The organism is Micromonospora sp. NPDC005215 (assembly GCF_040607915.1).
Taxonomy (GTDB): Bacteria; Actinomycetota; Actinomycetes; order Mycobacteriales; family Micromonosporaceae; genus Micromonospora.
This window is the reverse complement of the sequence record NZ_JBEXHQ010000045.1, coordinates 22,278-62,987: the sequence shown is the minus strand read 5'-3', so window position 1 is coordinate 62,987 and position 40,710 is coordinate 22,278. Positions and strand designations below refer to the sequence as shown.

The window sequence follows — 40,710 nt, the reverse complement described above, 5'->3', positions numbered from 1 at the left end:
GACCTGGGATCAGGGCACGGAGATGTCCCAACACGCGCGACTACGCCTGGACACCGGGATTGCACGCCCCAGGCCCCGCTCTCCGCGCCCCGCTCTCCGCGCCCCAGGCCCCGCTCCCCAGCCCCGCGCCAAGATCCGCGCAACTTCCCGGATGTTGCTGCCTCCGAGACGCGGGAGGCAGCAACATCCCTGATGTTGCGCGGATCTTGGCGCCGAGCATTCGGCGCGGTCGGCCGTGCCGGGTGGGCGCGGCGTGCCGGGTGGGCGCGGCGTGCCGGGTGGGTGGGGTCAGAGGCCGGAGAGGCGTTGGCCGGCTCTCACCACGGCCATGGCGTGACGTTCGCCGGGGCGGCGGCCCAGGCGCTCGATCGGGCCGGAGATGCTGACCGAGGCGATCACGCGGCCGGTGCGGTCACGGATCGGGGCAGAGACGCTCGCCACACCGGCCTCCCGCTCGGCGACGCTCTGTGCCCAGCCACGGCGGCGTACCTCGGCCAGGGTGCGGCCGGTGAACTTGCTGCGCGGCAGCAGCGGCATCACCGCCTCCGGCGGCTCCCAGGCGAGCAGGATCTGCGCCGCGGAGCCGGCGGTCATCGGCAGCACCGAGCCGACCGGAACGGTGTCCCGTAGGCCGCTGGCGCGTTCCGCCGCGGCCACGCAGATGCGCTCGTCGGCGCGGCGCAGGTAGAGCTGTGCGCTCTCGCCGGTGGCGTCGCGCAGCGCGGCCAGCAACGGCTCGGCGGCGGTCAGCAGAACGTCCGGTGCGGCGTTGGCCAGCTCGCCGAGGCGGGGTCCGGGGCGCCATCTGCCCTGGGTGTCCCGCACCAGCATCCGGTGTATCTCCAGGGCCTGGGCCAGCCGATGTGCGGTGGCCCGGGGCAGCTTGGTGCGATCAACGAGTTCGGCCAGGCTGGCGCCGTCGACGCAGGCGGCCAGGATGACCACCGCCTTGTCGAGAACGCCGACACCGCTCATACTGTGTCCCACAAGCCGAAACTTACCTCCCAGAATTTAGGATGTCCAGATGGTGGGAGTCACTCCTGAGCCGAGGACCCTGGCCGAGAAGGTCTGGGACGCGCACGTCGTACGGTCCGCCGCTGGTGAGCCGGATCTGCTCTTCATCGACCTGCACCTGCTGCACGAGGTGACCAGCCCGCAGGCGTTCGACGGGCTGCGGCTCGCCGGCCGAGGGGTGCGTCGTACCGACCTGACCCTCGCGACCGAGGACCACAACACCCCAACGGGGTACGCCGACCCGGCGTTCCGCCTGCGCCGTGGTGACCTGCTCACCATCGAGGACCCCACGTCGCGTACGCAGATCGAGACGCTGCGGCGTAACTGCGCCGAGTTCGGGGTGCGCCTGCACCCGCTCGGCGACGACAACCAGGGCATCGTGCACGTGATCGGTCCGCAGCTCGGCATCACCCAGCCGGGCATGACGATCGTCTGCGGCGATTCGCACACCGCCACCCACGGCGCGTTCGGCGCGCTCGCCTTCGGCATCGGCACCAGCGAGGTGGAGCACGTGCTGGCCACCCAGACGCTGCCGCAGAGCCGGCCGAAGACGATGGCCGTGAACGTCACCGGGCGGCTGGCCCCGGGCGTCACCGCCAAGGACCTGGTGCTCGCGCTGATCACCCAGGTCGGCACCGGTGGGGGGCGCGGGCACATCGTCGAGTACCGCGGCGAGGCGATCGAGGCCCTCTCCATGGAGGGGCGGATGACCATCGCCAACATGTCCATCGAGTGGGGTGCCAAGGCCGGCATGATCGCGCCGGACGAGACCACCTTCGCGTACCTCAAGGGTCGGCCGAACGCGCCGCAGGGCGCGGACTGGGACGCGGCGCTGGCGTGGTGGCGGACGTTGCCCACCGACGAGGGCGCCCGCTTCGACGCCGAGGTGACCCTGGACGCCAGCCGGATCACCCCGTTCGTCACCTGGGGCACCAACCCGGGGCAGGGGGCGCCGCTGAGCGCGCCGGTGCCGGACCCGGAGGACTTCGTCACCGACTCGGAGCGCACCGCGGCCCGCCGCGCCCTGGAATACATGGACCTGCGTCCCGGCACCCCGCTGCGGGAGCTGCCCATCGACGTGGTCTTCGTGGGGTCCTGCACCAACGGCCGGCTGGAGGACCTGCGGGCCGCAGCCGACGTGCTGCGGGGCCACCAGGTCGCCGACGGGGTCCGGATGCTCGTGGTGCCCGGTTCCGCCGCCGTCCGGGAGGCCGCCGAGGCCGAAGGGCTGGACAAGGTCTTCGCGGACGCCGGGGCCGAGTGGCGGTTCGCCGGCTGCTCCATGTGCCTCGGGATGAACCCCGACACGCTGAAGCCGGGCCAGCGCTCGGCCTCCACCTCGAACCGCAACTTCGAGGGCCGTCAGGGCCGGGGTGGGCGTACCCACCTGGTCTCCCCGCCGGTCGCCGCCGCCACCGCCGTGGTCGGCCGGCTGGCCGCCCCCGCCGACCTGTAGAAGGGACCGAGGAGATGGACAAGTTCACCACCCACACCGGCACGGCAGTGCCGCTGCGGCGGTCCAACGTGGACACCGATCAGATCATCCCCGCCGTGTACCTCAAGCGGGTGACCCGGACGGGCTTCGCCGACGGGTTGTTCAGCGCGTGGCGGGAAGATCCGACATTCGTTCTCAACGATGAACGCTATTCCGGGGCGTCGATCCTGATCGCCGGCCCGGAGTTCGGCACCGGCTCCTCCCGGGAGCACGCCGTCTGGGCACTGCGGGACTGGGGCTTCCGCGCGGTGGTGGCGCCGCGCTTCGGCGACATCTTCCGCGGCAACTCCCTCAAGGAAGGCCTGTTGCCGGTCGAGTTGGAATTGAAAGCCGTCGAAGAGCTGTGGGACCTGGTCGAGGCGGATCCGACCACCCCGGTGACCGTCGACCTGACCGCCCGCCAGCTCCGGGCCGGGGACGCCACCTGGTCGTTCCCGCTGGACGACTTCAGCCGCTGGCGGCTGCTGGAAGGCCTCGACGACATTGGACTCACCCTCCGCAACGTCGCCGACATCGACTCCTACGAGGCCCGACGACTGCCGTTCCTGCCCTCCGTGGCATAGCCGCACGCCTGGCCGCACAGCGGATTTCACCCCCATCGGCCCGACCGGTGGGGGTGAATCCGTTACGACACAAGGGCTTTTTTCTACCGAATGTTTGTGTCCCGGCAGCACAGGGCATAACGTGCGCGCAGAATGGCTCGCGACGAGTCAGTTGCACAATCGGGAGGAAGTCGTGAACAAGGCCGAGCTCATCGAGGCGCTCGCCGTTCGCCTGGGGGACCGGAAGACGGCGACGAACGCCCTCGAGGCGGTCCTCACCGAGGTCCAGGCGGCGGTCACCAAGGGCGAGAAGGTGGCGATCACCGGATTCGGAGCGTTCGAAAAGCGTGTGCGTGGTGCACGAACAGCGCGCAACCCGCGTACCGGCGAGGCGGTGAAGGTCAAGAAGACATCCGTCCCGACCTTCCGCCCCGGCGCCGGTTTCAAGGAGATGGTGGCCAGCGGCAAGGTGCCGAAGGCCACGGTGGCGACGAAGAAGGCCGCCACCACCACCGCCACGGCCAAGACGGCCGGCACCAAGGCGGCGGGCACCAAGACGACCGGCGCCAAGGCCGCGGGCACCAAGGCAACCGCGGCCAAGACGGCCAGCAAGAAGACCGCCCCGGCCAAGGCGAGCAAGACCACCACGGCGACCAAGACGGCCGCCAGCAAGAAGACCGCCCCGGCCAAGGCGAGCAAGACCACCACGGCGACCAAGACGGCCGCCAGCAAGAAGACCGCCGCGGCGAAGAAGACCACCGCGGCGACCAGGTCGACCGCGGCGAAGAAGACCACCGCGACGGCGAGCAAGAGCACGGCGGCCAAGAAGGCGCCGGCGAAGAAGGCTCCGGCCAAGAAGGCGGCCAGCAAGCGCTGACCGACCAACTCCGCAAGGGCGTCCACCCACGGGTGGGCGCCCTTTCGGCGTACGGAGGCCGTTGACCCGCTCGGCGCGCTCGCGCAGAATCGCCGTGCCGGCCCCCCTCCGCCGGCCCGCCGACGGGAAATGGGGCGCCGGTGCGCTACCGCCAGGTCACCACCGGGACGCTCGCGCTGGGCGTCATCCTCCTCATCGACGTGCTGCGCGTCTGGCTGCCCGGCATCATCACCATCTTCGGTCAGGCGGCGTCCACCCCGGCCGAGCTGATGGGCGCGTTCGCCCTCGGCTGGTTCGTGCTCGCGCTGGGCGCACCCGCAGTGGTTCGCCGGGTCGGGGCCCGCCCGGTCACTGTCGCCGCCGCCGTTCTGCTCACCGTCGCCCGGCTCGCGCTCACCGCGACACCCGGCGGGCGTACGCAACTCTGGCTGGCCACCGCCGGGCTGCTCGCCGGGCTCGTCTGGCTGGTCGGCGTCGCCATCGACACCGACCGACCGGTCCCGGGGCTGGCGTTGGGGTTCGCTGTCAACGCGGCAGTGCACGCGGCGCTGGACACCGTCGACCTGGTCTGGCGGGGTGACTGGGTGGCCTGGCTGCTCAGCTCCGTCGCGGTGGCGCTGTTCCTGCTCGGTACGGCCCGGTCCGGAGGCGGCACAGCCCGCTCTGGCAGCGAAGGCGGTACGGCGCGGTCCGGTAGCCGGGCAGGTGTCGGTGGTGTCCGGGCCTGGCTGCTGACCGGGCCGGCGTTGCTGCTGGCCGGGATGGTGGCGCTCTCCCCGGCCCTGGCCCAGACCGGGATGTCGTATTTGCTTAGCGGCGGAGGTGTGGCGCGCTCGCCGCTGCTGGGCATGGCCCCGGTGCCGGTGGCGGTTGCGGCGTTCCTGTGCACCGCGTTGACCCGGCCGCCGCAGCGGTGGGGCCGCGCGTACGGGCCGGTGGCGTTGCTGGGGGGCGCGGTGCTGTTCGCCCTCGACCGGGGTGACCTGCTGCTGCCGGCCGTCCTGCTCGCCGCCGTCGGTCTCGGTGCCTGCCTCGCCCTGACCGATGACGAGAACCGGCTGGCCCCGACGGCAGCCGCCGTGCCGGCGGGCGCGAAGGCCGGCACCGCGAGTGCCGACGCCGCCGGCACCGCGAGTGCCGACGCCGCCGGCACCGCGAGTGCCGACGCCGCCGACACCGCGAGCGCCGGCACCGCCGACGGCACCGCGAGTGCCGACACCGCGAGTGCCGACGCCGACGACACCGGCGCGATGGCGGCCCGGCGGGGGTACGCGGTGGCCGTCGGCATGCTTGTCTTCGCGCTGGGGGCGGTCGGTTACTACTCCGCCTACGACCTCGGGTACCCCAACGCGGCGGTGCCCGTGGTGGTGGCCGCTCTGGTCGCCGTCGTGGCGTTCACCGCCCAGCCCGTCGTCAAGTGGCTCCCCGGGCCGTTTCCGCCGCTACGGGCCGCCACGGCGGTCACCGCGGTGGCGCTGCTGGCGCCTGTCGTCGCCGACGAGGGTGCGGTGGCCAGCAACCGGGACGGCCCACCGGAGCGGCTGACCGTGGTGGCGTACAACATCCGGATGGGCTTCGGGCTGGACGGTCGGTTCGACCTGACCGGGCTCACCGAGGCCGTCAGCGGGCAACGGCCCGACGTGGTGCTGCTCAGCGAGGTGGACCGGGCCTGGCTGCTCAACGGTGGGCACGACACCCTCGACGTGTTGGCCGACCGGCTCGGCATGCCGTACGTCTTCGGGCCGGCCGCCGACCCGGTCTGGGGTGACGCGGTGCTCAGCCGTTGGCCGATGGGCGATCCGCGCAGCCTCCCGCTGCCAGCCGTCGGGGCGCCCACCGGGGCGCAGGCTCTCGGCGTCACGCTGGACCTGGGCGACGGTGTCCGTACCGCGGTGGTGAGCACCCACCTGCAACCTCCACCCGGGCAGGGCCCGGTGGTCCAGGCCCGCGCGGTCGCCGACTTCGCCACCGAGTACGCGGCCGGCCGCCCCCTGGTGGTGGCGGGTGACCTGAACACCGAGCCGGGCGACGAGGCGTTCGGACAGTTCACCGCTGCTGGTCTGGTCGACGCGTTGGCGTCCGCCCGACCACTGCCGACGAGCCCCGCCAACGCTCCGCGCGAACAGATCGACCACGTCTTCGTCTCACCCGGCATCACCGCGAGCAACCCGCAAGCGCCACGCGGCACGGCAAGCGATCACCTACCGGTAACGGTGACCCTGTCCCTGCCACCTCGCTGACAGCGCAGATCACGGCCGATCGGTGGCAGCTCAGCAGGGCGGTACCCGGCGTGGCGAGCTGCTCAGCTGCCAACGATCACGGCTGCGAGGGGTTACAGGCGGTCGGTGGCGAGCAGGCGGTCGCCACCGAAGGCGAGCAGCCAACCGCCGCCCTTGGGGGTGGTGAAGTCCTCGTCGGTGCGGCCGGTCAACCGTTCCAGCGCACCCGGCAGCACCTTGCCCTGGGTGCACACCGCCACCTGCCCACCGGCGGTGGCCAACTCCAGCAGCCGGGCGGCGGTGGCGAGGATCTGCTCGTCGGCCTGCTGGCCGGGCTGTGGCTCGTCCAGGTCGCCGCAGATCTCGATCGGCAGGTCGAGCAGCGCGGCGGCCGGGTACAGCGTCTGCACGCAGCGTCGCGGTGACGCCGACACCAGCCGGTCCGGTCGGACCAGGGCGACCAGGTCGGCAAGCGCGGTCGCCTGGGCCCATCCCTCGGCGTCCAGGGGCCGGCCGACATCCGGGCCGGACCAGGTGGCCCGCTTACCGGCGTGCGCGTGCCGGACCAGCGCGACCGTAGCGGTCACCGCCGGCAGCGCGGCGAACGCCGCCAGCACCTCCGCGTCGTGCGGGTAGCTGACCAACTGGATCGCGTCGTCCACCGCGAGCCAGCGCATGTCGTCCACCTCGGTGTTCGGTTGGAAACCACCGCGGGCCACCGCGAGCATCGACCAGTAGTCGACAAGCTTGGCCTGCCCCTCGCTGCGGTACCGCACCGACGGCAGCCGGACCTGCGGTACGCCCCGGACATCGGCCTCCTCGGCGACCTCACGCACCGCGGCGGCCAGCGCGTGCTCACCCGGCTCCAACTTGCCCTTCGGCAGCGTCCAGTCGCCGTAGCGGGGGCGGTGCACCACGCAGACGCGTACGCCGTCGGCGGTCGGCCGCCAGGCCACCCCGCCCGCCGCCCGGATGCCGGTCACGGCAGCCAACTGGTTCGCCGCCGCCGGGTGGCCCGGTGCCAGGCGGCCGGGAAGAGCGCCCGCATCCGGCGTACCGACTCGCGTTCGCGCTCGGCCAGCCGCCCGGCGGTGACCGCCAGCTCGTGGTCGTCCGGCCGCTCGGCGGCGATCTCCAGCCAGGTGTCCGCCGCCACTGCCGCATCCTGGTGCTCGCCGAGCACGTCCTGCACCCCGGCGAGGGCACGGGACAGCCGGCGCGCGCCCTTGCCGACGGTCGAAGCCACCGCGTTCACCGCGTACCGGGTCTGTTTGCCCTCCTTGCGAACGGCGTGCCAGCGGTCGTCCGGCGACCGGGCGTCGAGCCCGTCGACGCCGTCCGGCCCGGTCAGCCGTCGCCAGGGCCGGGCCACCAGCGCGGGCAACGCCTCCGCCGCAGGGGCAGCCGCCCCGCCGGTGAGCCGGGGCGCGCGGGCGGCCAGCACCAGAGCGTCCACCAGGGCCAGGTAGCGCGGGGAGCGCAACGCCTCGTCGATGGCGGCGAACGCCTGCCGCTGTCGTTGGGCGAGCACCTCGTCCAGCCGGTCCACCGCGCCCTGGTCGAGGGGGCTGAGCGGATCGGCGCTCGCGGTGTCGCGCAACCGCTCGCGCAGCACCTCCGCGTCGCGGGCCGCGCCGAGGACACCGGCCAGCCAGCGCAGCTCGTCGCGCAGGGGTCGGGACCAGGTCTTGCGGATCAGCGGCTTGAAGGTACGCAGATCACTGCGCAGGCGTCGACAGGCCACCCGCATCTGGTGCACGGCGGTGTCGCCACCGGCCGCCGGGGCGCGCAGCCGGACCAGCGGGTCGTGCGCCAACAGCCGGCGAATCTCCTTGCGGATCGCCTCGGTCACCACGTCGCCGGCGCTCGGCTCCCCGGTCAGCCCGGCCGGCGCGACCAGGTCCGGGTCGGCCTGCGCCGTCGCGCCCAGCGCCCGTACGTGCTTCGGGGTGAACGTGCCGCCCCGGGCGCCCGCCTCGCGCAGCACCGCCCCGACCCGGTCGAGCAGCGCCCGGTCGCCGGCCTTGCGCTCCACCTCCAACTCCCGGAACGTGCCGGTGGTGGCGCCGGCGTCGTCGAGCACTGTCACCCGGTCGTCCACCACCTCGGCGAGCACCGCGCCGCCCTTGTCGCACACCTCGTACGCGTGCCGGACCGTCCGCACCACCGTCACCGGGGCCAGCGGAGCCCCCCGGTGCAGGACGGTGACCAGCTCCACGAGCTCCGGCGGTGGTTGACCCTTCGGCCCCGGGCGGGAGATCTCGTGTCGGACGCCCGGCGTCCCGGTCGGCAGCTTCACCGTCCAGGGCAGCTCGTCGCCCCGGCGGTGGCGCAGCGAGGCACCGGCACGGGCCAGCCGCACATCGGTGGTGTCGAAGTAGCGGGCGACGAGCGTCACCGGTGGCAGCACCCGGACCCGACCCCCGGCCGGGGCCGTGGCGGCCAGGTCCGGTAGCACGTAGGCATCGTCCACCTCGTACTTCTGCTCCTCCTCGACCATCAGTTCAGCCTAGGCGCTGATCGGTCAACTGGCCGTGCCACCGACTCGGCGCAGCAGTAGTTGCTGCAGGTGAGCCCGCGCTTTCGTGTCTTCGCCGGTACGCCGGGTCCAGGTGCCGTCGCCGGCCAGTTCGAACGCGTCCACGTCGGGGCTCATCGCGGCGTTCAGCACCTGATCCAGCTCGGCGCGGGCGATCGGGTCGCTCACCCGCACCAGCGCCTCCACCCGACGGTCGAGGTTGCGGTGCATCAGGTCGGCGGAGCCCATCCAGAACTCGGCCTCGCCGTTGTTGCCGAACCGGAAGACCCGGGAGTGCTCCAGGAACCGGCCGAGGATCGAGCGGACGCGGATGTTCTCCGACAACCCCGGCACCCCCGGTCGCAGTGTGCACATGCCCCGGATGAGCAGGTCGACGTGCACGCCGGCCTGGGAGGCCCGGTACAGCGCGTCGGTCACCCCCTCGTCGACCAGCGAATTGACCTTGAACTGGACCAGGCCGGGCATGCCCAGCCGAACGTGGGAGATCTCCCGCTCGATCCGCTCGATGAGCCCGCTGCGAATACCCTGCGGGGCGACAAGCAACCGCCGGTACGCGGTCTGCCGGCTGTACCCGGTGAGCACGTTGAACAGGTCGGTCAGGTCCGCGCCGATCTCCGGGTCGGCGGTCAGCATGCCGAAGTCCTCGTACATCCGGGCGGTCTTCGGGTGGTAGTTGCCGGTGCCGATGTGGCAGTAGCGGCGGATCTGGTTGCCCTCCTGACGGACCACCAGCGCGGTCTTGCAGTGCGTCTTCAGGCCGACCAGGCCGTACACCACGTGGCAGCCGGCCCGTTCCAGCGTGCGGGCCCAGCCGATGTTGGCCACCTCGTCGAACCGGGCCTTCACCTCCACCAGCACCACCACCTGCTTGCCGGCGGCGGCCGCGTCGACAAGCGCGTCCACGATCGGGGAGTCGCCGCTGGTGCGGTAGAGGGTCTGCTTGATGGCCAGCACGTTCGGGTCGGCGGCGGCCTGTTCGATGAAGCGCTGCACGCTGGTGGCGAACGAGTGGTACGGGTGGTGCACCAGGATGTCCCCGTCGCGCAGGGTCGAGAAGACGCTGCGCGGCACCTCGCCCTCGGCGAGCCGGGGGTGGGTGGCCGGCACGAACGGCGGGTCCTTGAGGTCCGGCCGGTCGGCCTCGCCGTAGACCTGCCACAACGCGGACAGGTCCAGCAGCCCAGGCACCCGCAGCACGTCCTGGTCGTTCATGTCCAGCTCGCGGACGAGCAGCTCCAACATGTGGTCGGAGATGGACGCGGCGGCCTCCAGGCGGACCGGCGGACCGAACCGGCGTCGAGCCAGCTCCCGTTCCAGGGCTTGGAGCAGGTCCTCGTCGCGGTCCTCGTCGACCTCCACCTCGGCGTTGCGGGTGACCCGGAACAGGTGGCACTCGACCACCTGCATGCCGCTGAACAGCTGACCCAGGTGCACCGAGATCAGGTCCTCCACCGGCAGCATCCGCACGCCCGGCTGGTCGCGGTCCACCCGGACGAAACGGGGGACGTTGTTGGGCACCTTCACCCGGGCGAACAGCTCCGAACCGCCGTCGGGGTCGCGAACCGCCACCGCCAGGTTCAGCGACCGCCCGGAGATGTACGGGAACGGGTGCGCCGGGTCCACCGCGAGCGGGGTCAGCACCGGGAAGATGTGCTCCCGGAAGTAGGTGCGCAGCCGCTCCCGCTCCGGGTCGCCCAGCTCACCCCAGCGCAGGATGCGGATGCCCTCGTCGGCCAGTTTGGGCAGGACGTCGTCGACGAAGCAGGCGGCGTGCCGGGCGCCCAGCTCGGCGGTCCGCTCGGCGATCATCTCCAACTGGGTACGCAGGGGCAGCCGGTCCCCGCCGCGCACCGGCAGGCCGGCGGAGAGTCGCCGCTTCAGCCCGGCGATCCGCACCATGTAGAACTCGTCCAGGTTGCTGGCGAAGATCGCCAGGAACTTGGCCCGTTCCAGCAGCGGGGTGCGCTGGTCCTCGGCCAGGGTGAGCACCCGGGCGTTGAAGTCGAGCCAGGACAGCTCCCGGTTGAGGAAACGATCCTCCGGCAGCGGCGGGGCCGCGCTTGGTTCGTCGTCTTCCTCGGCGTCGGTCGGCAGGTCGGTCGGCAGGACCGGGTGGACGGCACCGGCGGTCGGGCCGTCCGCCTCGACGGTCGCCGTGGGGTCGAGGACCTCGTCCAGCCCGGAGGAGGCGCCGCCGGGATCGTCGGCGAGGGTGTCGGCGCGGGCGGCACCGGCCCGCTCGGCACGGGACGGGCGGAAGCGGCCGTCGGTCCCGCGTACGCGGGAACCGTTTCGGAGGTCGGTGGCGGGCGGGCGGGCCGGGTGCTCGCGAGGGGTGCTCACCCGCTCATAATCACCCGATTACGGTAAACGCAAAATGAACTTGGGTTCGCCGGCTCAGATCATCGTCGGCAATGTCACCCGGACGACCTCGCCGTCGGGATCGGTGTCGATGCGAACCCGCTGGCCGAGCCGGAGCAGCCGCAGGCCGGAGGCGTCGAAGGCCCGGGCGGGAAAGCGCATCTCGGTGCCGTCGTCGAGCAGCAGGACACCGCTGCGCGTCGCCGCGTCATAGCTGGCCACCGTGCCCTGCATGCTGGCACCGTACACCCCAGCGGCCGGCCCGTCGGGCGGGCCGGGCGGGTCAGCCCGCCGAGTGGGCCGGGCGGCCGGCGGTGACAAGTGCGGCGGTGCGCGGCCCCAGCCCGAGCCGGGCGGCGGCGGTCAGGTCCGCGGCGGTGTCCACGTCCCGGCGCAGGCTGGGCCAGTCGCCGCTGAGCGTCAGCGCGCCGCTCGCCGCGTGCGCGACCGCCGAGCCAACCCCGAAGCGAGGATCCAGCGGTACCCCGGGCGGCGCGGTGAGCAGCACGGTGCCGCTGCCCGGCGCGTCGGGCACGAAACGGCGTACCGCGGGTCGCCCGTTCTGCGCCGCGAGCAGTGCGCTGGCCAGCTCGGCGGGGCGCAGCGCCGGCAGGTCCGCCGTGAGCCCGGCCACCCATTCGGCTGTCGTTCCGGTCGCGCCGTGCCGGAACGCGGCGTTCAGCCCGGCGGCCGGCTCGTCGGGCAGCACCCGCGCGCCGGCGGCCCGCGCCGCCCCCGCCACCCGGGCGTCGTCGGTCACCACCAGGGCCTCGGCGACCGCCGGGCAGGCCAGCACCGCGCGGAGCGTGTCGGCCGCCAGGGCCAGCGCCAGCTCCTCGTGCGGTACGCCCGGCAGTGCGCCCCGCAGCCGGCTCTTGGCCGCTGCCAGCTGCTTCACCGGCACCACCACGGCCCACCTCGGCTGACTCACGCCCGCAATCCTGCCAGCCGCGCGGCGGGACCCTCGCTGGCCGTACCGGGGGCGAGCAGGCATGATTTCCGCGGCGGGTGTCGCGGGCGGGTTTCGCGGCGGGGGTTGGGGCGCGACGAGGAGGCACAGTGGCACGGCGGAGGCTGGGGTTCTGGCAACGGTTCGCCGTGGGGCTGGTGAAGCCGGTGATGACCGTGTGGACCCGGCGGACCTGGCGTGGCCAGGAGCACCTCCGACGCGACGGCGGCATGATCATCGTGGCGAACCACATCTCGCACGCCGACCCGCTGGTCTCCGCGCACTTCATCTACGATTCCGGGCGCTGGCCGCAGTACCTGGGCAAGGCCAGCGTGTTCCGGGTGCCGGGGGTCGGCTGGATCCTGCACCGGTGCCGGCAGATCCCGGTCGAGCGGGGCAGCGTCGACGCGGTCCGCTCACTGGACACCCTGGTCGCCGCGCTCGACCAGGGTGGCGCCGTGGTGATCTACCCGGAGGGCACCACCACCCGACAGCCGGAGCTGTGGCCGATGAAGGCCAAGACCGGTGCCGCTCGGCTGGCCCTGGCCACCGGCGCTCCCGTCGTACCGGTGGTGATGTGGGGACCGGAGCGGCTCTTCGACCCCCGGACCAGCCGCGTCAACCCGCGCCCCCGGATCCCGGTGACAGTTGTCGCCGGTGAACCGATCGACCTGAGCCGGTGGGCGGATGCCCAGCCGACCCGGGGCACCCTCGAGGAGATGACGGACACCATCATGTTGCGGCTGCGGGACATGCTCGGCGAGATCCGCGGCGGCACCCCGCCGCCGCTGTGGGAGCGACCGGCCCAGTCCTCCGCCGGGCACGAGCAGCAGGGTGACGCGGCGTGAACGGGCGACGCGTCAGGCTCGGTACCGGGGCCGTTCCAGCCGTCCCGACCCGCTCCGGAGCGGTCGCGTGACCGGCCACGTCGCGGTGCTCGGCGCTGGTTCCTGGGGCACCGCGTTCGCCAAGATCCTCGCGGACGCGGGGCGGGACGTGACGGTGTGGGCCCGTCGGGCGCCGGTCGCCGAGAGCATCCGGACCGAGCGCCGCAACCCGGAGTACCTGCCCGGTGTGCTGCTGCCGGCTCGGGTCACCGCCACCGCCGACGCGGCCGAGGCGATCACCGGCGCGGAGGTGGTGGTGCTGGCCGTGCCGTCGCAGACCCTGCGCGGCAACCTCGCCGAATGGGCCGAGCACCTGCACCCCGACTCGACACTGGTGTCGCTGATGAAGGGCATCGAACTCGGCACCACCAAACGGATGAGCGAGGTTATCGTGGAGACCGCCGGGGTCGCCGCGGACCGGGTGGTAGTGGTCTCCGGCCCGAACCTGGCTCCGGAGATCGCCGCCGAGCAGCCCGCCGCGACAGTGGTCGCCGGGACGAACAGCCACCGCACCGTGCTCGTGCAGTCGTCGATCCGGACGCCCTACCTGCGCCCGTACACAAACGACGACGTGATCGGCTGTGAGCTGGGCGGGGCGGTCAAGAACGTGATCGCCCTGTCGTACGGCATCGCCACCGCGATGGGGTTCGGCGACAACACCCGGGCCATGCTGATGACCCGCGGGCTGGCCGAGACGGCCCGGCTGGGCGTCGCGCTCGGCGCGGACGCGATCACCTTCGCCGGCCTCGCGGGCATGGGCGACCTGGTCGCCTCCTGCTCGTCGCCGCTGGCCCGCAACCGCACCTTCGGCGAGCACCTGGGCCGTGGTGAGACGCTGGAGCAGGCCCAGGCCGCCACCCGGCAGACCGCCGAGGGTGTGAAGAGTTGCCTGGCGATCCGGGACCTGGCCCGGGCACACGGTGTGGAAATGCCGATCACCGAGCACGTCGAGCGGATCTGCCACGAGGGGATGGACCCGCGCCTCGCCGTGGACACCCTGATGAGCCGGACCGCCAAACCCGAGTCGTACGAGTGAGGAACCGATGAGCGAACTGGGTGACGGCACCCGCTGCGTACGCGCCGGCCTGCCCGAGCCGGCACCGGGGGACCCGTTCCTGCCCGGGCCGGTCTTCGCCGCGCCGTACCACCTCGACCCGTGGCAGGGCCAGGGCACGTCGCCGAACGGCTACGGCCGTCCGGACAACCCGACCCGACGGTTGCTGGAGGCGGCCGTGGGCGAGTTGGAAGGCGGTGACTGCCGGGTCTTCGCCACCGGCCAGGCGGCCATCACCGGGCTGCTGCTCACCCTGCTGCGCCCGGGGGACACCGTGGTGCTGCCCGCCGACGGATACTTCCCGGTCCGGGCGTTCGCCAGCGACGTACTGGAGTCGCTCGGCGTCCGGGTGCTGTTCGTGCCGACCGTCGGGCCGTACCCGTCGTTGGCGGGCGTCCGACTGGTGCTTGTGGAGACGCCGGCCAATCCGGGGCTGGACGTGGTCGACGTGGCGGCCCTGGCCGAGCAGGCACACGCCGCCGGGGCGCTGCTCGCGGTGGACAACACCACAGCGACCCCGCTCGGTCAGCGCCCACTGGAGCTCGGTGCCGACCTGGTGGTCGCCTCCGGCACCAAGGCGCTGACCGGCCACTCCGACCTGCTGCTGGGCTACCTGGCCAGCCGGTCCACCGAGCTGATCGAGGCGGTGACGACCTGGCGTACCACCACCGGGGCGGTCCCCGGCGCGTTCGACGCGTGGCTGGCGCACCGGTCGCTGGCCACCCTCGACCTGCGCCTGGCCCGGCAGAGCGCGAACGCCGCCGCCGTCACCGAGTTGCTCGCCGGCCGGCCGGACGTGACCGGCCTGCGCTGGCCGGGGCGGCCGGACGACCCGGCGTACCCGGTGGCCTCGGCGCAGATGCGCCGGATGCCCGGGGTGCTCTCCTTCGACCTGGGTACCGCCAACCGGGTGGGCCGATTCGTCGAGGCCGCCCGGTTGGTGGCGGCGGCGACCTCCTTCGGGGGCCTGCACACCACGGCGGACCGGCGGGCGCAGTGGGGTGACGACACCGCCCCCGGCTTCGTCCGGCTGTCCTGCGGTGTGGAGGACACCCCCGACCTGGTGGCCGACATCGCCGCCGCCCTGGACGCGGCCGGGCCGCGCTGAGGGATCCTGTGACACTCACCGACCGGCCCGCCCTGGTACGCCGGCTGCGTACCGCCGGCTGCGTCTACGCCGAGGACGAGGCAGATCTGCTGCTGGCCGCCGCCGACTCCCCGGCGACGCTGGCCGACCTGACCGACCGTCGGGTGGCCGGCGAGCCCTTGGAGTACCTGCTCGGCTGGGCGGAGTTCTGCGGTCTGCGGATCGCCGTCGACGCGGGCGTCTTCGTGCCCCGTGGCCGGACGGCCCTGCTGGTCGAGGTGGCGGCCGGGCTGACCGGCCCGGCTCCGGCGGTGGTCGACCTGTGCTGCGGCTCCGGGGCCACCACTGTCGCGTTGGCGCATCGGCTCGCGCCGCGCTGGCTGGCCGCCGCCGACATCGACCCGGCGGCCGTGGCGTGTGCGCGCCGCAACCTCACCGGCCTGACGGCCGAGGTGTACGAGGGTGACCTGTTCGCGCCCCTGCCCGCGCGCTGGCGGGGTCGGCTGGACCTGGTGGTGGCCAACGCCCCGTACGTGCCGACCGACGCGGTGGCGCTGATGCCGCCGGAGGCGCGGCTGCACGAGGCCCCGGTGGCGCTCGACGGCGGACCGGACGGGCTCTCCGTGCTGCGCCGGGTGGGTGTCGAGGCGGTCACCTGGTTGGCGCCCGGCGGGCACCTGGTCGTCGAGGCCGGTGTCACGCAGGTGGACGCGCTCTGCGCGGCGTTCGAGGCAGCCGGCCTGGTGCCCAGCGTGCGGCACGACGAGGACCTGGACGCCACGGCGGTGACGGCCCGCCGCCCGGCAGAGTCCGTTCCGCCGCCGAAATGAGCGGGACGCCCCTTATGCCGCCACGGTGAGTACGAGGCCGCGGAGCGGGGCAGGGTAGGGCCTGAGCCGGTTGGGTGACCGGGCGTGGCGGGGGAGAGGGGCTGGCACTAGCCTCGGCTCACACTCATGACGGGCGGGAGGCGGTTTTCGGTGGGCAGCGCAGGGGTGCCGGTGGTCGTCGGGCTGGACAACGGCGGCACCAGCAACAACGCCACAGTGCTGACGGTGGATGGCCGCTTCCTGGTGGACGGGCTGTTGGAGATCCCCAGCGAGGTGCGGTCCGGGCCGGAGGCGGCGATCGAGGCGCTGGCCCGGGCGCTGGACGGTGCTCTGGCGCAGACCGGCGTGCCGCGTGAGCTGGTCCGGGCGGTGGGGCTGGACACTCCCGGCCCGGCCAGCGCCGACGGCGTCATCTCGTCGCGGGGTTCCACCAACTTCTCCCAGCCGGCCTGGCGGGGCTTCGACGTGCGGGGCGCGTTGGAGCGACGGCTCGGCCTGCCGGTGATCTACCACAACGACGGCAACGCGGCAGCGCTCTACGCCCACCACGTGCACTTCGGCGACGACGCGATGAACCGCTCGTCGGTCTCCGCGATCGTCGGCACCGGCCTCGGCGGCGGTGTGGTCGAGAGCGGCCGGGTGATCGCCGGCGCCGCCGGGATGGCCGGGGAGCTTGGTCACGTGCACATTCCGCTGGGCGGGCTGCTCGGCCCGGGGCAGTCGGAGCCCACCTGCGCCTGCGGCTTCACCGGGGACGTGGAGAGCATCGCCTCGCTGACCGGCATCGAACGCAACCTGCTGCCGTACTGGTTGACCCGCTATCCCGAGCACCCGCTCGCCGCCGAGCCGGTGGCCCGGGCGGCGAAGTCGGTCCGGGGGTACGGCGAGCGGGGAGACGCCCTCGCGCGGGACCTCTTCGCCCAGCAGGCGATGGCGCTGGGCCGGTTGTTCACCGTCGCGGCGAACTTCACCGATCCGCACGCGTACTTCGTCGGTGGTGGGGTGGTGGAGGCGGCGGCGGAGTTCCGCGACTGGTTCCTGGCGACGGTCCGCGAGCACACCGTGCTGCGCGAGGAGCAGGCGGCGGTCGCCACCTTCGCGCTGGTGCCGGAGCGGGACATGGCCGGCGCCCGGGGCGTGGCGATCGCCGCGTTGGAGGCGCTGCGTGCCGTCCCGGAGCCCCGGCCGCTGGTCGCCTGAAACAGGTCCTGGACGAGTAATTCCCAACCCTGGCCCGGGCTGTGGCCGGCGGCCGGCGGTGACCGTCGGTCACCGCTGTGGGGGCGGATGCCGTGGTGAGCGGTATACCTCTGAGTCATATTTATACCTCTGAGGTATACCGCTCACCAGCACATCACATGGTGGGCCAGCCACAGCGGATGGCGAGCGCCTCCCGGGTCAGCGCAGGGGTGGTGCCTGGGCGAAGGCGGCCCAGGCGGCCGGCGGGAACAGCAGCGCCGGGCCGGATGGGTCCTTGGAGTCGCGGACGGCCACCAGCCGCGGGATCGCGGCCACCTCCACGCAGGCGCCCTCGTCGCCGCTGCGGCTGCTCTTGCGCCATGCCGCCGCGGCCATGGCCGCTGTGATCGTCGGTGTCATCGGTCTTACCGTCCCTTCAGGGCTGTCAGGAGCATTCCGCGGCTGTCGGCCGGGCTGAGCGCCACGCTTCGGAGATGCTCCATGATCTTGGTGCAGGTCCGCGTCTCGCCGGCTCGGTCGAGGATCATCTGACCGGCGACGGTCTCCACCGAGGCGATGATCGGATCCTCGGGATCGGCGAACTCGAGGATGTGCAGCGAGCCTCGGGTGCCCCGGTGGTAGCCGGCGGAGAGCGGGATCACCTGAACGGTGATGTTCGGCAACTCGGCCATCTTGACCAGGTGCCGCAGTTGGCCGTCCATCACCGACTGGTCGCCGACCGGACGCAACAGTGCGCCCTCGTCGATGATCGCGTCGAGGATGGGCGGGTCGTCGCCGGTGAGCCGCTGTTGCCGATCGAGCCGGACCTTGACCCGCTGCTCCACCAGGTCGTCGCCCAGGGTGTGCGGGCCACCGCGCATCACGCCACGGATGTAGTCAGCGGTCTGGAGCAGACCGGGCACCACCGAGGGCTCGAAGTTGGCGATGGCGGTCGCCTCGGCCTCCAGCGCGATGAAGTCGATGGTGCGTGGATCCAGCAGGTAGGAGTACGAGACCCACCAGCCTGGCTTGCGGGCGTCCTTGGCGAGCTGCACGGCCGCGGCCACCTCCTCGGCACCCACCCCGTACGACGTGAGCAGCGCGCGCACGGTGGCCGGGGTGATCAGGCTCTGGGCGTTCTCGTACCGGGAGAGGGTGCTGCGGGTGCTGTTGATCTCATCCGCCGCTGTTTCCAGCGTCAGGCCGGCGGCTTCCCGGTGGTGGCGCAGGGCGATGCCGAGCCGGCGGGCACGGGCTGTCTTCGGGGCCATGCATCGATGGTCGCACACATCTGTGGGAACGTCTGCATGAGAGAACGTCGATGAGAGTTGCATTCACGGCGGTAAACGTGTCAATCTGTTAGCGCGTCCTCACCGCCGGTTGTCGTGGCGACGGTGGTGGTGAGCGACCGGAGGGGATGGGGCGCGCGGCGATCGGGTTTCTCCCCCGTGCCCGATCGTCGCGTGCCGCGCCATCCCGCCCGCCGGAAGGAGACGACGACGTGCGTACCGTGCCGGAGTCCCGCGCTCCGCACCTGGTCGGCCCCCGATGACCCGCTTCCTGGTGGTGCTCACCGACGTGCGTCCGGCCGAGGGTGTCGACCGCGACGAGCGGACCGCGCCGGAGCGGCGGCGGCAGGTGGTCGGCGCCAACAGCCGGGAGGCTGCCGACCGGATCGCCGGAGCGTTCATGGCGCTGGGCATGGTGCGCGCCGGTCGGCAGCGGGTGAAGGTCATCGCGGTCGGCCGCCGGCACGCCCGCGACTGAGCGTGCTCAGGCTGCCCATCTGCCGCAGGGCAATAGTCCCATCACGCACCGTATATCCCGTGCTGACCGATCGCCGTGTCGCGCCGTGGCTCGCCGGGTATCGCCTCGCCCTATCGCCACGCACAGTAAGGTCAACCGGGTGAGCGCCACCGGCGAGCACGACCAGCCGCAGTCGCGTACGAAGAGGTGACCGGAGTGACCACCCCAGGCAAAACCCGCGTGGCGATCGTCTTCGGCGGCCGCAGCCCGGAGCACGGCATCTCCTGCGTCAGCGCCGGCAGCGTGTTCGGCGCGCTCGACCCGGACGAGTTCGAGGTGGTGCCCGTCGGCATCACCCGCGCCGGCCAATGGGTGCTGACCAGCGGAGATCCCGCCCAGCTCGCGATCGACGCCCGTCAGCTGCCGGAGATCACCGCCGACTCCGGCAACGACATCGTGCTGCGTGCCGACCCGACCGGCAACGGCCTGATGGTGCTCGACCCGACCGAGGGCCCCCGGGTGCTGGCCGACGTCGACGTGGTCTTCCCGGTGCTGCACGGCGCGTACGGCGAGGACGGCACCATCCAGGGAATGCTGGAGATGGCCGGCATCCCCTACGTCGGGGCGAACGTCTTCGCCTCCGCGGCCGCCATGGACAAGGAGTTCACCAAGAAGCTCTGTGCCGTCGAGGGCATCCCGATCGGCTCGTACGCCGTGCTGCGCAACGGGATGACCCTCAGCGAGCAGGACAAGGAGCGGCTCGGTCTGCCGGTCTTCGTCAAGCCGTCCCGGGCCGGCTCGTCGTTCGGGGTCAGCAAGGTCACCGACTGGGCAGACCTGGACGCGGCGGTCGCCGCCGCCCGGCAGTTCGACCCGAAGGTCATCATCGAGGCCGCGATCGTCGGCCGCGAGATCGAGTGCGGCGTGCTGGAGGGCGAGGCCGGCGGTACGCCCGAGGCGTCCGTCCTGGCCGAGGTGCGGGTCGTCGCGGACCACGACTTCTACGACTTCGAGGCGAAGTACCTCGACGACTCCTGCGAGTACGACATTCCGGCCAAACTGCCGGAGCGGGTGACCCGCCAGGTGCAGGAGTACGCGGTTCGCGCGTTCACCGCGCTGGACTGCGCCGGCCTGGCCCGGGCCGACTTCTTCGTCACCCCGGAGCTGGACGTCTATCTCAACGAACTCAACACGATGCCCGGGTTCACCCCGACGTCGATGTTCCCGCGGATGTGGGCGGCCTCCGGCCTGGAGTACCCGAAGCTTGTCAACCGGCTGATCCGTACCGCCCAACGGCGCGGCGTCGGCCTGCACTGAGCCACCCGGCCTCCCCGCGCGGCTCAGCCGGCGCGGGGGGCCAGCTCAGCGCTGGCAGCCGGACGGGATGGCGCCGCCGGAGGGCACGCTCGCCACGATCGTGCTGGAAATCGACGGCACCCACTGCAACGGCTGCGCGTACGCACGCGGGACGTGCACCTCGATCGACGTCTCCCGGTCGACAGTGGTGAGCACTGTCTGCTCGCCCTGTTCGGCCAGGTGCCAGCAGACCCGGTTGACCGTCCAGACCTCGTCGGTGGCGGGGAAGGTCGGCTCGGTGCCGCCGCAGGCCACTGTGAGCGCGGGATCGCCGTACGCGGCATTCTGCTCCGGGCCGGCGGTCACCGGCCGCTGGGCCAGGTCGCGGATGCTCGTCGGCAACTGGGAGAGCAGGGCCCGGCAGACCGTGGCCGGGCGGGCGGCCAGAGCCGGGGCGGCCATCTCCACCGGGGCGGTGGACTGCACCCGGGCAGTGGTCGCGGACGGGGACGGCGCGGCGGCCGGCGCGTCCGGGGTGAGCTTGGTGAAGGCCAACACGGCCACCAGCAGCGTGATCGGCAGCGCGATCAACGTGGCCAGCAGAGCGGCGCCACGAATGGTCCGGTCCCGGCCGGCCGGCGCGGCGGCGGCCGGGTCGGCCGACGCACCGATACCGTCAGCCGGCTCGGGTGTCCCGTCGGACGCGTCGCGCGGCCCGTCGTCGTCAAGCGCAGCGGAGGAGTTCGTCATCTCGTCCACCTACAGCCGCACCACCGAACACGTGAGGGTGCGGGTGATGCCAGGCACCATCTGCACCTTGCTCACAATGAGTTTGCCGAGTTCGTCGACGGTGTTCGCCTCGGTGAGGACGACCACGTCATACGGCCCGGTGACGGCGTCGACGCGCACCACGCCGGAGAGGTCCGCGATGAGACCCGCCACGTCACGTGCCCGGCCCACCTCGGTCTGGATGAGGATGTACGCCTGTACCACGACTAGACCTCCGTCCGTCGCCGCCCGGGAGCGGCCCGAAGGGTGAAACTACCTTACGGACCAGGTCTGATCCCTATCGGTGGTCAAGGAGCAGCGGTGAGCGAGCACGGCGGAGCCGGGCAGCACGGGCGGAACGCCGGCGGCGGTGCCAGCGTGTCCGGGATCGGGGAGTTCGGGCTGATCGGAAGGATCACCGCCCGACTGACGTACGGACCGACGACCCTGCTCGGCCCCGGCGACGACGCGGCGGTGGTGGCCGCGCCGGACGGACGGGTGGCGGCCTCCACCGACGTTCTGGTCGACGGGCGGCACTTCCGGCGGGACTGGTCCTCCGCCCGCGACGTCGGGCACCGGGCGGCGGCGGCCAACCTGGCCGACATCGCGGCGATGGGGGCCACCCCTACCGCACTGCTCGTCGCCCTCTGCATGCCGGCGGACCTGGACACCGCCTGGGCGGAGGAGTTGGCCGACGGGCTCTCCGCCGAGGCGGCCACGGTCGGCGCGAGCGTCGTCGGCGGCGACATGTCGGCCAGTCCCACCCTGACCGTCGCGGTCACCGCGCTGGGTGACCTGGCGGGCCGCCCGCCCGTGCTGCGCTCCGGCGCCCGTCCCGGGGACGTGCTCGCCCTGGCCGGGCGCACCGGATACGCGGCAGCCGGGCTGACCGTGCTCACCCGGGGCTTCCGCACCCCCCGGCTGCTGGTCGAGGCGTACCGGCGGCCGCAGGTGCCCTATCCGGCCGGCCCGCAGGCCGCCCGGCTCGGCGCCACCTCGATGATCGACGTGTCGGACGGGCTGCTCGCCGACCTCGGGCACGTGTCGGCGGCCAGCGGTGTCGCGATCGACGTGCGCCGCGACGCGTTCGAGGTGCCCCGACAGATGGCCGACGCGGCGCAGGCGCTCGGCGTCGACCCGTACACCTGGATCCTCGCCGGTGGCGACGACCACGCGCTGGCCGCGACCTTCCCGCCCGCTGTGGTGTTGCCGCCGGACTGGCGGCCGATCGGGGTGGTCACGGACGGTGTCGGGGTGACTGTCGACGGCGCGCCCCACGACGGCCCGGCCGGCTGGGATCACTTCCGGTGAGGCCCGGCGTCGACCGTATTCTGGATACCGTGAGTGAGATTGAGATCCGGGCCGTGCGGTTCGACGCACCGGTGGCGCAGCAGTTGATCCAGGCCGCACTGACCGACCTCGCTGCCCGCTACGGTGGCTCCGGCGATGACACCCCGGTCGACGCGACCGAGTTCGAGCCGCCCGATGGCGCGTTCCTCGTCGCCTACCTGGCCGGCGAGCCGGTCGGCTGCGGTGGCTGGCGAAGCCACGGCGCGGACTGCGCGGAGCTGAAGCGGATGTACACGGCCCCGGCGGCGCGTGGGCGGGGCGTGGCCCGCGCCGTGCTGGCGGCCGTCGAGCGTTCGGCCCGCGAGCACTGTCGCAAGCGGGTGGTCCTGGAGTGCGGCGACAAGCAGCCCGAGGCGATCGCCATGTACGGCTCCGCCGGTTACGAGCGGATCCCGAACTTCGGCTTCTACAAGGACGCGGAGGGCTGCGTCTCCTTCGGCCGCACGCTCTGACCGGCGGTCTTCGGCGACGGCTCGGCGCGCGCACGACAGAGCCGGCGGACCCTGAGGTCCGCCGGCTGAGCCGTACGAGAAGGTGGGTGCCGCCGCGTCAGGCGCGGGTGACCTTGCCGGCCTTGATGCACGAGGTGCAGACCTGCAGCTTCTTGGTGTTGCCGCCACCGGCCGGGGTGCGCACCGACTGGATGTTCGGGTTCCAGCGGCGGTTGGTCTTCTTCTTGGACCAGGGCACGTTGTGGCCGAAGCCCGGCCCCTTGCCACAGACGTCGCACACGCTAGCCACGGGATACTCCTGGGATTGAAACGTTCATGAGGTTGCCGGCAGAGGTGCTGCACGGGCAACCGCGTCAGCCTACCCGATGCCCCGCCGAGGTGACCAACCGCCCTGGCCCGGTGACCAGCCGCCCCTCCGCCAGCGGATGGAGGTCGGCCCGCCGGGTGACGGGGGTGGTTCCGGCGGCAACTGTACCCGGAGGGCGGATCCCGGTCGTGCGGGCCGGTAGGGGGCCTGCCAGGGGCCGGGGCAACCGGACACGCCGGACGAGTCCGACGCGTGTCGGTGCGCGCCAGTAGGCTTCTGGCCGTGCTGGACACCCTCGACGCCGCCGCGGTGCGCCGTTGGTGCGCGGGTGGGCTGGCGGCGCTGAAGCGTCACCAGGGCGAGATCGACCAGCTCAACGTCTATCCGGTGCCCGACGGCGACACCGGCACCAACCTGGTGCTCACCCTCACCTCCGCCCAGCAGGCCCTCGCAATGGATCTGGACACCCTCCCCGACAGCGGCCCGACGGCGCACGGGCACGCGCTGCGGCTGATGGCCCAGGGCGCGTTGCTCGGCGCGCGGGGCAACTCCGGGGTGATCCTGTCGCAGATCCTGCGGGGTTTCGCCGACGAGGCCGCCGGGGCTCCGGCGGTGCGCGGCCGGGAGTTGGCCGCCGCGCTGCGGTCCGGCGCCGCTGCCGCGTACACCGCGGTTGCCCGGCCGGTCGAGGGCACAGTGCTCACCGTGGTCGCGGCGGCCGCCGCCGCGGCCGACCGGGCGGACAGCGACGACCTGGCGGCGGTGGCCCAGGTTGCGGCGCGGGGTGCGGCCGAGGCGCTCGCCCGCACCCCGGAGCAGCTGCCGGCGCTGGCCCAGGCGGGCGTCGTCGACGCCGGTGGGCGAGGGCTGTGCGTGCTGCTCGACGCCCTGGTCGAGGTGCTCACCGGGGAGAGCGCCGGCCGGCCGGCACCGACGCCGCGCTCCGCCCGTCCGGCGGACGCCGTCGCCCGGGAGACGGGTTCCGACGAGTACGCGTACGAGGTGCAGTTCCTGCTCGACGCCCGGGCCGAGGCGGTGGCCGGGATGCGACGGGCGCTCGACGCGCTGGGGGATTCACTTGTCGTCGTCGGCGACGGGCGGAAGCCGGAGAGCACCTGGAACGTCCACGTGCACGTCAACGACGTGGGCGCGGCGGTCGAGGCGGGCGTCGCGGCCGGCCGCCCGTACCGGATCTCGGTGACCCGCTTCGCCGACCAACCGGAGCCGCCCCGCGGCCCGGTGTCGGACGGCCGGGCCGCGGTGGTGGTGGCCACCGGCGGCGGCATCGCCGAGTTGTTCGCCGCGGAGGGCGCCACCGTGGTGCCGGGCAACCCGTCCACTGGTGAGCTGCTGGACGCGGTCCTCGGCACCGGCGCGGCCCGGGTGGTGGTGCTGCCCAACGACCCCAACACGGAGGCGGTGGCGAGCGCGGCAGCCCGGGAGGCCCGTCGGCACGGCATCAGGGTGAGCGTGGTGCCGACCCGCTCGCCGGTGCAGGCGCTGGCCGCCCTCGCGGTCCGCGACGGCGAGCGCCGCTTCGAGGACGACGTGATCGCGATGGCCGAGGCCGCCGGGGCCTGCCGTTACGCCGAGGTCTGCCATGCCAGCCGGGAGGCGCTCACCGTGGCCGGACCGTGCCGTCCGGGTGATGTGCTGGCGCTGGTCGAGGGGGAGGTGCACCTCATCGGCACCGACCTCACCGACACCTGCGCCGCCGTCGTCGACCGGATGCTGGGCGGCGGTGGCGAGATGGTCACCCTGCTGTCCGGGGTGGACGCCCCGGCCGGGCTCACCGATGCCGTCCGCGCGCACGTCGCGCGACGTTGGCCGTTCGTCGAGGTGCACGCGTACCCGGGCGGCCAGCCGTTTTATCCGCTCCTGGTAGGGATCGAATGAGCGAACCAGCCACCGTCGACACTCCGCTGAAGAAGCTGGTCGGGGACAAGACAGCCAAGGCGCTGGCCGCGCACCTCGACCTGCACACGGCGGGTGACCTGGTCTACCACTTCCCGCGTCGCTACGACGAGCGGGGCGAGCACACCGACATCCGCTCGCTGGACGTCGGCGAGCAGGTCACCGTGCTGGCCCAGGTGCAGCGCACCGCCGTGCGTCCGATGCGGCAGCGGCGGGGCAACCTGCTGGAGGTGACAGTCGGCGACGGCTCCGGTGGGCTGCTGACGCTTACCTTCTTCGGCAACCAGGCGTGGCGTGAGCGGGAGCTGCGCCCCGGGCGGTGGGGGCTGTTCGCCGGCAAGGTCACCGAGTTCCGGGGCAAGCGGCAGCTCAACGGCCCGGAGTACGTCCTGCTCGGCGAGGGTGGTGAGGGCGAGGCGGCGGTCGGGGACGAGATCGAGGAGTTCGCCGGCGCGCTGATCCCCGTCTACCCGGCCGCTGCGGCCGTGCCGACCTGGGTGATCGCGCGCTGTGTGCGGGTCGTGTTGGACACGTTCACCCCACCGGACGATCCGCTGCCGGGCAGTGTCCGGGCCAGCCGCAAGCTGGTCGGGCTGGGCAGCGCGTTGACGGAGATCCACCGGCCGTCCAGCAAGGAGGCACTGTACCGGGCGCGGCGGCGGCTCAAGTGGGACGAGGCGTTCGCCGTCCAGTTGACGCTGGTGCAGCGCAAGCACCGGGCGGCCGACTGGCCGGCCCGGCCCCGCCCAGCGCGCCCCGACGGGCTGCTGGACGCCTTCGACGCCCGACTGCCGTACGAGCTGACGGACGGTCAGCGCGACGTCGGCGTGGAGATCGCCGGAGACCTGGCCACCCCGCACCCGATGCACCGGTTGTTGCAGGGTGAGGTGGGCTCGGGCAAGACGGTGGTGGCGTTGCGGGCGATGCTCCAGGTGGTGGACGCGGGCGGGCAGGCTGCCCTGCTGGCACCCACCGAGGTGCTGGCCGCCCAGCACCACCGCGGCATGCTCGACCTGCTCGGGCCGCTCGGGCGGGCCGGCGAGCTGGGGTCCGCCGAGGACGCCACCCGGGTCGAGCTGGTCACCGGCTCGCTGGGCGCGGCAGCCCGCCGGCGGGCACTCGGCGAGGTCGCCAGCGGCGCCGCCGGCATCGTGCTCGGCACCCACGCCCTGCTCTACGAGGGGGTCGACTTCGCCGACCTCGGCCTTGTCGTCGTCGACGAGCAGCACCGCTTCGGCGTGGAGCAACGCGACGCGCTGCGGGCCAAGGCCGACCAGCCGCCGCACGTGCTGGTGATGACGGCCACCCCGATCCCGCGCACTGTGGCGATGACCGTCTACGGCGACCTGGAGGTGTCCACCCTCTCCCAACTGCCCCGGGGGCGATCACCGATCGCCTCGCACGTGGTGCCGGCCGCCGAGAAGCCGGCCTACCTGGACCGGGCCTGGCGTCGGCTGCGCGAGGAGGTGACCGCCGGCCACCAGGCGTACGTGGTGTGTCCGCGAATTGGTGAGGGGCCGGCTTCCGACGAGGAGCCGCCGCCGGTGGACGACAACGGTCGTCGGCCGCCGCTGGCGGTGACCGAGGTGGCCCCGCTGCTGGCCGAGGGGCCGCTGCACGGGCTGCGGATCGGGGTGCTGCACGGTCGCCTGCCGGCCGACGAGAAGGACGCCGTGATGCGCTCCTTCGCCGCCGGTGACCTGGACGTGCTGGTGGCGACCACCGTGATCGAGGTCGGCGTGGACGTGCCGAACGCGACAGTGATGATCGTCCTGGACGCCGACCGGTTCGGTGTCTCCCAACTGCACCAGCTGCGGGGCCGGGTCGGCCGGGGTGCCGCCGCCGGGCTCTGCCTGCTGGTCAGCGAGGCCGCCGAGGGCTCGTCGGCACGGGAACGGCTGGACGCGGTGGCGTCCACGAGCGACGGTTTCAAGCTCGCCGAGTTGGATCTGGAACAGCGCCGCGAGGGCGACGTGCTGGGCGCCACCCAGTCCGGGCACCGCTCCCACCTGCGCCTGCTGTCGCTGCGCCGCGACGCGGACCTGATCCGCGACGCCCGCGCCGAGGCGATCACGCTGATCGAGGAGGACCCGGACCTGACCGGCAATCCGGCGCTGGCCGCCTCGGTCGCCGCGCTTGTCGACGAGGACCGCGCGGAGTACCTGGAGAAGGGCTGAGGCGTCGCCGCACGGTTTGTTCTTCTGGGGCGCCGCTACTCGTTGCGCAGTGCCGCTGAGCGTGGCCAGGCCAGGAACCGCGCGTGCAGCAACCCCGACGGCGTGTGCGGAAGGTCTTCGCACGCCTGGACCAGGTACGCCGACAGGTGCAGCATCAGCGATATCCGCGCGCCGGTGAACTCCGCCACGAGCTGCCGCTTGCGGGTCCGACACGGCCATGCTGCCCCGCACCCCGCGCAGGTCCACTGCGGCCGTACCGGCTGATGCATTGACACCGACTCCACCACCCCTCCGGATCGTTGGAAGGGGGAAGGGGCCACCGTCCGCCCCGGACCCGACTCCCAGGACACGCGGCGACCTCTTCCCCCTGGCACCCACCAGCCCGGCGAAAGTGCCGCAAGCGAACTGGCGTGGCCCCTGCCGCTGAACCTACGAATCAGCACTGGGCACCCCAACGTCCCGACGGACACCAGGCCGGACACTTTCACGACCCTGGCGCGTCCCGCCGTGTCCACTACCGTGGGACGGTATGAGTCACCGCCTCCGCGCGGCCATGCTCCGCGCCCACCTCGACCCGGCCGCCCTCGCCACAGCCGTCGGCGTCGACGCCAAGACCGTCACCCGGTGGCTCGCCGGCCGGATCCCGCACCAGCGCACCCGCCTCGCCGTCGCGGACGCCCTCGGCGAAACCGAAGCCGACCTGTGGCCCCAGACCCGCCCCGACCAGGCACCCGGCGCCGAGGCCACCGCCGAGGTTGTCGCCGCCTACGCCCACCGCGCCGACATCCCCCACCACGTCTGGGCGGCCCTGCTCACCGGCGCCACCACGCGGATCGACCTGCTCGGCTACGCCTACCCGTTCCTGCTCGAACTGCTGCCCAACACGATGCAGTTCATCACCGACAAAGCCGCCAACGGCGCACAGGTTCGCCTCGCGTTTGCCGACCCGGACTGCCCGCACGTCGCCGAACGCGACGCCCTCGAACAGATCGGCGGCACCCTCCCCGGCCGGATCCGCAACGCCCTCAACTTCTGCGAACCGCTCCACGACGTGCCAGGGGTGGAGATCGGTCTGCACACCGTGCACCTGTACAACTCGGTGTTCCGCTTCGACCACCAGATGATCGTCACTCCACACCTGTACCGCGCCCGCGGCTACCAACACCCCGCCCTACACCTGCGCGAACTGTCCCCGCACGGCATCTTCGCCGCCCACGCCGACCAGTTCGAACAGATCTGGCAAACCACCATCGCCTACCCGAAGGAGACCCGGTGACCGGCCGGCGCGACTACTACCACGACCCGGACGCCCCCACCGCGAACAGCCTCGTCCCTGGCGCCGCCGCGATCGTCACCGACGAACACGGCCGCGTACTGCTGCAACGGCGCACCGACTCCGGCAACTGGGCACTACCCGGCGGTGCCATGGACATCGGCGAAACCCTCCAACAGTGCGCCATCCGCGAGGTCAAAGAGGAAACCGGCCTGGACGTCGAGATCACCGGTCTGCTGGGCATCTACACCGACCCCGCGCACGTCATCGCGTACGCCGACGGTGAGGTGCGGCAGGAGTTCACAGTGACCTACCTCGCCCGAGTCACCGGCGGCACGCTGACCGTCAGCGACGAGTCCACCGAGGTCCGTTTCATCCACCCCACCGACTTCGACCACGTCCCCATCCACGACACCGTCCGCCTCCGCCTCCACCACCACGCCGAGCACCGCGACACCCCCCACCTCGGATAGCGTCACCCATCGATTCCCTGACTGTGCTCCATGTGGCCGCCCCCGGCCCGCCGCACCATGTCGGCAGCACGGGGTAGCCCGTTGGCCTGACTGTCGATTTCTCCCGGCACTCTCAGTCGCCCGGCCCAGGTTGAGGGTGACGCCGAGGCGGCGGGTGGCGCACCTCGCCGTGCACCGATGGAATCCCGAACTCCCTGCACGGCTCGCGCAGGGCGCTGGCTGCGCTCAGGTCCTGCCGACGAAAACGACCGAGGGCGCGTCGACCGGGTGGTCGACGCGCCCTCAGCTGTTAGCTAGAGCGTGTTGTCTCAGGCGGTGAAGCGCACCCGACGACGACGCGCCATCACGAACAGAGCAGCACCAGCGGCGAGCAGCACCACGGCGCCGGCGATGATCCCGCCGGTCGCGGCACCGGTCAGCGGCAGCGCCGGCCCGTCGTTGTCGCCGCCACCCTGGCCGCAACTCGCCGGCTTGGTGTACGGGACGGTTTCGGACTCCTCGACCACGTCGTACTTGACCGTGACCTTGAGGCCCTGGTATGCGTCGAAGCTGACGGAAGTGGTCTTACCCGGCTCGGACGCCAGAGTCTTGGTGACGCCCTTCTCGGTGGTCATCGTCGCCGAGAAGGCGATGCCCTTGATCGGGTTCTTGACGGTGAAGGTCATGTTGTCGCAGGTCTGGTCGACCTCGAACGCGGGCTCCTCCCCCTCAAGCGGGCCCGACGGCGTGGCCGACGGCGTGGCCGACGGCGTCACGGTCGGGCTGGAGGCCGACGGCGACGGGGTGACCACGGGGGACTTGGTCGGCGTCGGCGAGGTGCTCGGGGAGGTGCTCGGCGACGGGGTGGGCGACCCTGTGGGCGACGGGGTGGGCGACGGCGACTGCGTCGGGCTGCAGTTCTTGCTGGGCTGAGCGGTGACAGTGCGCTCCCCGTCGTGGCTCTGGCCGTTGCGATCCCAGTGTGCACCCACGGTGAGCTCGATCTTGGGGATCTTGCCCTTGAAGGTGTGGGTCTGGGTGCCAGTCAGCGGGCCCCTGCTCTGCCTCTCGAGCTTCGCTCCGATGGCCAGGCCGCCGGTGATGTCACCCGGCATCGTGGACTTGAGCTTGGTGATGACACCGTCGATGTCGGTCTCGGTGCTGGTCACGGACCAGTTGACGGTCACCTTGCCGTCCTTGGCGGCGCAGTAGCTGCCACGGGGCTCGGGGTGGTGCGCTGATGCCGGGCCGGCGAACGTCGCTGCGCCGGTGAGGCCGATCAGCGCGCCTGCGGCGATGGCCGCGACGCGCCGCATCGGAGACTTGGGGAGGTTCAACGCCTGCTCCTGGTGAGGGGGTACGGATCGCGGCGGGAGGTCGGGAGACGGGGCGACCGGGTGGGTCGTCTGCTCACCGGGACGTCCGCGACGCGGGGGCGTCCTCGCGCGAAGCGGGGACAGAGGGTGACTGTACTGACGAGTCATGAATGAGGGGAGTTCTCATCATTGCCATCTGGCAATGTAGTTGATTCGTGATCTTTGATGAACGGATGGTGGTCGACTGATCACTGAGGACGGGTGGTGTCGACGGCCGGTCGGCGGATCCGCAGTGGACCGAACGGCGGCGAGGGAGGTCAGGGGCGTTTCAGGCGCGGCGGACGACGTCAAGACCCCACCGGGACGCCACCCGGCCCGGCGATACCGGCGGTGTCGGTCGTGGTCGGCGTCGACTCGCGTAGCGTCGCGGGCATGAGCAGGAGGAGACGGTGACCCGGATCGTGGCCGGGACGCTCGGCGGGCGGCGGATCGCCGCGCCTCCCGGCGCCGGCACCCGACCAACGTCCGACCGGGTCCGGGAGGCGCTGTTCAGCGCCGTTCAGGCCGAGGTCGACCTCGACGGCACCCGCTTCGCCGACCTGTACGCGGGCTCCGGCGCGGTCGGGCTGGAGGCGCTCTCCCGGGGTGCCCGGCACGTCCTGCTTGTCGAGTCCGACCCCCGGGCGGCCCGGGTGATCCGGGAGAACGTGGCGGCCCTGCGCGTCGGCCCGGCCGTCCGCCTGGTCGCCGGGAAGGTGGCGACGGTGCTGGCCGCCGGTCCGGACGGCGGGCCGTACGACGTGGTCTTCGCCGACCCGCCGTACGCGGTGCCGGACGCGGAGATCACCGCACTGCTGACGACGCTTGTCGATGGTTGCTGGCTGGTGCCCGACGCGCTGGTGGTGGAGCGGTCCAGCCGCACCAGGCAGTTCGACTGGGTGGAGGGGATCACCCCCGAGCGCAGTCGCCGGTACGGCGAGACCACCCTTTGGTACGGTCGCCGATCATGAGACGTGCGGTCTGCCCCGGTTCGTTCGATCCGGTCACCAACGGACACCTCGACATCATCGGGCGGGCCAGTCGGCTCTTCGACGAGGTGGTGGTCGGCGTCCTGATGAACCAGTCGAAGAGTGGTCTGTTCACCGTCGAGGAGCGGATCGACATGCTCCGCGAGGTGACCTCGTCGTACGGGAACGTGCGGGTCGAGTCGTTCCGCGGCCTGCTTGTGGACTTCTGCCGGGCGCAGCAGGCGAGTGTGCTGATCAAGGGCCTGCGGGCGGTCAGCGACTTCGACTACGAGTTGCAGATGGCCCAGATGAACATCGGGCTGGCCGGCGTCGAGACGCTCTTCATGCCGACCAACCCGCTCTACTCGTTCCTCTCCTCCAGCCTGGTGAAGGACGTGGCGAAGTGGGGCGGCGACATCTCCGCCCACGTGCCCGACCCGGTCCGCGAGGCTCTACAGGCCCGCCTGCGCCCCCGCCCCTGACCGTCCAGCCCTGGCGATCCTGGACCGCCGGTTGCTCGGACGCCCCTTTTGCGGCAGATTGTCGGAGCGGTGATCCGCGATCGGCGCGGGGTGACGATGTCGCGACGCGCCGGATTGGGGCGGATGGGGCTCGTGTGCGGCGAGCACGACATGATTGGTGACGCGGGGAACGGCCGTAGCCCGCATCATGGAGGTCGGCCGAGGAACGACAGGAGTGAGGTACCGGTGGACCCGCTCGATCGCATCGACGAACTGATCGCCATGGTGGAGCAGGCCCGCTCCGTCCCGATGTCGCGCAACAACTGCATGGTCGACCGGGGTGAGGTGATCGCTGCCCTCGACGAGATGCGCGCCGATCTCCCCGCCGACCTGCGTCGCGCCGCCGCGCTCCTGGAGGAGCGCGACAAGATCATGGAAGCCGGCAAGCGCGAGGCGGACCGGATCATCAGCGAGGGTGAGGCAGAACACGCCCGCCTGGTCTCGGTGAACGAGATCACCGTGTCGGCCGAGCACGAGGGTGCCCGGATCATCGCCGAGGCCCGAGCCGAGGCCCAGCGCCTGCGTGAGGAGGTCGACGACTACGTCGACACCGCGCTTGCCAACTTCGAACAGTTCCTCACCCGGGCGCTGGCCTCGATAGAGCGAGGCCGGGACAAGATGCACGCACTACGGGAGATCGGCACCTTCGGTGGGGATGAGGCGGAACGCCCGCTACCCTTCTGAGCGGCACCTCACCAGCCGACATTCTCACCCGGGTGTCGCCCCCGGTTCGACGGTCCGGTGGTCACCCAGGTAACCTTTTTTGTCGGCCTCTCACCGGCCGGAGTCTGACTATGCCCAAGCGCTCGCCATCGACACTCAACCCCAGGTCGCCGCTGGTCCTCGACACGAGGGACCTGCCGCGCCGCCCTGGCGCGTTGCGTGAGGTCCAGCGGGTCGTGCCGGCACCGGCGGACCTCGGTGTGGAGTTGATCGGCGTGCCGGAGGGCGCGGACCTCGACCTCGATCTGAGGTTGCAGTCGGTGTCCGAGGGCGTGCTCGTCTCCGGGACCATCACCGGTCCCGTCCGGGGCGAGTGCGGCCGTTGCCTGCGCGAGATCAACGACTCGATGGGCGTGACGATCCAGGAGCTGTACGCGTACGAGGACAGCACCACGGACGCCACGACCGACGAGGACGAGGTGGGCCGGATGCAGGGCGATCTGATCGACCTGGAGCCGGCGCTGCGGGACGCGTTGGTGCTCACGCTGCCGACCAACCCGCTCTGCCGGGAGGACTGCCCAGGGTTGTGCCCCGAATGCGGGACACACTGGGACGATCTGCCGGCCGACCACAGTCACCAGCAGATCGACCCGCGTTGGGCGGGCCTGTCGCAACTGACCGTTACAGAGGAGTAAGAACCGTGGCCGTCCCGAAGCGCAAGATGTCGCGCAGCAACACCCGGTCCCGCCGGGCGAACTGGAAGGCGACAGTGGTCGCCACCGTCGCGTGCCCGCAGTGCAAGTCCCCGAAGCTGCCGCACGCCGCCTGCTCCGTCTGCGGCACCTACAACGGCCGCCAGGTTCTCGAGGTCTGACCTGGACGCCGAGTGACGCCCCCGACCTCAGGTCGGGCGGCGCGCGCACCCTGGCATTCGCCCGGTGCCCCGGCTTCCTCCGACGCTGGCCGGCCCACCCCGGCCGGCGTTCCGATGGAGCCGGGCACCGCGCGGATCGCCGTTGACCTCCTCGGCGGGGACGACGCTCCCGCCGTCGTGGTTGACGGCGCTCTGCGGGCCATGCGCGCTGACCCCGACCTGCACCTGCTTCTCGTCGGCCCAGCCGAGGTTGCCGACGAGCTGATTGCTGCCCTCGATCCGCCGCAACGTGCGCGGATCACGGTGCGGCCCGTCCGTGATGTCGTCGGCATGGCCGACCATCCCAGCGCGGCCCGCGCGGAGAGCACGGTCCGGGCCGCGGTCACCGCCGTCCGCGACGGGACCGTCGACGCCATGGTCTCCGCCGGTGCCACCGGTGCCACCGTCACCGCGGCCGTGCTCGGCCTCGGCCGCTGGCCGGAGATCCGCCAACCCGCGCTTGCCGCCACCCTGCCCACCGTGGCCGGGCCGGTCGTGCTCCTCGACGTCGGCGGCTCGCTGGAGCCCCGCCCGGCCACCCTGGCCCGCCATGCCGTGCTCGGTGCCGCGTACGCCGCGGTGGCGCACTCGATCGCCGCGCCGCGGGTCGGGCTGCTGTCGGTCGGCACCGAGGCCGGCAAGGGCGACCGGGTCCGTCGGGCCACCGACCCGTTGCTCGCCGTCGAGTCGCTGCCCGGTGGGGCGCGCTACGTCGGCCTGGTCGAGGGGTACGACGTGACCCTCGGCGCGCGCGTCGATGTGGTCGTCACCGACGGCTTCACCGGTAACGTGCTGCTCAAAGCCATCGAAGGCGCGTACGCGATGGCCGGTGGCCCACCCGCGGAGGGCGGCGCGCCCCGCGCGGCCGCCCTGCTGGGCGTCGCGGGAACGGTGGTCGTCTGCCACGGCTCCGCTCGCGCCGACGATGTCGCCTCCGGCATAGCCCTCGCCGCCCACCTGTGGCGGCGGCGGGCCACCGATCTGGTCTCGGCGTTGCTCGACGGCGACGCCGCGATGGACCGCACCGACCGCTCCACCGACACCGAGGTACGCACATCATGAGCAACGACAAGCGGCGGCGGGCGTCCGTCGGTCACCTGGAAGCCGCGTTCGGCGTGAGCCTGGAACCCGAGCTGCTACAGCGCGCCCTGACCCACCGCTCGTACGCGTACGAGAACGGCGGGCTGCCCACCAACGAGCGGCTGGAGTTCCTCGGCGACTCGGTGCTCGGGGTGGTGATCACCACCGCGCTGTTCCACAACCACCCGGACCTGCCCGAGGGGCAGTTGGCCAAGCTGCGCGCCAGCGTGGTCAACATGCGGGCGCTCGCCGACGTGGCCCGTGGCCTGGGCCCGGACGGCCTCGGCGCGTACCTGCTGCTCGGCAAGGGCGAGGAGACCACCGGCGGCCGGGACAAGGCGAGCATCCTCGCCGACACGCTCGAAGCGCTGCTCGGGGCGATCTACCTCCAGTACGGGTTGGACACCACCGGGATCGTCATCCACCGGCTCTTCGACCCGCTGATGGCCGAGTCGGCCGGTCGGGGCGCCGCACTGGACTGGAAGACCAGCCTTCAGGAGCTGACGGCGGCGCTCGGGCTCGGCGTCCCGGAGTATCGGATCGAGGGCACCGGCCCGGATCACCTCAAGACGTTCACCGCCTGGGTGGTGGTGGCCGGCAACCGGTACGGCGGCGCCGAGGGGCGCAGCAAGAAGGAGGCCGAGCAGCGGGCCGCCGAGGCCGCGTGGCGCACGCTCGCCGAGCAGAACGGCCAGTCCTGCGACGATGGCCAGGACGGCCAGACCGGCGATCACGGCCGGGCCGGCGATGACGGCCAGACCGGCGGCGACGGGCGGGGTCAGCTGATCGACCCGGACGGCTCGGCCGACCGGGATGAGCCGTTCGGGCCGCTGGAACGCGCCGGGCGGGCGGCCCAGGCCGAGCAGGCCGACCACCTGGCGCAGGCACTGCCGGCCGGGGGTGCCGACGGCCACGAGACGGGCCTGCGGCGTGCCTGAGCTACCCGAGGTGGAGACCGTCCGGCAGGGCCTGGCCCAGTGGGTCGTCAGCCGCCGGATCGCCTCGGTCGAGGTCCGTCACCCGCGCGCGGTGCGCCGGCACGTCCCGGGCGACGTGCACTTCGCCGACGTGCTCGCCGGCCGGACCGTGCTGGACGCCCGCCGGCGGGGCAAGTATCTGTGGCTGCCACTGGACAGCGGCGACGCCATCATCGGGCACCTCGGTATGTCCGGCCAGCTGCTGCTCCAGCCACCCGGCACCACCGACGAGACCCACCTGCGGGTCCGGTTCCGGTTCACCGACGACGGGCCGGAGCTGCGCTTCGTTGACCAGCGCACGTTCGGCGGGCTCTCGGTGAGCGAGGGCGGCGCCGATCTGCCCGACGAGATCGCGCACATCGCCCGCGATCCGATGGACCCGGAGTTCTCCGACGAGGCGTTCGTCGCCGCGCTGCGCCGCCGGCACACCGAGGTGAAGCGGGCACTGCTCGACCAGACCCTGATCTCCGGGGTGGGCAACATCTACGCCGACGAGGCGCTGTGGCGTGCCGGGCTGCACGGCGGCCGCCCCACCGACGCGTTGACCGGGCCGGCCGCGCAGCGCCTGCTCGGCCACGTTCGCGACGTGCTCGCCGAGGCCATCAGCGTGGGCGGTACCAGCTTCGACGCCCTCTACGTCAACGTCAACGGCGAGAGCGGCTACTTCGATCGGGCACTGAACGCCTACGGTCGCGAGGGCGAGCCGTGCCGACGGTGCGGAGCGCCGATCCGCCGCGAGGCGTTCATGAACCGATCCTCGTACAGTTGCCCGCGCTGCCAGCCACGGCCCCGGGGTTCCCTTCGGGGATGACCCGGAGTCGGCTCCGGGTCGGCACCGGCGGGTCGCGGCCGGACGCTCCGGGCCGCACCCCGGCGTACGTCCGAATCGCGGGCTGATGCCCCCTAACGCGGGCCGCCGCCCTCGGTGTACCGGCTCCGGGGCGGGCCAGGGCCGTTCCCCGATGTGACCGCCTCGTCACGCACCTAACGTCAGCACCGTTGACAGGGGGTTGACGTGACAGGGGGACCCGAGATGGGGACAAGACCGGTGACGGTGCGGCTGGCGCGGTGGAGCGCCGAGCACCCGTGGCGGGCGATCGCAATGTGGGTCGTGTTCGTGGCGGTGTGCTTCGTGGGCGGCAACGCCGCCGGCCTCAACGAGGCCACCAGCGCCGACCAGGCGATCGGCGAGGCGGGGCGGGCCAGCCTGATCGTGGACGCCGGTGACTTCGACGATCCGGCAGTGGACAACGTGCTCATCACGTCGCGGGGCGGTGCGCTGGACCCGGCGGCGGCGAAGGCGGCGGCCGACGACGCGGCGGCCCGGCTGCGCACTGTCACCGGGGTCGCCGAGGTGGGTCAGCCGGTCACCGCCCGGGACGGCTCGGCGCTGCTGCTGCCGATCACCATGTCCGGCGACCCGGAGACCGCCTCGGATCGGGTGCAGCCGCTGCGCGACGCCACCGCCGCCGTGCAGAGCGCGCACCCGCAGTTGCGTGTCGAGCAGGTCGGCGGTCCGTCGATCGGCCAGGCGCTCGACGACACCCTGGGCAAGGACTTCGAGCGCGCCGAGTTGCTCAGCCTGCCGGTCACCCTGGCCATCCTGATCATCGCGTTCGGCGCGTTGATCGCGGCCAGCGTCCCGGTGCTGCTGGCGCTCTCGTCGGTCGCCGCCGCGATGGGCCTGTCCACGTTCGCCTCGCACCTGGTGCCGGCCACCGACACCACGTCACCGGTGATTCTGCTGATCGGCATGGCGGTGGGGATCGACTACTCGCTGTTCTACATCCGCCGGGAGCGGGAGGAGCGCGCCAAGGGCCGCTCCGGCCTGGACGCGGTGGAGATCGCCGCGGAGACCTCCGGGCACGCCGTGGTGGTCTCCGGTTTCGCCGTGATCATCGCGATGGCCGGGCTGCTGCTCGCCGGTGACGTGGTCTTCTCGTCCCTGGCGGTCGGCTCGATCCTGGTGGTCGCCGTCGCCGTGACCGGTTCACTGACCGTGCTGCCCGCCCTGCTGGCCAGGCTCGGCCGCTGGATCGACCGGCCCCGGGTGCCGCTGCTCTGGCGGCTGACCGCCCCGCGCACCGGCCGGCACGGCGAGCCCCGCACGCCCAGGCTGTGGCCTGCGCTGCTCCGGCCGGCGCTGCGCGCTCCGGTGGCGACGCTTGTCATCTCGGTCGGCCTGCTGCTCGCGTTGGCCGCGCCGGCGCTCGGCATGAAGCTGAAGTTCCCCGGCATGGAGGACCTGCCCCGCACCACACCGGCGATGCAGGCGTACGACCGGCTCACCGCCGCGTTCCCGAGCACCGGCACCAACCACGTGGTGGCCGTCCGGGCCCCGGCCGAGCAGGCCGACCGGGTTCGTGCCGCCCTCACCGAGCTGTCCACCCGGGCGGCCGGCGATCCGCTGTTCGCCCCGGCCGAGGCGGACGGCCCGAAGATCGAGGTGTCGGCCGACCGGCGGGTGTCGGTCCTCGACGTCGCCACCCCGTACGCCAGCCGGGACGACCGGTCGGTGCAGTCGCTGGAGAAGCTGCGCGCGGACCTGGTCCCGGCGGAGCTGCGGGGCATCCCCGGCATCGAGTACGCGGTCGGCGGCAGCGTGGCCGACAGCGAGGACTACGCGGCTCACGTCCGGGAGAAGTTGCCGCTGGTGATGGGCTTCGTGCTGGTGCTGACCTTCCTGGTCATGGTGTTCACGTTCCGGTCGGTGGTGGTCGCGGCCAGCTCGATCGTGCTGAACCTGCTCTCCGCCGGTGCCGCGTACGGGCTGCTGGTGCTGGTCTTCCAGGGCGAGTGGGCCGAGGGGCTGCTCGGCTTCACCTCGATGGGCGCGATCGTGTCCTGGCTGCCGCTGTTCCTCTTCGTGGTGCTCTTCGGGCTCTCGATGGACTACCACGTCTTCGTGGTCAGTCGGATCCGCGAGGGGATCCGGGCCGGCATGCCCAACCGCGACGCCGTGTCGTACGGGATCACCTCGTCGGCCGGGGTGGTCACCAGCGCGGCAATCGTGATGGTCGGCGTGTTCTCGATCTTCGCCACGTTGAGCACGATCGACATGAAGCAACTCGGCATCGGTCTGGCGGCGGCGATCCTGCTGGACGCCACGATCATCCGGGGGGTGGTGCTGCCAGCGTTGATGACCATGCTCGGCGATGCGAACTGGTGGGCCCCGCGTTTCCTGCGCCCGCGCCCCGTACCCGCGCCGGCCGATCCGCCGGCTCCGACCCCGGAGCTGGTTGCGGTGCCCTGACCCCACCCGGAGACGGCCCACGCCGTCCCACCCGGTCCGCGCCGCTTGATCAACTCGGCTGCATTGATGTCGTGGTATCCCAGGCCGCCCGATACCGCGACATCATGAAAGTCGAGTCGATCAAGCGGCGGGGGCGCGGCGGGGGCGCGGCGGGGGCGCGGCGGGGGCGGGGCGGGGGCGGGGCGGGGTGTGGCGGGGCGGGGCGGGGTGTGGCCGGGCCGCGACCGCGGCCCGGCCACCGCCGCGTCAGGGCAGAGGGCAGGCTTCCCGCCAGGCGTCCAGGTTGCGGTCCTTCCGGATCGAGGCGAAGCCGTAGCCGACGGTGGTGACGCAGAAGTCGTCGGTCGAGGCCGCGTACTCCACGTGGAAGACCGGCTTGCCCGCCTCGACGAACGGCAACAGTTTGGCGCACTGGCCCAGCCGGACACACTCCTCGTTGACCGCGAAGTCGAAGTCCGGGGCCAGCGCGGCGAGCTGCGGCACGTCGTTGACCAGCCCGGGGGAGAGGCTCAGTGCGCGGGCCAGCTCGGCGAGTCGGCGGTTGAACAGCAGTTGGTCGTCGAAGTCGAGTGGAAAGCCGGTGCGGGACGCGTACCCGTCGGCGTCGGCGAACGCCACCGCCCCGAAGCCCTTGCCCCGGCACAGCCGGAACCGGTCAGCCAGCACCGGCTCCAGCGCGTCCCAGCTGCGGACGTCGAGCCAACGGCTGTCCGGTCGACGGGCGGCCGCGCCCTGCACGACGGTCGGCAACCGGCTGGCGTCCGGGTCGGTGGAGCGGACCGAGCCGACCTGCACCTGGCAGATCAGCCGGCGGTCCCGGGAACGCAGCTCGGCGGTCTGCGCGGCGGTGGTGTCCACCGGATCGAGGAGGAAGACGTCCGCTTCCACCGCCGGGTCGAGCGGGCCGCTGAGCTGCCACTGCCACTGCCACTGGCGGGCCTGCGCGGCCGGCCACTGGGTGGGCGCGCCGGGCGGGGTCAGCTCGGGTCGGCATCCGTAAGCCGGCACCACCAGGACGAGTGCGACGCCGGCCGACAGGACGCGGCGCAGTGGGCGTACGGCGACGCGTCGCCGCGGCCGGATCCGCATCGGCAGCTCCCGGGTCCCGGACGGCCCGTCGCCGCCCTCACCGGTACGCCGCCCCCACGCACCGGCCCGGCGTACCTCACCGGGTCAAACGAGCGCGGGGGCGCGAACGACGCGCGGTCAGCGCGGCGCCGCGAAGACCTGGGTCCAGTACGGCCCGTTGCTGCTGGCGATCCCGACGCCGATCTCGGTGAACGCGCAGTTCAGGATGTTGGCCCGGTGACCGGAGCTGTTCATCCAGGCGTCCATCACCGCGGCCGGGGTCTGCTGGTTCCAGGCCACGTTCTCGCCGTACGTGCGCCAGGCGTAGCCGACCCGGTCCAGCCGCACGCCGGCGTTGCTGCCGTCGCTGCCGGTGTGCGACATGTTCTTGTTGTCGGCCTGGTCCTGGCTGTGCTTCTGGGCGGCGGTCATCAGCTTGTCGTCGATGCTCAGCGCCGCGCAGCCGGCCTTGGCCCGCTCGGCGTTGACCAGGTCCACCACCTCGCGGGCCTGGGCGCTGACAGTGCCGGTGGAACCACTGGAATTGCTGGAGCCGTTGCTCGTGCTCGGCGCGCTGGTGCGCGGCGCACCGCGCCGTGACGCGGCGGTGGTACGGGACGCCTCCGGCGTGGGCTTGACGGCTCTGCTCGGCGACGGGCTCGGCCGGGTCGGGCTGGGCGTGCTGGTCGGGGACGGCGCGGCGAGCGTGTCGAGGGTCGGCTCCTCGGTCGGTGCCGCCGACGCGGCGAAGGTGTCGTCGACGGCCGTCGGCTGGCTGGCCCCGTCGTCACCGCCGGGTAGTCCGAGCGCGCCGACGCCGAGACTCACCACGAGGGTGGCCGCCGCGGCGGCGCCACCGATCATCAGGGGCCGTCGCCAACGGCGGGGGGAGCGGTGTCGCCCCTCGCCGGGCCGGCTGGCGTCGGCGGGCCAGTCATCGGTCGTCTCGGGGCTGGTGTCGGGCCGCCAACCATCGGTCGTCTCCGGGCTGGTGTCGGTGTGCCAACCGTCGCTGGTCGTCCCGGCGGGGCTGCTGCCGTGCCAGCCATCGCTGGTCGTCCCGGCGGGGCTGCTGCCGTGCCAGCCATCGCTGGTCGTCCCGGCGGGGCTGCTGCCGTGCCAGCCATCGCTGGTCGTCCCGGCG

Annotated in this window: 40 protein-coding genes and 1 pseudogene; 26 read left to right on the top strand and 15 right to left on the bottom strand. The window is 72.6% G+C overall.

What is annotated here, in order from left to right; all coding sequences use genetic code 11:
* Positions 1-288: 288 nt before the first annotated feature.
* On the bottom strand, positions 289-975 hold the full coding sequence (locus tag ABZU25_RS27115; RefSeq protein ID WP_110562481.1) for an IclR family transcriptional regulator: 687 nt from the start codon (positions 973-975) through the stop codon (positions 289-291).
* A 49-nt stretch (positions 976-1,024) separates the two neighbouring features.
* On the opposite strand from ABZU25_RS27115, the gene leuC reads away from it, so the two are divergent.
* The 4 genes from leuC (at position 1,025) to ABZU25_RS27095 (ending at position 6,168) form a co-directional block, all read left to right on the top strand.
* Positions 1,025-2,470: a 3-isopropylmalate dehydratase large subunit gene (leuC, locus tag ABZU25_RS27110; RefSeq protein WP_355032188.1), complete on the top strand. Its 1,446-nt coding sequence runs from the start codon at positions 1,025-1,027 to the stop codon at positions 2,468-2,470.
* A gap of 14 nt (positions 2,471-2,484) precedes the next feature.
* Positions 2,485-3,072, top strand: coding sequence for a 3-isopropylmalate dehydratase small subunit (gene leuD, locus ABZU25_RS27105; protein ID WP_355032187.1), 588 nt, complete (start codon positions 2,485-2,487; stop codon positions 3,070-3,072).
* Positions 3,073-3,244: 172 nt separating this feature from the next.
* A complete protein-coding gene (locus tag ABZU25_RS27100; protein ID WP_355032186.1) occupies positions 3,245-3,928 on the top strand; it encodes an HU family DNA-binding protein in 684 nt (227 codons plus the stop codon).
* A 140-nt stretch (positions 3,929-4,068) separates the two neighbouring features.
* The gene (locus ABZU25_RS27095; protein ID WP_355032185.1) at positions 4,069-6,168 is read left to right on the top strand and encodes an endonuclease/exonuclease/phosphatase family protein; all 2,100 of its coding nucleotides are present in this window, start codon (positions 4,069-4,071) and stop codon (positions 6,166-6,168) included.
* Between the two features lie 92 nt (positions 6,169-6,260).
* On the opposite strand, the gene ABZU25_RS27090 is transcribed toward ABZU25_RS27095, so the two are convergent.
* From ABZU25_RS27090 to cofC, 5 genes are read right to left on the bottom strand one after another with little or no spacing between them, the layout of a single operon-like run.
* Positions 6,261-7,139: an NUDIX hydrolase gene (locus ABZU25_RS27090; protein ID WP_355032184.1), complete on the bottom strand. Its 879-nt coding sequence runs from the start codon at positions 7,137-7,139 to the stop codon at positions 6,261-6,263.
* Complete coding sequence (locus ABZU25_RS27085; protein WP_355032183.1) at positions 7,127-8,647, bottom strand: CYTH and CHAD domain-containing protein; 1,521 nt, start codon at positions 8,645-8,647, stop codon at positions 7,127-7,129. Before ABZU25_RS27085 ends, ABZU25_RS27090 begins: the two co-directional genes overlap by 13 nt.
* 24 nt (positions 8,648-8,671) lie before the next feature.
* The gene (locus ABZU25_RS27080) at positions 8,672-11,029 is read right to left on the bottom strand and encodes an RNA degradosome polyphosphate kinase (RefSeq protein ID WP_355032182.1); all 2,358 of its coding nucleotides are present in this window, start codon (positions 11,027-11,029) and stop codon (positions 8,672-8,674) included.
* A gap of 54 nt (positions 11,030-11,083) precedes the next feature.
* Complete coding sequence (locus ABZU25_RS27075; protein ID WP_030335323.1) at positions 11,084-11,281, bottom strand: hypothetical protein; 198 nt, start codon at positions 11,279-11,281, stop codon at positions 11,084-11,086.
* Positions 11,282-11,330: 49 nt separating this feature from the next.
* Positions 11,331-11,978: a 2-phospho-L-lactate guanylyltransferase gene (gene cofC, locus ABZU25_RS27070; RefSeq protein ID WP_355032181.1), complete on the bottom strand. Its 648-nt coding sequence runs from the start codon at positions 11,976-11,978 to the stop codon at positions 11,331-11,333.
* Between the two features lie 128 nt (positions 11,979-12,106).
* Between cofC and ABZU25_RS27065 the strand changes: the two genes are divergently transcribed.
* The 5 genes from ABZU25_RS27065 (at position 12,107) to ABZU25_RS27045 (ending at position 17,054) form a co-directional block, all read left to right on the top strand.
* On the top strand, positions 12,107-12,844 hold the full coding sequence (locus ABZU25_RS27065; protein WP_355032180.1) for a lysophospholipid acyltransferase family protein: 738 nt from the start codon (positions 12,107-12,109) through the stop codon (positions 12,842-12,844).
* A 67-nt stretch (positions 12,845-12,911) separates the two neighbouring features.
* Positions 12,912-13,919, top strand: coding sequence for an NAD(P)H-dependent glycerol-3-phosphate dehydrogenase (locus ABZU25_RS27060; RefSeq protein WP_355032179.1), 1,008 nt, complete (start codon positions 12,912-12,914; stop codon positions 13,917-13,919).
* A gap of 7 nt (positions 13,920-13,926) precedes the next feature.
* Positions 13,927-15,045: a cystathionine gamma-lyase gene (locus ABZU25_RS27055; protein WP_355032178.1), complete on the top strand. Its 1,119-nt coding sequence runs from the start codon at positions 13,927-13,929 to the stop codon at positions 15,043-15,045.
* A gap of 8 nt (positions 15,046-15,053) precedes the next feature.
* Complete coding sequence (locus tag ABZU25_RS27050; RefSeq protein ID WP_355032177.1) at positions 15,054-15,854, top strand: putative protein N(5)-glutamine methyltransferase; 801 nt, start codon at positions 15,054-15,056, stop codon at positions 15,852-15,854.
* A gap of 150 nt (positions 15,855-16,004) precedes the next feature.
* Complete coding sequence (locus tag ABZU25_RS27045; RefSeq protein WP_355032176.1) at positions 16,005-17,054, top strand: ROK family protein; 1,050 nt, start codon at positions 16,005-16,007, stop codon at positions 17,052-17,054.
* A gap of 198 nt (positions 17,055-17,252) precedes the next feature.
* Here the strand turns inward: ABZU25_RS27045 and ABZU25_RS27040 are convergent, their stop codons facing one another.
* Together ABZU25_RS27040 and ABZU25_RS27035 are read right to left on the bottom strand one after the other, a co-directional pair.
* On the bottom strand, positions 17,253-17,453 hold the full coding sequence (locus ABZU25_RS27040; protein WP_355032175.1) for a DUF397 domain-containing protein: 201 nt from the start codon (positions 17,451-17,453) through the stop codon (positions 17,253-17,255).
* A gap of 5 nt (positions 17,454-17,458) precedes the next feature.
* Positions 17,459-18,304, bottom strand: a complete 846-nt coding sequence (locus ABZU25_RS27035) for a helix-turn-helix transcriptional regulator (protein WP_355032174.1) — start codon at positions 18,302-18,304, stop codon at positions 17,459-17,461.
* 277 nt (positions 18,305-18,581) lie between these two features.
* On the opposite strand from ABZU25_RS27035, the gene ABZU25_RS27030 reads away from it, so the two are divergent.
* Both ABZU25_RS27030 and ABZU25_RS27025 read left to right on the top strand, forming a co-directional pair.
* The gene (locus ABZU25_RS27030) at positions 18,582-18,800 is read left to right on the top strand and encodes a hypothetical protein (RefSeq protein ID WP_355032173.1); all 219 of its coding nucleotides are present in this window, start codon (positions 18,582-18,584) and stop codon (positions 18,798-18,800) included.
* Between the two features lie 195 nt (positions 18,801-18,995).
* Positions 18,996-20,096, top strand: a complete 1,101-nt coding sequence (locus ABZU25_RS27025; RefSeq protein WP_355032172.1) for a D-alanine--D-alanine ligase family protein — start codon at positions 18,996-18,998, stop codon at positions 20,094-20,096.
* A 45-nt stretch (positions 20,097-20,141) separates the two neighbouring features.
* On the opposite strand, the gene ABZU25_RS27020 is transcribed toward ABZU25_RS27025, so the two are convergent.
* Both ABZU25_RS27020 and ABZU25_RS27015 read right to left on the bottom strand, forming a co-directional pair.
* Positions 20,142-20,834, bottom strand: coding sequence for a DUF3515 family protein (locus ABZU25_RS27020; protein ID WP_355032171.1), 693 nt, complete (start codon positions 20,832-20,834; stop codon positions 20,142-20,144).
* Positions 20,835-21,068: an Lrp/AsnC ligand binding domain-containing protein gene (locus ABZU25_RS27015; RefSeq protein WP_355032170.1), complete on the bottom strand. Its 234-nt coding sequence runs from the start codon at positions 21,066-21,068 to the stop codon at positions 20,835-20,837.
* 96 nt (positions 21,069-21,164) lie between these two features.
* On the opposite strand from ABZU25_RS27015, the gene ABZU25_RS27010 reads away from it, so the two are divergent.
* Together ABZU25_RS27010 and ABZU25_RS27005 are read left to right on the top strand one after the other, a co-directional pair.
* Complete coding sequence (locus ABZU25_RS27010; protein WP_355032169.1) at positions 21,165-22,154, top strand: thiamine-phosphate kinase; 990 nt, start codon at positions 21,165-21,167, stop codon at positions 22,152-22,154.
* A 29-nt stretch (positions 22,155-22,183) separates the two neighbouring features.
* Positions 22,184-22,645 (top strand): GNAT family N-acetyltransferase, encoded by a 462-nt coding sequence (locus ABZU25_RS27005; protein WP_355032168.1) that lies wholly within the window; start codon positions 22,184-22,186, stop codon positions 22,643-22,645.
* A 97-nt stretch (positions 22,646-22,742) separates the two neighbouring features.
* Here ABZU25_RS27005 and rpmB read toward each other — a convergent pair whose 3' ends face one another.
* On the bottom strand, positions 22,743-22,934 hold the full coding sequence (gene rpmB, locus ABZU25_RS27000; protein ID WP_091671657.1) for a 50S ribosomal protein L28: 192 nt from the start codon (positions 22,932-22,934) through the stop codon (positions 22,743-22,745).
* A gap of 300 nt (positions 22,935-23,234) precedes the next feature.
* Here rpmB and ABZU25_RS26995 point away from each other — a divergent pair, with 300 nt between their 5' ends.
* Together ABZU25_RS26995 and recG are read left to right on the top strand one after the other, a co-directional pair.
* Positions 23,235-24,848 (top strand): DAK2 domain-containing protein, encoded by a 1,614-nt coding sequence (locus ABZU25_RS26995; RefSeq protein ID WP_355032167.1) that lies wholly within the window; start codon positions 23,235-23,237, stop codon positions 24,846-24,848.
* Positions 24,845-27,043 carry an ATP-dependent DNA helicase RecG gene (gene recG, locus ABZU25_RS26990; RefSeq protein ID WP_355032166.1) on the top strand — a complete coding sequence of 733 codons (2,199 nt, stop codon included), beginning with the start codon at positions 24,845-24,847 and terminating at the stop codon, positions 27,041-27,043. The genes ABZU25_RS26995 and recG overlap by 4 nt, the downstream gene beginning before the upstream one ends.
* Before the next feature lie 35 nt (positions 27,044-27,078).
* Here recG and ABZU25_RS26985 read toward each other — a convergent pair whose 3' ends face one another.
* Positions 27,079-27,312: a flavin reductase gene (locus tag ABZU25_RS26985; RefSeq protein ID WP_355032190.1), complete on the bottom strand. Its 234-nt coding sequence runs from the start codon at positions 27,310-27,312 to the stop codon at positions 27,079-27,081.
* Between the two features lie 284 nt (positions 27,313-27,596).
* Between ABZU25_RS26985 and ABZU25_RS26980 the strand changes: the two genes are divergently transcribed.
* Entirely contained in the window at positions 27,597-28,319 is a 723-nt protein-coding gene (locus ABZU25_RS26980; protein WP_355032189.1) for an XRE family transcriptional regulator, read from the top strand.
* Positions 28,316-28,789 (top strand): NUDIX domain-containing protein, encoded by a 474-nt coding sequence (locus ABZU25_RS26975; RefSeq protein WP_355032165.1) that lies wholly within the window; start codon positions 28,316-28,318, stop codon positions 28,787-28,789. The genes ABZU25_RS26980 and ABZU25_RS26975 overlap by 4 nt, the downstream gene beginning before the upstream one ends.
* A gap of 308 nt (positions 28,790-29,097) precedes the next feature.
* On the opposite strand, the gene ABZU25_RS26970 is transcribed toward ABZU25_RS26975, so the two are convergent.
* Positions 29,098-30,105: a cell wall anchor protein gene (locus ABZU25_RS26970; protein ID WP_355032164.1), complete on the bottom strand. Its 1,008-nt coding sequence runs from the start codon at positions 30,103-30,105 to the stop codon at positions 29,098-29,100.
* 428 nt (positions 30,106-30,533) lie between these two features.
* Between ABZU25_RS26970 and rsmD the strand changes: the two genes are divergently transcribed.
* The 9 genes and pseudogenes from rsmD (at position 30,534) to ABZU25_RS26925 (ending at position 38,498) form a co-directional block, all read left to right on the top strand.
* Positions 30,534-31,094, top strand: coding sequence for a 16S rRNA (guanine(966)-N(2))-methyltransferase RsmD (gene rsmD, locus ABZU25_RS26965; protein ID WP_355032163.1), 561 nt, complete (start codon positions 30,534-30,536; stop codon positions 31,092-31,094).
* Positions 31,091-31,573 (top strand): pantetheine-phosphate adenylyltransferase, encoded by a 483-nt coding sequence (gene coaD, locus ABZU25_RS26960; protein ID WP_355032162.1) that lies wholly within the window; start codon positions 31,091-31,093, stop codon positions 31,571-31,573. Before rsmD ends, coaD begins: the two co-directional genes overlap by 4 nt.
* A gap of 225 nt (positions 31,574-31,798) precedes the next feature.
* Positions 31,799-32,296: a hypothetical protein gene (locus tag ABZU25_RS26955; protein ID WP_355032161.1), complete on the top strand. Its 498-nt coding sequence runs from the start codon at positions 31,799-31,801 to the stop codon at positions 32,294-32,296.
* 110 nt (positions 32,297-32,406) lie between these two features.
* On the top strand, positions 32,407-32,970 hold the full coding sequence (locus ABZU25_RS26950; RefSeq protein ID WP_355032160.1) for a YceD family protein: 564 nt from the start codon (positions 32,407-32,409) through the stop codon (positions 32,968-32,970).
* A gap of 5 nt (positions 32,971-32,975) precedes the next feature.
* Positions 32,976-33,149, top strand: coding sequence for a 50S ribosomal protein L32 (rpmF, locus tag ABZU25_RS26945; RefSeq protein ID WP_030335284.1), 174 nt, complete (start codon positions 32,976-32,978; stop codon positions 33,147-33,149).
* Between the two features lie 114 nt (positions 33,150-33,263).
* Positions 33,264-34,250, top strand: coding sequence for a phosphate acyltransferase PlsX (locus ABZU25_RS26940; protein ID WP_355032159.1), 987 nt, complete (start codon positions 33,264-33,266; stop codon positions 34,248-34,250).
* Positions 34,247-34,954: pseudogene (gene rnc / locus ABZU25_RS26935) on the top strand (ribonuclease III); the annotation flags it as partial. The gene ABZU25_RS26940 and the pseudogene rnc, both read left to right, overlap by 4 nt.
* 244 nt (positions 34,955-35,198) lie before the next feature.
* On the top strand, positions 35,199-36,056 hold the full coding sequence (gene mutM, locus ABZU25_RS26930; protein ID WP_355032158.1) for a bifunctional DNA-formamidopyrimidine glycosylase/DNA-(apurinic or apyrimidinic site) lyase: 858 nt from the start codon (positions 35,199-35,201) through the stop codon (positions 36,054-36,056).
* A 222-nt stretch (positions 36,057-36,278) separates the two neighbouring features.
* Entirely contained in the window at positions 36,279-38,498 is a 2,220-nt protein-coding gene (locus tag ABZU25_RS26925; protein WP_355032157.1) for an MMPL family transporter, read from the top strand.
* Positions 38,499-38,744: 246 nt separating this feature from the next.
* Here ABZU25_RS26925 and ABZU25_RS26920 read toward each other — a convergent pair whose 3' ends face one another.
* Both ABZU25_RS26920 and ABZU25_RS26915 read right to left on the bottom strand, forming a co-directional pair.
* Complete coding sequence (locus ABZU25_RS26920) at positions 38,745-39,587, bottom strand: endo alpha-1,4 polygalactosaminidase (protein WP_355032156.1); 843 nt, start codon at positions 39,585-39,587, stop codon at positions 38,745-38,747.
* A 117-nt stretch (positions 39,588-39,704) separates the two neighbouring features.
* Positions 39,705-40,710: CAP domain-containing protein (locus ABZU25_RS26915; RefSeq protein WP_355032155.1), on the bottom strand; the 1,006-nt coding region annotated here is incomplete at its 5' end.

Excerpts from the sequence above, each read along its gene's own strand:
- ABZU25_RS27115 (WP_110562481.1), bottom strand. The coding sequence starts at position 975 with ATGAGCGGTGTCGGCGTTCTCGACAAGGCGGTGGTCATCCTGGCCGCC.
- leuC (WP_355032188.1), top strand. The coding sequence starts at position 1,025 with ATGGTGGGAGTCACTCCTGAGCCGAGGACCCTGGCCGAGAAGGTCTGG.
- leuD (WP_355032187.1), top strand. The coding sequence starts at position 2,485 with ATGGACAAGTTCACCACCCACACCGGCACGGCAGTGCCGCTGCGGCGG.
- ABZU25_RS27085 (WP_355032183.1), bottom strand. The coding sequence starts at position 8,647 with ATGGTCGAGGAGGAGCAGAAGTACGAGGTGGACGATGCCTACGTGCTA.
- ABZU25_RS27075 (WP_030335323.1), bottom strand. The coding sequence starts at position 11,281 with ATGCAGGGCACGGTGGCCAGCTATGACGCGGCGACGCGCAGCGGTGTC.
- ABZU25_RS27055 (WP_355032178.1), top strand. The coding sequence starts at position 13,927 with ATGAGCGAACTGGGTGACGGCACCCGCTGCGTACGCGCCGGCCTGCCC.
- ABZU25_RS27040 (WP_355032175.1), bottom strand. The coding sequence starts at position 17,453 with ATGACACCGACGATCACAGCGGCCATGGCCGCGGCGGCATGGCGCAAG.
- ABZU25_RS27035 (WP_355032174.1), bottom strand. The coding sequence starts at position 18,304 with ATGGCCCCGAAGACAGCCCGTGCCCGCCGGCTCGGCATCGCCCTGCGC.
- ABZU25_RS27030 (WP_355032173.1), top strand. The coding sequence starts at position 18,582 with ATGACCCGCTTCCTGGTGGTGCTCACCGACGTGCGTCCGGCCGAGGGT.
- recG (WP_355032166.1), top strand. The coding sequence starts at position 24,845 with ATGAGCGAACCAGCCACCGTCGACACTCCGCTGAAGAAGCTGGTCGGG.
- ABZU25_RS26985 (WP_355032190.1), bottom strand. The coding sequence starts at position 27,312 with ATGCATCAGCCGGTACGGCCGCAGTGGACCTGCGCGGGGTGCGGGGCA.
- ABZU25_RS26980 (WP_355032189.1), top strand. The coding sequence starts at position 27,597 with ATGCTCCGCGCCCACCTCGACCCGGCCGCCCTCGCCACAGCCGTCGGC.
- coaD (WP_355032162.1), top strand. The coding sequence starts at position 31,091 with ATGAGACGTGCGGTCTGCCCCGGTTCGTTCGATCCGGTCACCAACGGA.
- ABZU25_RS26950 (WP_355032160.1), top strand. The coding sequence starts at position 32,407 with ATGCCCAAGCGCTCGCCATCGACACTCAACCCCAGGTCGCCGCTGGTC.
- ABZU25_RS26940 (WP_355032159.1), top strand. The coding sequence starts at position 33,264 with ATGGAGCCGGGCACCGCGCGGATCGCCGTTGACCTCCTCGGCGGGGAC.
- ABZU25_RS26925 (WP_355032157.1), top strand. The coding sequence starts at position 36,279 with ATGGGGACAAGACCGGTGACGGTGCGGCTGGCGCGGTGGAGCGCCGAG.
- ABZU25_RS26920 (WP_355032156.1), bottom strand. The coding sequence starts at position 39,587 with ATGCGGATCCGGCCGCGGCGACGCGTCGCCGTACGCCCACTGCGCCGC.